Source organism: Methylobacterium sp. E-016 (assembly GCF_022829745.1).
In the GTDB taxonomy this organism is placed as follows: Bacteria; Pseudomonadota; Alphaproteobacteria; order Rhizobiales; family Beijerinckiaceae; genus Methylobacterium.
Map to the genome: position 1 here is coordinate 1 of NZ_JAKSYF010000122.1, position 44,575 is coordinate 44,575.

Sequence of the window (44,575 nt, forward strand, 5' to 3'; positions counted from 1 at the left end):
GCGTGACCGTCGTGCAGAGCGGCCTGAACCGCAACAACAGCACCGAGTTCGCTGTCGTGCGCGCCGGCCTGAACTACAAGTTCGGCTCGTACTAGGACCTGCCGGATCCGCCGCGGCTCGCCCAGAGCCGCGGTTCGACCCAACCCGAGAAGCCCGGCCGAAAGGCCGGGCTTTTTTCGTCGCACGATCGCGGGCATGAAAAAGCCCGGCCTCGCGGCCGGGCTCCGATCGGACCGCCGTGCCGGGCCGCTCAGATGTCGAGGTCGGTCTTCTCGGCGAAGGCGGCTCGCTCGGAGATGAAGGTGAAGCGGGCTTCCGGCTTGTTGCCCATCAGGCGCTCGACCGCGTCGCCGGTCGATTCGCGCGCCTCGTCGAGGACGGCGACGCGCATCAGGATGCGCTTCTTCGGGTCCATCGTCGTCTCCTTCAGCTGCGCCGGCATCATCTCGCCCAGCCCCTTGAAGCGGCTGATCTCGACCTTGCCGTTCTTGAACACCGTCTTGATCAGCTGCTCCTTATGCGAGTCGTCGCGGGCGTAGGCCGTCTTGGTGCCCTGCTGCAGCCTGTAGAGCGGCGGCATCGCGAGGTAGAGGTGGCCCTTGTCGATGAGCTTCGGCATCTGCCGGTAGAAGAAGGTGATCAGCAGCGAGGCGATATGGGCGCCGTCGACATCGGCGTCCGTCATGATGATCACCTTGTCGTAGCGCAGCTCCTCGTCGCGGTACTGACCGCCGGTGCCGCAGCCGAGCGCGAGGGTGAGGTCGCCGATAAGCTGGTTCGCACCGAGCTTGTCGCGGCTGGCCGAGGCAACGTTCAGGATCTTGCCGCGCAGCGGCAGGATCGCCTGCATGGCCCGGTCGCGCGCCTGCTTGGCCGAGCCGCCGGCCGAGTCGCCCTCGACGATGAAGATCTCCGAGCCCGCGGTGCCGGCGGCCGAGCAATCGGCGAGCTTGCCGGGGAGCCGCAGCTTGCGCGTCGCGGTCTTGCGCGCGACCTCCTTCTCCTGGCGTCGGCGCAGGCGCTCCTCGGCCCGGTCGATCACCCAGTCTAGCACCTTGTTGGCCTGGGCCGGCGACGCGGCGAGCCAATGGTCAAAGGCGTCGCGGATCGCGGTCTCGACGATGCGCGACGCCTCGACGGTGGCGAGCTTGTCCTTGGTCTGGCCCTGGAACTCCGGCTCGCGGATGAAGACCGACAGCATGGAGGCGCAGGTCGCCATCACGTCGTCGGTGGTCACCGCCGTCATGCGCTTGGCCTGGTTCACCCGCTCGGCGTGCTCGCGCAGCGCCCGCAGCAGCGCGACGCGCAGGCCGGATTCGTGGGTGCCGCCCTCGGGCGTCGGGATGGTGTTGCAGTACGAGGCGGAGACGCCGTCGTCGTGGACCATCCAGGCCACGGCCCATTCGAGCGAGCCGTGCGAGCCGGGCTTTGTGATCTTGCCGGAGAAGATCGCGTCGGTGACGAGCTCCTTGCCCTCGATGTCGCGGGCGAGGTAGTCGCGCAGGCCGCCGGGGAAGCGGTGCACCGCCTCGGCCGGGATGTCGGTGCCCTCGATCAGCGCCGGCGCACACCGCCACCGGATCTCGACGCCGCCGAACAGGTAGGCCTTCGAGCGCGCCATCTTGAACAGGCGGCGCGGGTCGAACGCCAGCGAGCCGAAGATCTGCGCGTCGGGATGGAAGCGGATGCGCGTGCCGCGCCGGTTCTGCACCCGCCCGACGGTTTCCAACCCGCCCTGCGCATGACCGCGCGAAAAACTCTGGCGGTAGAGCGTCTGGTTGCGCGCGACCTCGACCTCCAGGAGGTCGGACAGCGCGTTCACCACCGAAATGCCGACGCCGTGCAGGCCGCCGCTGGTCTCGTAGACCTTCGAGTCGAACTTCCCGCCTGCATGCAGCGTCGTCATGATAACTTCGAGCGCGGACTTGCCGGGAAACTTCGGGTGCGGGTCGATCGGGATGCCGCGGCCGTTGTCGGTGACGACGAGCGCGCCCGTCTCCTCCAGCTCGACCTCGATGAAGCTGGCGTGGCCCGCCACCGCCTCGTCCATCGAATTGTCGATCACCTCCGAGAACAGGTGGTGCAGCGCCCGCTCATCGGTGCCGCCAATATACATGCCGGGCCGGCGCCGCACCGGCTCCAGCCCTTCCAGCACCTCGATGTCGGATGCGGTGTAGCCGGCCTCCGGACCGGCGAGCGGCTCGAGCGCCGCCATCGGCGCCGTCGGCTTGCGCCGGCGCTCGGACGAGGGCAGGGGCGCGGCGGGCGAGGGATCCGTGGCCGAAGGCTTGGCCGGCGAAGAATGGGCTGGCGAAGAATGGGCAGCGGCCTTCGCGCCCGGCCCGAACAGGTCGATGGGGGCGTCGCTCAACCGACGGGCTCCAGGCTTCGGGTCACGTCTCGCATGGGCTTTCATCCGCTCACGATACCGGAACAAAACGGAAACATCAAAGGCGATCGCAGGCCGAATCCGCTATGCAGCTTCGCATGTGCAGCGCGAACCCTCCAAACGCTGCGATGCAACCGTCATCGGGGTGATGCGCAGATCCGGTTAAGATCGCCTCACGCTGCAATTTCGCGCGGAACCGGCGGCATGATCATGCATTATATCACAAGATCTTTGCCGTAACGAGGGCTGGGACGCCGACGATGACGACTGCTTCGATCGAAGCCCGAACCCTGATCCTCGCCCGCCTCGAGCGCGCCGCCGGGCAAGCCTTCGGATGCGAGCAGGACGCTGCGCCCGTCTCTCGCGCGGCCTTCGTCAATCCGACGACGGTCGCCCTGGCGACCTTCGCGACGGCCTTCGCCGCGACGATCAGCTACCTCGTCTGAGACCTGCGACGCGCCTGGCGCGGACCGCCGGCAAGCTGCGCCGCCGGCGGTTCAGCCGCTGGCCTTCTTGCTCGAAGCCGGCTTCGCAGCGGCCTTGCCCGCAGCGGCCTTCGGCGTGGCGCGCTTCTTCGCGGCGGGTTTGGCGGAGGTTTTGGAAGCGGTCTTCACCGTCCCGACCTCGCCGTCCTTGGCCGCCTTTGCCGGCTTGCGCGCCGTGGCCTTCGCACCCCGCGCCGGCGCGGCCTTGCGGCCGCGGCTCGGCTTGCCCCCGCCGGCCGCGCGCTTGGCGTTGACGAGGTCGATGCCCTCGGCGAGCGTCAGCGCCTCGGCGGCCATCGATTTCGGCAGGGTCGCGTTGACCTCGCCGTCGGTGACGTAGGCGCCGTACTTGCCGGCCTTGACCACCAGCTCGCGACCCGTCGCCTCGTCCTTGCCGATCGGGCGGCCGGGATCCGAGGACGGGCGGCCGCGGCCGCCGCCCTGTTCCTTGGCGACGATCAGGTCGATCGCCCGGTTGGCGCCGACCTCGAGCACGTCGTCGTCCTTGCCCAGGTTCGCGTAGGTCTTGCCGTGCTGGACGTAGGGCCCGAACCGGCCGAGATTGGCCAGGATCGGCTCGCCGGTCTCCGGGTGCCGGGCGACCTCGCGCGGCAGCGACAGCAGCCGCAGCGCCTTCTCCAGGTCGACCATCGACGGCGTCACACCCTTCGGCAGCGACGAGCGCTTGGGCTTGGCCGCGTCCTTCTCGGTCGAGGCCTCGCCGAGCTGGACGAACGGGCCGAACCGGCCGTCGCGGATCGTCACCGGCAATCCGGTCACCGGATCGTTGCCGAGCACCCGCGTGCCGGGCGGGCTGCCGTCCGGCGATGAGCCGTCACCCTCGCCCTCGATGCCCGCGGCCGAGAGCTGCCGGGTGAACTTGCATTCCGGGTAGTTCGAGCAGCCGACGAAGGAGCCGAACTTGCCGAGCTTCAGCGAGAGCTGGCCCGAGCCGCAGGTCGGGCAGGTGCGCGGGTTCGAGCCGTCGGCCTTCTCGGGGAAGATGTGGTCGCCGAGAAGCGTGTTCAGCGCCTCCAGCACCTCGGTGACGCGCAGCTCCTTGGTGCCGCCGACGGCGGCGGAGAAGTCGCGCCAGAAGTCGCGCAGCACGTCGCGCCAGTCGATCTCGGCGTTCGAGACCCGGTCGAGCTGGCCTTCGAGGTCGGCGGTGAAGTCGTACTCGACGTAGCGCTTGAAGAAGCTCTCGAGGAAGCCGGTCACGAGCCGGCCCTTGTCCTCGGGCTGCAGGCGCTTCTTCTCGATCTTGACGTATTCGCGGTCGCGCAGGGTCTGGAGCACCGCGGCGTAGGTCGAGGGCCGGCCGATGCCGAGCTCCTCCATGCGCTTGACGAGGCTGGCCTCGGAGAAGCGCGGCGGCGGCTCGGTGAAGTGCTGGGTCGAGGCGATGCGCTCGCGCTTCAGCGCCTCGCCGGCCTTCATCGGCGGCAGGCGCTTGCCGTCCTCGTCCTCCTCGTCGTCCTTGCCCTCCTGGTAGAGGGTGAGGAAGCCGTCGAACTTCACGACCTGGCCGGTGGCGCGCAGGTCGATCCGGCGCGGGCCGACGCTGGCGGTCACGTCGACCGTGGTGCGCTCCAGCTCGGCCGACTCCATCTGGCTGGCGACGGTCCGCGTCCAGATCAGGTCGTAGAGCTTGGCCTGCTCGGGATCGAGCATCCGCGCGACCTGCTTCGGCAGCCGGCCCATGTCGGTCGGGCGCACGGCCTCGTGGGCCTCCTGCGCGTTCTTGGCCTTGGCGCTGTAGCGGCGCGGCACGCCCGGGACGTACTTGTCGCCGAACTCGCGGCCGATGACCCGGCGCGCGTCGGCGATGGCCTCGGGCGCCATGTCGACGCCGTCGGTCCGCATGTAGGTGATCAGGCCCACCGTCTCGCCGCCGATGTCGACGCCCTCGTAGAGCTTCTGGGCGACGCGCATGGTCTGCGCCGGCGCCATCCCGAGCTTTCGCGACGCCTCCTGCTGCAGCGTCGACGTCGTGAAGGGCGGCTGCGGATGGCGCTTGGCGGGCTTCGCCTCGACCGAGGCGACCTGGAACGTCGCGAGCTCGAGGTCGCGCTTGAACGCGGCCGCATCCTCGCCGTTGCCGACGTCGAGGCGCTGGATGCGCTTGCCGTCGGCCCCGACGAGGCGAGCCTCGAACACGCCGCCGTCTGCGGTCGAGAGGGTCGCGACCAGCGACCAGTACTCGCGCGGCTTGAAGCGCTCGATCTCGACCTCGCGCTCGCAGACGAGCCGCAAGGCCACCGACTGCACGCGGCCGGCCGAGCGGGCGCCGGGGAGCTTGCGCCACAGCACCGGCGACAGGTTGAAGCCGACGAGGTAGTCGAGCGCCCGGCGCGCCAGGTAGGCGTCGACCAGCGCCTGATCGATCTGGCGCGGCTGCCGCATCGCCGTCTCGACCGACGCCTTGGTGATCGCGTTGAAGGTGACGCGCTCGACCGGGATGCCCTTCAGCACCTTGCGGGCGGTCAGCGCCTCCAGCACGTGCCAGGAGATCGCCTCGCCCTCGCGATCCGGGTCGGTCGCCAGGATCAGCTTGTCCGCGCCCTTCACGGCGCGGGCGATCTCGGACACCTGCTTCGAGCCGCGGGCGTCGAGCTCCCAGATCATGTTGAAATCGGCTTCGGGATCGACCGACCCGTCCTTGGCCGGAAGGTCGCGGATGTGCCCGAACGAGGCGATGACTTCATAGTCGCGGCCAAGATACTTGTTGATGGTCTTGGCTTTGGCCGGCGACTCGACGACGACGACTTTCATGGACGAAACAGCCTCTCGTCAAAGCCCGAGCAGCGGCAGGAACGCACCAATTGTTGGGTTTCGCGCCGCGGCCGGGCCGGACCTGCGCGGGGCATGAAGTGGTTCATGCCCCGCGGGTTGTCAAATGGGGGGCTGTTCGGGGCGCCTGCCGCGAGGCGCGTACGGGTGGGCATTCTCCCCCCCTCTGCGGGGGAGGGGGCCGGTCTCAGATGCCGGCGTACCATTCGTAGCCGCGGTCCTCCCAGTAGCCGCCCTGGCCGTCGCCGATCCTGGCCAGCGATTCGACTACCTCGATCCGCATCACGTACTTGGCCTGCTTGTAGCCGAGCTGCCGCTCGAGCCGCAGGCGCAGGGGCGCGCCGTTCGAGACCGGGAGCGGCTTTCCGTTGAGGTCGTAGGCGAGGATCGTCTGCGGGTGGAAGGCGTCGGTGAGGTCGATGCTCTCGTAGTAGCGGATCGGCGTGCGCGTCTCCTCGGGCTCCTCGGCCGGGGCACCGCCCCAGGCGTCGGCATCGTTGCCCGCGGCCGCCACCTGGACGTGGCGCACCGCGCTCGGGTTCTCCGGCTGCAGGAACGCGCCGTCTTTGCCGCCTTCGAGGCCGCCGCCGGCATATTCGAGCGTGTCGGCGCAGTGGAACACGACGTAGCGCGCCTGCGGCTTCAGCCCGGCGCGGTTCAGCACCTCAGCCAGCGGCACGCCGGACCATTTTCCGATGCAGCTCCAGCCCTCGACGCAATCGTGCCGGGTCGTCTGCGTCCGCGACGGCAGCGCGCGGAGGTCGGCGAGGCCGAAGCTCTGCGGTCGCTCGACGAGGCCCCCGACCTCGAGCTTGAAGGTCGAGAAGTTCGAGGCCGCAAGCGCCTTGTAGGCCTTGTCCGGCGGGTCGATCGTGCCGTTCGGCTTGAACACCGCCGAGATCTCGGAATCCGGGAATTCCTTCGCCAGCGAGGCGTTCGAGAGCAACAGGCGCTGCACGAACAGGTTGGCGTCCTCGCCGGCCTTCAGCGTCCGCGGGCCGTAGGCGGACCCGGCGAAGCGGTCGCAGCCGGCGAGCATCGCGGTGCCGCCGAGCGCGGCGACGGTGGTGAGGAAGCGGCGGCGGTCGAGGTTGCTCATCGCGGGGTCGCTCCGTCCTTCTCGATCGCGAACCAGCCGGTGACCATGCCGCGCATGTTGTTCCAGAAGCCCGAGACCAGCACCAGCACCACGTGCACGATCACGAACAGCACCAGGAGGTTGGCCACGATGAAGTGGATCGTGCGCGCCGACTGCCGGCCGCCGAACACGTCGACCAGCCAGGGCCAGGCGGCATCCATGCCCGGCGACATCGCGAGGCCGGCCAGCACCATCACCGGCAGAAGGCCGGCGATCACGGCGAGGTACGTCAGCTTCTGCAGCACGTTGTAGCGCTTGGCCTCCTCGCCCTTGGGGAAGTGCAGCGTGAGATGCTCGCGCACCGAGCCGCCGAAGTCGCGGATCTGGTCGCCGTCCGGGATCACCCGCCGGCGAAGCTGCCCCGACACCAGCCCGTAGAGCAGGTAGATCGCCCCGTTGATCACCAGCGCCCAGGCGAACAGGAAGTGCCAGCGCCGCGCTGTGGCGAGATCCTGCCCCGAGGGGATCGTGCTCCACGACGGGAAGGCCCGGTCGGTCATCTGGCCCTGGTCCTTCGAGAGCCCGAGCACGCCGGTGGTGTCGAAGGTGCGGCCGCCGATCGTCACGATGCCGCGGGCGTTGCCCTTGGCGTCGGTGTCGCTGGTGATCGCCAGCGCCGGGGTGTCGAAGGTCGACTTCGCGCCCCAGTACAGGGCCGGATGCGCGTTGAAAATCTGCAGCCCGCTCATCAGCAGGATCAGCAGGGAGGCGGCGTTGAGCCAGTGCGCGACGCGGATCACCAGCGGATGCCGGTAGATCGCCTCGCGGCGGGGCGTCGCGGTGCCGGAGGGAATCGCCGGGGAAGCTGCCAAGGGAGTGTCACCTGATTGTCCGAGTGGCGACCACTTCGCCGCCTCGTCTCGGCTGGTTACGTATCGCCGCCGCCGAAAGTTGCCAGCCCGGTCCCGCGCCGCGCGCTTGCCGTCGCATCGGGCGCGACCTATCACGCGAGGCGATGAGCCAGCCGACGCACCCGAACTATCCCCACCGGCATCTCCTCGGGATAGAGGGCCTGTCGCGCCCCGACATCGAGGGGCTGCTCGACCGGGCGGACGCGGCGGTGGCGATCTCCCGTCAGGTTGAGAAGAAGCGCGCGACGCTGCGCGGTCGCACCCAGATCAACCTGTTCTTCGAGCCCTCGACCCGCACGCAATCCTCGTTCGAGCTCGCCGGCAAGCGCCTCGGCGCCGACGTGATGAACATGTCGGTGGCCTCGTCCTCGGTGAAGAAGGGCGAGACGCTGATCGACACCGCGGCGACGCTGAACGCCATGCGGCCCGACATCATCGTGGTGCGCCACCATTCGGCCGGCGCCGTGCACCTGCTCGCGCGGAAGGTCGACTGCTCGGTGGTCAATGCCGGCGACGGCGCCCACGAGCACCCGACGCAGGCGCTGCTCGACGCGCTGACCATCCGCCGCAACAAGGGGCGGATCGAGGGGCTTCGCGTCGCGATCTGCGGCGACGTGCTGCACAGCCGCGTCGCGCGCTCGAACCTGATCCTGCTGCAGGCGCTGGGTGCGCGCGTCCGCGTGATCGCCCCGTCGTCGCTCCTGCCCGCCGGCATCGAGCGCTTCGGCGTCGAGGTCTTCACCGACATGCGCAAGGGCCTCGACGGCTGCGACATCGTGATGATGCTGCGCCTGCAGCGCGAGCGCATGAACGGCTCGTTCGTGCCCTCGGTGAAGGAGTATTTCCGCTATTTCGGCCTCGACGCCGACAAGCTCGCGCTCGCCGCTCCCGACGCCCTGGTGATGCATCCCGGCCCGATGAACCGCGGCGTCGAGATCGCCTCCGACATCGCCGACGGGGCGCAGTCGCTGATTCGCGAGCAGGTCGAGATGGGCGTCGCCGTGCGCATGGCGGTGATGGAAGCGCTGGCCTCGCATCTGCCGAACGCGTGATGGCCATGACCGAACAAGCTCAGATCCTCACCAACGCCACCCTCCTCGACCCGGCCGACGGCCGCGAAGAGCCGGGCCATGTCCTGATCCGCGACGGCCGCATCGCCGACATCGCCTGGGGCGCGGCGCCCGGCCTGCCGGAGGGCGCGCGGACGATCGACTGCGCCGGCCACGTGCTGGCGCCGGGCCTGATCGACATGCGCGCCTTCGTCGGCGAGCCCGGCGCCGAGCACCGCGAGACCCTGGCGAGCGCCAGCGCCGCGGCGGCAGCCGGCGGGGTCACGACGCTGGTCTGCATGCCGGACACCAATCCGGTGATCGACGGGCCGGCGATCGTCGACTTCGTGCTGCGCCGCGCCCGCGACACGGCCTGCGTCAACGTCCTGCCGGCGGCGGCGATCACCAAGGGGCTTGCCGGCCACGAGATGACCGAGTTCGGCCTGCTCCAGGAAGCCGGCGCCGTCGCCTTCACCGACGGGCTCCGCGCCGTCACGCACGCGCAGGTGATGCGGCGGGCGATGACCTACGCCCGCGACTTCGGCGCGCTACTGATGCAGCACGTCGAGGAGCCCGACCTCGTCGGCGAGGGCGTGATGAACGAGGGCGAGCTGGCCTCGCGGCTCGGGCTGATGGGCATCCCGCGCGAGGCCGAGACGATGATGCTGGAGCGCGACCTCCGCCTCGTCCGCCTCACCGGCGCGCGCTACCACGCGGCGATGATCTCCTGCGCCGACTCGGTCGAGATCGTGCGCCGGGCCAAGCACGACGGATTGCCGGTGACCTGCGGCGCCTCGATCAACAACCTCGTCCTGAACGAGGGCGACATCGGGCACTACCGCACCTTCTGCAAGCTTTCGCCGCCCTTGCGCGGCGAGGCCGACCGGCAGGCGCTGGCGGCGGCGCTGAACGAGGGCGTGATCGACGTCGTCGTCTCCGATCACAACCCGCAGGACGTCGAGACCAAGCGCCTGCCCTTCGCCGAGGCTGCCGACGGCGCGCTCGGGATCGAGACCCTGCTCGGCGCCGCGCTCCGCCTCGTGCGCGCCGGCGACGTCACGCTCGCGCGCCTGCTCGCGGCGCTGTCGGCGAATCCGGGGCGCATCCTCGGGCGCGAATCCGGTCGGCTCGCGGTCGGCGCCCCGGCCGACCTCGTGCTGATCGATCCGGACGTGCCCTACGTGCTCGACAAGCGGACCCTGAAGTCGCGCTCGAAGAACTCGCCGTTCGACGAGGCGCGGATGCAGGGCGCCGCGGTGCTGACGCTCGTCGGCGGCCGGATCGTCCACCGCTCGGCCGACCTCGCGGCGGCCGCATGAGCGCGCTGTCGGACATCGCCTGGCCGGTCGTCCTCGGCTGCCTGGCGCTCGGCTACGCCCTCGGCTCGATCCCGTTCGGGCTCGTCTTCACGCGGCTTGCCGGCCTCGGCGACGTGCGGGCGATCGGGTCGGGCAACATCGGCGCGACCAACGTGCTCCGCACCGGCCGCAAGGGGCTCGCCGCCGCGACGCTGCTCGGCGATGCCCTGAAAGGCACCGCGGCGGTGCTGATCGCGCAGCGGTTCGGCCAAGGCACCAGCGACGGGACCGGCGCGTGGCCGGCGCTCGCGGCCGGGCTCGGCGCCTTTCTCGGGCATCTCTTCCCGGTCTGGCTCAGGTTCAGGGGCGGCAAGGGCGTCGCGACCTTCCTCGGGGTGCTGCTCGCCCTAAGCCCGCCGGCGCTGCTCGCCTTCGCGGCGATCTGGCTCGGCCTCGCCTTCGCCCTGCGCTACTCGTCGCTCGCGGCGCTCGCAGCCTCGGCCGCGACCCCTATCATTCTGTGGGCCTTGAACGATCCGGCGCGCGCGGGCCTCTTCCTCGTCCTCGGCCTGCTGTTATGGTGGAAGCACGCGCCCAACATCCGCCGGCTGGTCGACGGCACCGAGGGACGGATCGGTCAGAAGGGCTGAGACCCCTTCGGGGGAAGGCCCGTGCAGCTCACCGACGCACAAAGGCTCGACTGGCTCCGCCTGATCCGAACGGAAGGGGTCGGGCCGCGCACGTTCCGCAGCCTGATCAGCCGCTTCGGCGGCGCGGCCGGCGCCCTCGCGGCCCTGCCGGACCTGACCGCGCGCCGGGGACGGCGCCTCGTGCCGCCGGCGCGCGCCGAGGCCGAGGCGGAAATCGCGGCAGCGTGCCGCCTCGGTGCCCGCATCGTCGCGATGGGCGAGGCGGGCTACCCGAAGATCCTTCAGGCGGCCGATTCCGCGCCGCCCCTCGTCGCGGTGCGCGGATCCGCCGACGCGCTTTCAAGGCCGGCGGTGGCGATCGTCGGCTCGCGCAACGCCTCAGCCGCCGGGCTCGCCTTCACCGAGCGGCTGGCGCGCGGTCTCGGCGAAGCGGGGCTCGTCGTCGTCTCCGGCCTGGCCCGCGGGATCGACGCCCGCGCGCACAAGGCGTCCGCCGCGACCGGCACCGTCGCGGTGCTCGCGGGCGGCCACGACAAGATCTATCCGGCCAACCATGCCGGCATCGTCGAGGCGATCCTGGAGGCGGGCGGGGCGGTGATCGCCGAGATGCCGATGGGCTGGGTGCCGCGCGGGCGCGACTTCTCGAGGCGCAACCGCATCATTTCGGGGCTGGCCTACGGCACCGTGGTGGTCGAGGCGGCACGCCGTTCGGGCTCGCTGATCACCGCGCGCTTCGCCCTCGAGCAGGGTCGCGAGGTCTTCGCGGTGCCGGGCTCTCCGCTCGACCCGCGGGCGGAGGGCACCAACGACCTGATCCGCCAGGGGGCGACGCTCGTCGCCGAGGTCGAGCACGTCCTCGCCGCCATCGCACCGCTGATCGAGCGCGGCAACGACCCCGACCGGGTGCCGGCGCTCCCGCGACCGGACCTCGCCGACCAGCCGGACTTCTGGGACGAGATCGACCTCGATGACGGCGCCGCGCCGATGCCGGCTGCGCCGTTCGAGGCGCCGGAACCGGCAGAGCCGGTGAGCGACCGGGAGACGCTCGTCGCCGCGCTCAGCCCGACGCCGGTCGGCACCGACGAGCTTGCGCGTGCCACCGGGCTCTCCGTGCGCCGCGTCCAGACCACGCTGCTTGAGCTCGAGCTCGACGGGCGGATCGAGCGGCACGGCAGCGGGATGGTGTCGCTGATCGGCTGAGCCGCAGCCGGCGAGACGCGCGCAAGCGCTCAGAACGGGTCGTCGTCCTCGGACTCGACCAGCCCCCGCATCCGGTCGAGGCAGCCCTGCAGGATGTAGGCGGCGGCGAGCTTGTCGACGAGCGCGCCGCGCTTGGCCCGCGAGGTGTCGGCCGCGATCAGCGCACGCGTGACGACGGCGGTCGAAAGGCGCTCGTCGTAGAACAGGACCGGCAGGTCGAGGAGCGGCTTGAGGTTGCGCACGAACGAGCGCGTCGATTGCACCCGCACGCCCTCGCTGCCGTCCATGTTGAGCGGCAGCCCGATCACCAGCCCGCCGACCGCGTGCTGCTCGCAGAGGAAGCGCAGCCGCGCGACGTCGGGCGTGAACTTCACCCGCTTGATCGTCTCCAGGGGCGACGCGATCTGGCGGCCGAGATCCGACAGGGCGAGCCCGATCGTCTTGGTGCCGAGATCGATGCCGATCAGCCGGGGGCCGCCGCGCGAGGCCTCGGCGAAGGCGCGTAACGTGTCCTCGTCCATCGTATCCCGTTCCGCTCGCGCCCTATGCCGGCTCGCCGGGCGGGCTCGCCTCGCCGGCCCGCGCCATCACCGCCGCCTCGATGCCCTCGAAGGTCGAGGCCAGCGGCGGGGTGCCGTCGCCGAGCACGTCGAGGATCGTCAGGCCCTGCGTGCGCCGGAAGAACGCGTCGAGGCTGTCGCCGCCGAAGCGGACGGTTTCGAGATCCGCGGCCATCACCCAGATCGGGTACTCGCCCGCGCCGGCGACGTCCCAGAACAGGAAGCTGCCGTCCTCGCCTTCGCCGAAGAAGCAGGCGCGTGCGAGCCGCGACAGGTCGTTGTCCTCGATCGCGAACCGGTGCGGCGCGTCGGCGGCCGAGAGCGCCGCGATCGCCGCGTTGATGCTGTCGGCGATGATCTCCGCCCGCGTCACCAGGTCGGCCGCCGGGTAGGGCAGGGGCGTGGCGATCCGGAAATGGCCGTTGGCGAGGCCGGCGCCGCAGTCACGGCAGAAGCTGCGATACGATTCGGGCAGCGCGAAGCCGAGCTCGGCCTCCGCCCGCGCGATCTCGGCGTCGCTCGAGCGTGCGCCCGGATGAAGCCGCTCGAACACCGTGTTCCACATCGCGCTCACGCTCCATCCACAGCCGTTAACCGCGTCGCGAGTTTGCCGTGGCCGACAACGCAGCGCTTCCCTCATAACGATGGTTAAGGTTTCGTTAAGCCCGCAGCGGAGGCAATCGTGCGCGCCATCGGTTCTTTCGTCCCCCACGGGTCCCCTCCTCGCCGCCCGCTGCCGCGGCGGCACAAGGTGATGCTCCTCGTCGCCTTCGAGGTCCTGGTGCTCGGCTTCACCCTGGCCGCGTGCTTCCCGATCCGCCCGGCCGGCATCGTGGTCGAGACGACGGTGACGCCGAACCACGTCGTCACCTGACGCCCCGGCGCGTTGCGGCGTCGCGAAGCCCGGTGCTATAGCGCCCGGACCGTCGAGGGACCGGGCCGACGCGGCGCATCTCCGCCGTGGCGCGCCGGGTCCTTCGGGACGAACAGCCGAGACGAACAGGCAGCATGTCGGTCGACGAGAAGACAGTCCGGCGCATCGCGCATCTGGCCCGCATCGCGGTCGCCGAAGACGAGGTCGCGCCGCTGCAGGGCGAGCTGAACGCCATCCTCGCCTTCGTCGAGCAGCTCGGCGCGGTCGACGTGACCGGCGTCGAGGCGATGACCTCGGTGACGCCGATGGCGATGAAGAAGCGCAAGGACGTGGTCACCGACGGCGGCCGCGCGGTCGACGTCGTCGCCAACGCGCCCGAGACGGAGGACCACTACTTCCTGGTCCCGAAAGTCGTCGAGTAGGCGGCCCTTCCGCGAAGGACGCCTGCCGCGCCCGCCGGCCCCGCCCGACGGAACGCCCCCGACCCGCATCGCGGCCGAACGGCCGAGGACGAACAGCGTGACAGACCTCAACGAACTCAGCCTCGCCGAGGCGCGCGACGGCCTGAAGGCCAAGACCTTCTCGGCCCGCGAGATCGCGCAGGCGCACATCGCGGCGCTGGAGAAGGCGCGGGTCCTCAACGCCTACCTGCTGGAGACGCCCGACCGCGCCCTGACGATGGCGGACGCCTCCGACGCGAGGATCGCCAAGGGCGAGGCCGGCCCGCTCGAAGGGCTGCCGCTCGGCATCAAGGACCTGTTCTGCACCGAGGGCGTCGTCACGACCGCGGGCTCCAGGATCCTCGAGACCTTCGAGCCGCACTACGAATCCGCCGTCTCGGCCAACCTCTGGCGCGACGGCGCGGTGATGCTGGGCAAGCTCAACCTCGACGAGTTCGCGATGGGCTCCTCGAACGAGACCAGCGCCTACGGCGACGTGATCTCGCCGTGGCGCCGGCAGGAAAACGGCGTCCTCTCCGACGCCAAGATCGTCCCGGGCGGCTCGTCGGGCGGCTCGGCAGCGGCGGTCGCCGCGCATCTCTGCCTCGGCGCCACCGCGACCGACACCGGCGGCTCGATCCGGCAGCCGGCCGCCTTCACCGGCACCGTCGGCATCAAGCCGACCTACGGCCGCGTCTCCCGCTGGGGCACGGTGGCCTTCGCCTCCTCTCTCGACCAGGCCGGCCCGATCGCCCGCACGGTGCGCGACTGCGCGATCCTGCTCGGCTCGATGGCCGGCCCCGACGCGCGTGACACCACCTGCGTCGACCTCCCGGTGCCGGATTTCGAGGCCGCGGTCTCGCGCGGGGTAAAGGGCCTGACCATCGGCATCCCGAAGGAGTATCGGGTCGAGGGCATGCCCGCCGAGATCCAGAAGCTCTGGGACGACGGCGCCGCCTGGCTGAAGGATGCCGGCGCGACGATCCGCGAGATCTCGCTGCCCCACACCAAGCTGGCGCTGCCGGCCTACTACATCGTCGCGCCGGCCGAGGCCTCCTCGAACCTCGCCCGCTACGACGGCGTGCGCTACGGCCTGCGGGTGCCCGGCAAGGACATCGCCGCGATGTACGAGAACACCCGCGCGGCGGGGTTCGGCCGCGAGGTCAAGCGCCGGATCATGATCGGCACCTACGTGCTCTCGGCCGGCTACTACGACGCCTACTACGTCCGCGCCCAGAAGATCCGCACGCTGATCAAGCGCGACTTCGAGGAGGCCTACGCGGCCGGAATCGACGCGATCCTGACGCCGGCGACGCCGTCGGCCGCCTTCGGCATCGGCGAGAAGGCCTCGGCCGACCCGGTCGAGATGTACCTCAACGACGTCTTCACCGTGACGGTGAACATGGCCGGTCTTCCCGGCATCGCGGTGCCGGCCGGCCTCGACGGCCAGGGCCTGCCGCTCGGGCTCCAGCTCATCGGCCGCCCCTTCGACGAGGAGACCCTGTTCGCCACGGCCGAGGTGATCGAGCGCGCTGCCGGACGCACGGTCCTGCCGAAGGCCTGGTGGTGACGGTCCCCTACTATCCCTGGACGGTCTGGATCTGGGCCGGGTTCGACCCGGTCCTGATCGCGGTCTGCCTCTATCTCGGCTGGTCGGCCGATCAGTTCGGCAAGCTGTTCGTCGCGGTCATCGCCGGCTTCGTCGCCGCGGTGCTGTTCTCCTGGGCGGTCACCGCGATCGGCATCCCGTGGCCGGCACCGGTCAGCCACGACGGGCCGACCTTCTTCCCGGTGCGGGTGGGCGCGGCCATCCTGTGGTCGATCCTCGGCTTCACCGCCCGGCGGATCCTGCGGCCGCACGCGCCTTGACCGGTCCCCGCACCGCCACGACACTCCGCGGCGCCCCGGCGCCCCGTTGCATGAAAGTCCGAGCATGACGGCTCCCCTGAACCCGAAGAAGCTCATCAAGGGCGCCGAGCACGACTGGGAGGTGGTGATCGGCATGGAGATCCACGCCCAGGTCACCAGCCGCTCGAAGCTGTTCTCCGGCGCCTCCACCGAGTTCGGGGCCGAGCCGAACGACCACGTCTCGCTGGTCGATGCGGCGATGCCCGGCATGCTGCCGGTGATCAACGAGGAATGCGTGGCCCAGGCGGTGCGCACCGGCCTCGGCCTGAAGGCGCGGATCAACCACCGCTCGGTGTTCGACCGGAAGAACTACTTCTACCCGGACCTGCCGCAGGGCTACCAGATCTCGCAGTACAAGGACCCGATCGTCGGCGAGGGCGAGGTCGTCGTCGACCTGCTCGACGGCGAGTCGATCACCGTCGGGATCGAGCGGCTGCACCTCGAGCAGGATGCCGGAAAGTCGCTGCACGACCAGAACCCGACCCAGAGCTTCGTCGACCTTAACCGCTCCGGCGTCGCGCTGATGGAGATCGTCTCGCAGCCGGACCTGCGCTCCTCCGAGGAGGCCCGCGCCTACGTGACCAAGCTGCGCACCATCCTGCGCTACCTCGGCACCTGCGATGGCGACATGGAGAAGGGCAGCTTGCGCGCCGACGTGAACGTCTCGGTGCGCCGTCCCGGCCAGCCGCTCGGCACCCGCTGCGAGATCAAGAATGTCAACTCGATCCGCTTCATCGGCCAGGCGATCGAGTCGGAGGCGCGGCGCCAGATCGCGATCATCGAGGATGGCGGCACGATCTCCCAGGAGACCCGCCTGTACGATCCGGCCAAGGGCGAGACCCGCTCGATGCGCTCCAAGGAAGAGGCGCACGACTACCGGTACTTCCCCGATCCGGACCTGCTGCCGCTCGAGTTCGACCAGGCTTACGTCGACGCCCTCGCCGAGGGCCTGCCCGAGCTGCCGGACGCCAAGAAGGCGCGCTTCGTCGCCGATTTCGGGCTCAGCGCCTACGACGCCAACGTGCTCGTGGCCGAGCGGGCGTCGGCCGACTACTACGAGGCGGTGGCGCGCGGGCGCGACGGCAAGGCGGCCGCGAACTGGGTGATCAACGAGCTGTTCGGCCGCCTCAACAAGGAAGGCATCGGCATCGACGCGACGCCGGTCTCCGCCGACCAGCTCGGCCGGATCATCGACCTGATCGGCGAGGGCGTCATCTCGGGCAAGATCGCCAAGGACCTGTTCGAGATCGTCTGGACGGAAGGCGGAGACCCGCGCGCGGTCGTCGAGGCCCGCGGCATGAAGCAGGTCACCGATACCGGCGCGATCGAGGCGGCGGTCGACGACATCATCGCCAAGAACCCCGACAAGGTTCAGCAGGCGAAGGAGAAGCCGACGCTGCTCGGCTGGTTCGTCGGCCAGACCATGAAGGCCACCGGCGGCAAGGCGAACCCGGCGGCGGTCAACGCCCTGCTCAAGAGCAAGCTCGGGATCGAGTAGAATCTGAGAACCGGGCGGAAGCGGCCGAGCCGGGGCATTTCGCGCATTCGAAGGCGAGCCGTGCCGGCCGCTTCTGCGCCCCTGAGGCCGCTTCCGTCCGTCGTCCGTCTGATGCCGCTGGACCTCGGGCCGAACAGGTCACGAAGTCGTCGTGGCGGCGTCGCGCTGCGGTGGAGTCATGCTCGTCTCCTCCTGCCTGCTCCGGCGGAAGGCTCACCCCACCGGTCGGCCTCGGCTTCGCCATCGGCGAAGCACGGAGATAGACTGATCCCGACAGACCACGACGTCAAGCGTGCATTTCGGCTGCTCTTTCCAGTCTTCGCATGTGCGAATAGTCGATCGCACCGCAAAAGATCGCCTGGACGATGATGGGCGACCTCTTGATGCGTCGCGACATCGATCGGGTCGGCGTCGCAAGCTCTGCGAGATCCTTAGGATCGACCGGTCCTACGGCCCGTCGCTCATGTTGTTCTCGACCATGTGGGGCACGGCGCGATCGAACGATTCGTCGGTGTTGCCGCGCAGGTCGACGCTGCAGGCCTGCTTCGGCGCGTCGTCGGCGACCGGCTTCACGTAGACATCGAGGTCGAGGATCAGGTTCGAGACCTTCTGGACCTCGCCGGTGATCGCGGTGTCGGCCCCAAGCCTTTTCGCGACGGTGACGGCGCAGCTGTTGCGGCGACGCAGGTCCGCTCTCCTGGCGACCTCCTCCTGGTCCGGCTCGGCCGAGACCACCGTGAACAGGCCCTTCTTCTGCAGAAGGTCGCGAAACACGGTGCCGATGCGCTTCAGGCGCCCCATCTCGGCCGCGTCGGGGGCGACGGGCGACCGGTTCGCGAACTGGACGTCGAACACCGCCGCCTTGGCTGGCGCGGCCCGGGCGCCGGTCGCGGCCAGCGCCAGCCCGACGGCGGCGATGAGGACGTGCAGGGGGCGGCGTGTCATGGCGTTCCTCGCGAGCCCGCGCATCCGGGCGCGCCGGTATAGGGACACGCGGCAGGCCGCAACTTTCTGCAACACGGCCCGGCGGGCTCGGACGGCGCCGGCCTCAGCGCTTCTCGGCCTCCGCCTCCCGGGTCGGCGGCGGCTCGCCGGTGATGCGCCGGCGCAGATTCATGAACCAGGCCGGCGGCGGCGTGCCGCCCTCGCCGACGACGACCGTCGCGGTCATGCCGGCGACCAGGGGAACACCCGGCGGCACGTGGCCGAGGCGGATCCGCACCGGCACCCGCTGCGCCAGCCGCACCCAGGTGTAGACCGGATCGACGTTGGGGAGGCCCTGCGTGCTCGGTGCCGCATTCGCGGTGGAGATGCCCTGCGTGATGCTCTCGACCGTGCCGCGCAGGTGCCCGGAATAGCCCATCAGCGCCATCTCGGCCGGGTCGCCGACATGGATGTTCTCCATCTTGGTCTCCTCGAAATACCCGTCGACCCAGAACGAGTCCGTGTCGATCACCGAGATGTTCGAGGTGCCCGTCGAGGCGTAGTCGCCGGTGCGCAGCAGCAGGTTGGTCACGCGGCCGTTGACGGTGGACTTCACCTGGGTGCGCGCGAGGTTGGTCTTGGCCTGCGACAGCTGCGCCTTGGCGGTCTCCAAGGCCGCCTCGGCGATCTTGGCGGTGCCCGCGTATTGCTGCTTCTCCTCGACGGAGGTCGAGACCGTGGTCAGCGCCTGCCGCCGCGCCGACTGGGCGTTCTTGACGGAAAGGTCGGCCTCGCGGTTCTTCACCTCGGCCTCGGCCGAGGCGACGTTCACCTCGAAGTCGAACGGATCGATCACGTAGAGAACGTCGCCGCGCTTCACGGTCTGGTTGTCGCCGACGCGAAGCTCGACGATCTGCCCCGACACCTGCGGCGCGATGCTGGCGACCTGGACCCGCACCCGCCCGTCGCGCGTCCACGGCGCGGTGACGTAGTACGACCAGACCACCGCCGCGGCGAGGAACGCGAGCAGCAGGATCACCCCGGTCGCGGCGAGCCGGAAGACCTTTCCGATGCGCCCGCGCCGGGCACGGGCCGGGCGGTCGTCGGCGAGCGCCGGCGGGTCGGCGCGCGTCGCGTCCGCGCGATCGGCCGTCGAGGCCTTGGGGTCTTCCTCGTCGGCCATCACAGCAACACGATCAGGAGGGCGAGCACGCAGACGTAGATCCCGGCCTCTGCGAGCGGCGGGTTGGCGACGTAGCGGCTGAAGCGGATGCGCGCGAAGACGAAGCGTAGCGCGATCAGGATCGCGAAGGCGCCGAGCGCATAGGCGACGAAGGGCGAGACCAGGATCCCGCCGATTTGCAGTTCGTGACGCATCGTCGCCTTCCGGGACCCCTTCGTTTCAAAAACCGGGCATGTCGAGGCGCACGAGGAAGCGCCGATGACGCTCGATAACGCGTGCGGCGGCCACCAGGTCGGTCGCCGCGCGCGCGACCGTCATGCGCGTGCCGCGCTCGTGATCGGCCGCGGCGCGGAGGAGGTCGCGGGCCGCGTCCTGCAGGCGCCAGGCATCGCCGCGCGCCAAAGCCTCGCGGCCCTTCGCGGCGGGGGCACGCATCGCCTCGGTGCCGGTCAGCAGCCGCATCTGAGCGTGCGCACGCGCCGCCGCGGATTCGAGCTGCGACAGGGCGAAGGCGTGCACCATCGCCATGTGCCGCACGGCGCGGCTGCCGGAGGTGTATCCGGCGAACTGGAACAAGCGGTCGGCGTTCAGGCTGGTCCGCGTGGTCGCGTCGCCGCCTTCGCCCGCCAGCGCTTCCGCCAGGGCGCGCTTGGCGGAATCGAGGGCAAAGGCGCGATGCTGCGAGGCCGAGATCGGCAGCACCAGCCGGACGGCGAGGAACAGGATGACCGCGGAGGCCATCACCAGCACCGCGTTCATCAGGAAGGTCTGCGGGTCGTAGCTCTGCGGGTTCTCGGGCGCGATCAGCACGGGCGTGAACACCAGCGCGATGAAGCCGATGCCGAAGGTGGACGGGTTCAGCGACAGGAAGCAGGCGACGAACACCGGCACGATCATCGCGATCGCGAGCAGCGGGAAACCCTGGTTCCCGTTGAGGAAGCCGAACAGCACGATGCCGGCGAACAGCGAGGCCAGCGGCATGCCGATGAGGACGCCGACGGCGAACTTCTTCGGATCGGGCGCGGTCGAGGACAGCGCGCAGGTCGAAGCGACCTGGACCAGCGCGAACGAGGTCTGCGGCAGGCCCGAGAGGACCATGAAGGCGGCTGTGAGCCCGAAGCCGATCGCCACCCGCAACGCGGCGCGCAGGGCCACGGGGAAGTCGCGGTGGGTCGGAAGCTTGACGTCGCGCAGCGGCAGGTGGCCGTCGGCGAGGGCGCGCAGGCCGTCGTCGGCGAAAGTCGCGGCGTTGACGAAGTCGAGGCAGCGCTGGAGCGCCACCAGCTCGTCCAGCGGCCGGCGCCCATCGCGGACCGCCGCGTCGACGAGGTCGCGCAGGCGTGCATCGATCCGGTCGAGGCGGCCGGCATCCGGTTCGCCGACCCCGCCGGACGCGACCTCGCGGCACAGCCCGATCGCCTCCTCGACCGCCGAGCTCGGATGGCGCAGGGACGCGGCCGCGTTCGCCGCGGCACGGCTCGCCGCCGCCATCACGTAGAGCGCCGCGATGGCGCTGCGGGCGCCGGCCGCCCGGTAGGGGCCGTCGTCGAGCTCGCCGGCGATCGCGCTGGCATCCGCCCGCATCGGCGCGATCGTCCGGATCAGCGCGGCGGTGCGCAGCGGCCCGGGATCGCCCGAGGTGAACGCCTCGCGGGCGAAGGTCCTGGTGCCCGTGTAGGCCGAGGCCAGCGTCGGCAGCAACGTTCGCCACGTGCTCGGCGAGGCGAGGGCGTCGTTGATGAAGGTGATGGTGACGATCGCGACCGTGATCGCGGCCAGGCGCCCGACCGCCGCGTCGAACGTCGTCTGGGGCGCATCGATATGTGCGAGCGCGATGATCGCCACGGTGTAGCCGGACAGCATCGCGCCGTAGGCGCGGGTGTCCTGCAGGTACTGGGCGATGAAGACGCAGACCCCGATCCAAACCGCGAACGCGACCAGCAGCGTCACCCGGTCCTGCGCGAACAGCGCCATGAACACGATCGCGACGATGCCGCCGATCACGGTGCCGAGGAAGCGGTAGGCGGCCTTCGAGATCGCCTGCCCGCGCTTCGGCTGCGCCAGGATTGCCACGCCGGTGGCGGCCGACGACGCGCTGTCGAGCTGCAACCAGAACGCGGCGTAGAGCGCCAGCATCATCGCCAGCCAGATCCGCAGGGCGAACGCCCAGGCGGCCGGCTTCGGCACGATCGCGTCGAGCCGGTCGACCATCCGGCCGAGCCAGGGCGTGGTTTCGGTGGCGGCCTCGCTCATCGCGCCGGCGTGCCGGGGGCGGCCCCTGTCTCCACGATCGCGGCGGCGTCCCGCGCCCGCCCGGCGATCCGCGCCTGCCACAGGCAGAGCAGCGGCGTGACGCCGAGCTCCATGCCGAGCGCCGCGAGCATCGTCAGCGACGGGACGCCGGTGAGCCACAGGCCGAGCAGGCGCGCGAGCCCGCCGAGCACGACGACGAGGGTGAGGAACCGGAAGAGCCGGCCCTTCTCCTCGATCCCGGCGACGCAGGTCAGGAACAGGATGCCGATGCCGGTGAGCAGGCCGGACAGGTAGCGGAAATGGCTGTCGGCCGAGATGTCGGGCAGGCCGGCCTCCAGGCCGTTCATGCCGAAGACCACGCCATACAATCCGGCGGCGATCGGAACGATCGCCGCGACCGCCACCGTGCGCTGCAGCGCCTGTCGTTCCGTCATCATCGCGTTCGGTTACGCTTGAGTACCAGAACGCACAACCCGCCGGAACGCAGGACGATCCGTCAGGCCTTCTCGCCCTTCAGGCGCTTGTTGCACTTGCTCCAGTATTGCGGCCACTTCGGACCCTGCGACACCTTCTCGGCGTCGGCTAGCGCCCGCCACTGCGCGCCGCAGGTCTTCTGGCGCTGGCGCGCCGCCATCTGCCCCGCGCTCGGGGCGGCGTCGGGCTTGGCCGCTGGCGCGGCCGGCGCGGCCATCGGCGTCTCGGTCGGCTTGGCCGCGGGCGGATCCTTGGCCAGGACCGGCTGTGCGAGGGCCAGCGGAACGGCGAAGGCGGCGATCGCGAGGAAACGGGCGAACATGACGGCGGACCCTCCGGGGCGGCACGTCGAATCGCGACGTGCGCTACCTCGCCCCACCACATCGCCAAGCTTGGCCGAGGACAAGGCCGAACGACCGAGCGGCAACAGGCGACCCGGTGATCTCTCGAAAACGTGAGCGGTGATCGGGCGCCCTTGAGTACGCGCCGAGTTCCGAGGTAGCTACCGTCGGCAGACGGGGCCCGTCGTGACGGCCGGCCGATCCGTTGAGAGCGAAGGCAAGCGATGGCGGCCGTGACCGGCAAACCGATCGATCTCCACACCTGGAGCACGCCGAACGGCTGGAAGATCCCGATCATGCTGGAGGAGTGCGGCCTGCCGTATCGGGTCGTCCCGGTCGATATCGCCAAGGGCGAGCAGATGGCGCCCGCGTTCCTCGAAATCTCGCCCAACAACAAGATCCCGGCGATCGTCGATCACGACGGGCCGGGCGGCGAGCCGGTCTCGATCTTCGAATCCGGCGCGATCCTGCAATACCTCGGGCGCAAGACCGGCCGCTTCTATCCGGCCGACGAGCGGGCGCGCGTCGCGGTCGACGAGTGGCTGTTCTGGCAATGCGCCGGCTTCGGGCCGATGCTCGGCCAGACCCACCATTTCAAGATCTACGCGAAGGAGAAGATCCCCTACGCGATCGAGCGGTTCACCGCCGAGACCAACCGGCTCTACGGCGTGCTCGACAGGCGGCTGGCGGATCGCGAGTACCTCGCCGGGGACTACTCCATCGCCGACATGGCGACGGTGCCGTGGGCGAAGTTCACCGGCAAGCAGGGCGTCGACCTCGGGGCGCTGCCGAACGTGAAGGCGTGGCTCGACCGGGTCCTGGCACGGCCCGCCGTGCAGAGAGGCCTCTCCGCGATCTGATCGGGCGCGCCGGCATGCTGATCGGACGCCGCCATCGACGGCGTCCGCAGGGGAGTGGTCCCGCCTACTTGGCGGCGGGCTTGGCCGGCTTCTGCGGCGCCGGCTCGGCGCCGACATTCGCGGCCTGCTGGTTCACGTCCGGCACCCTGGTCCAGGTCTGCGAGCCGCACAGCACCTTGAGCAGGCAGCCCGAGACCGACAGCTCCGAGGCGTTCTCGCGCTCGAGGCTGACCTGATAGATCTTGCCTTCCTCGATGTTGTAGATGCTGCCGGAGAACTTCGCCTCGTCCGGCTGCAGGCCCTCGATCAGCGGCAGGCCGAGTACGGGGCGCGAGCGCTTCTTCGGATCGGGGTTCTTGATGTCGGTGCGCGGCGCGCCGGCTTCCGTGGTGGCGACCTTGAGCCACACCACCTTGCCGCAGACCTGAGCCTGGCCGGCGCCGCAGCGGTCGATGCGGATCTTCGCGCGGCCGTCCTCGGTCAGCCAAGTGCCGGAGGGATCCTTGCTCGACTGGGCGTGGGACGAGGCGATGCCGGCGAGGAGGAGGGTGGCGGCGAGGGCGAGACGCATGCAGGTAGCTCCGAAGCTGGCGCCTGACGGCGCGGGGCGGGTGGAGTTCGTGAGATCACTCAGCCACCGCATTCGGGCGATTTTTCGGCAGTGTTGCAGCGTTGCCATGGCCAAGCATCGGGCAGGCTCGGGTTGAGGGTGTCCGGCGCCCTCGCTATAAGCCCGGCGCCAAAGCGTTTTTCGCGACGCGCTTGCTGGCGTTTTTTATTTTCATCCGAAGCGGACTGACCATGGCCACCGAGCGCACCTTCTCCATCCTCAAGCCCGACGCGACCAAGCGGAACCTCACCGGCGCCGTCAACGCGGTCATCGAGAAGGCGGGCCTGCGGATCGTCGGCCAGCGCCGCATCCAGATGAGCCAGGCCCAGGCCGAGAAGTTCTACGAGATCCACAAGGAGCGCCCGTTCTTCGGCGAGCTCGTGACCTTCATGACCTCGGGCCCGGTGGTGGTTCAGGTGCTTGAGGGCGAGAACGCCGTCGCGAAGTACCGTGAGGTGATGGGTGCGACGAACCCGGCCCAGGCCGCCGAGGGCACCATCCGCAAGACCTTCTCGGAATCGGTCGGCGAGAACACCGTCCACGGCTCCGACAGTGCCGACAACGCCAAGATGGAAATCGCGCAGTTCTTCCAGGATTCCGACATCGTCGGCTGAGGAACGCGGGAACCACGTGCCCGAGGGTGGTCGCCGGAACACACCGGGGACGCCTTCGGCTCGGTAGAACGCCACATCGCCCGGAATGGAGGGCGGTGTGGCCGCACCGTCATTGACGAAGCAGGCGGCCAGAGAGTCCAACGGCGTCGGATTTCCAGATCTCGCCAATGGACCTGCCATGACGACCCGCCGCCTGTCCCTGATCGCCGCCGGCCTGCTCTCGCTCGCCGCGACCGCCGCCCTCGCCAGCGGGTCCTCCGCGCCGTTCGATCAGTACCAGCCCGACCCGGCGCTGCGCACGGTGCCGAAGGCCAACCTCGAAGGCCGCGTGCGCCACGCCTGCGCCGTGGTTCAGGCCCGCATCACCAACGCGCCGGAAGCCTCGCTGGAGCGCCCCTGCGGCTGCTACGCGAAGCAGACCATGCGCTCGCTCGACGAGTCCGAGATCGAGGCCTACCGCGCCACCGGCTATTTCAACGATTCCGCCCGCGCCAAGGCGCTGAACGCACTGGATTCGTGCAAGCTGCAGCGGCCGGTCTAGAAACAAGTACGAGGCCTTCCCTCTCCCTTCTGCGGGGGAGGGAAGGCGCGGAACGCTACAGGCTCAGCAGGGCCGCGTCGGCCGCGCCGCGATCGTCGTCGATCACGACGCGCTCGCCCTCCAACCGGGCACGCCCCCCCGCCACCAGCGCGAGCGCTGCCGGGTAGAGCCTGTGCTCCTGCACGATCACCCGCGCCGCGAGGCTGTCGGGATCGTCGCCCGAACGCACCGGGACCGCCGCCTGCGCCACGATCGGGCCGGCATCGAGTTCCGGCACCACGTAATGCACCGTGCAGCCGTGGAGGCGGACGCCGGCGGCGAGCGCCTGCGCGTGGGTGTGCGTGCCCTTGAACAGCGGCAGCAGGGACGGGTGGATGTTGATCATCCGCCCGGCCCAGGCCTCGGCGAAGCCCGCCGAGAAGATCCGCATGAAGCCGGCGAGGCACACCAGCTCGATGCCGGCCGCGCGCAGCTCTACGTCGAGCGCGGCGTCGAAGGTCGCGCGGTCCGAGAACGTGGTGTGGTCGATCGCGTGCGCCGGGATGCCGACGGAACGCGCATGGGCGAGGCCGCCGGCCTCCGGCCGGTTCGAGAGCACCAGCACGATCTCGGCCGGGTAATCCGGCGCCTTCGCCGCCTCGATCAGCGACACCATGTTCGAGCCGCGGCCCGAGATCAGGATCGCGACGCGCGTTCTGGGCTTCGCCGCCATCAGAGCGCGAGGCGGCCGGTGAACGCGACGGGCTCCGGGCCGCGGGCGGTGATCGCCCCGAGCCGCACCGGTGCCTCGCCGGCCTCGGCGAGGGCCCGAATCACCGCCTCGGCGTGGTCCTCGGCGACCACCAGCACCATGCCGATGCCGCAGTTGAAGGTGCGCAGCATCTCGGCCTCGGCGACGCCGCCCTCCCGCGCGAGCCAGCCGAAGACCGGCGGCGGGCGGACCGCGTCGAGGTCGATCGTGATGCCGACGTCGTCGGGCAGGACGCGGGGCAGGTTGTCCGGGAAGCCGCCGCCGGTGATGTGGGCGAGCGCCTTGATCCCGTCGGTCGCCTTCAGCACCGCGAGCAGCGGCTTCACGTAGATCCGCGTCGGCTCCAGCAACGCCTCGCCCAGCGTCCTTCCGGTGGCGAACGGCGCGGCCGCGTCCCAGGCCAGGCCGGTGCGCGCGACGATGCGGCGGACCAGCGAGAAGCCGTTCGAGTGCACGCCGGAAGAGGGCAGGCCGAGCACCGCGTCGCCGGCGCGGATGCCGGGCTTCGGCAGCAGGGTGCCGCGCTCGGCCGCGCCGACCGAGAACCCGGCGAGGTCGTAGTCTGCGCCGTCGTAGAGGCCCGGCATCTCGGCGGTCTCGCCGCCGATCAGGGCGCAGCCGGCCTGGCGGCAGCCCTCGGCGATGCCGCGGACGATGTCGGCGCCGACGCCCGGCACGAGCTTGCCGGTGGCGTAGTAGTCGAGGAAGAACAGCGGCTCGGCGCCCTGGACGATGATGTCATTGACGCACATCGCCACGAGGTCGATGCCGATCGTGTCGTGCCGACCGGTCTCGATCGCGATCTTCACCTTGGTGCCGACGCCGTCGTTGGCGGCTACCAGGATCGCGTCCTTGAAGCCCGCGGCCTTGAGGTCGAACAGGCCGCCGAACCCGCCGATCTCGGCGTCGGCGCCGGGCCGGCGCGTGGCGCGCACCAGCGGCTTGATGGTCTCGACCATCGCGTTGCCGGCATCGATGTCGACGCCCGCATGCGCGTAGGTCAGCCCGTTCGTGGTCTCGGCCGTCATCGGCGTCCCGTTCCTGTGGTCCGGGGCTGCTTTAGCTGAGATTCGCGCCGACCGAACCCGTCAGGCCACAAGAAAATGACGCGCCGCGGCCGCTCCACGGCAGGGCAGGCACCGGCGGCAGCCTTGACCGTTCGGAACCGCCTTCCCACTGTCCCACGCGAGTTCGCAGGGGAGGGCGTCGATGCGCGGCAGGGCTGTGATCGGTCTGGCGGCGCTCGTCGGCCTCGGCATCGTGGTCTACCTGCTGCGGGAGGTGATGCTGCCCTTCGTGGCCGGCATCGCGCTCGCCTACCTGCTCGATCCGCTGGCCGACCGGCTCGAGCGCCTCGGCCTCGGTCGGCTGACGGCGAGCCTGCTGATCCTGGCGATGTTCGTCGCCGGCCTGATCGTGTCGCTGCTGATCCTGGTGCCGCTCGCCGCCAACCAGGTCGCGGCGCTGATCAACAGCCTGCCCGGCATGATCGGGCGGCTGCAGGGCATCATCGCCGAGCGGGCCGGCCCGGTGCTGCAGCGGCTCGGCGGCGCCGACGTGGTCAACGAGCTGCAATCCTCCGTCGGGACCCTCGCGACGCAGGGCGGCGCGTGGCTGCTCGCCTTCCTCAAGTCGATCTGGTCCGGCTCGCAGGCCGTGATCTCGGTGATCTCGCTGCTGGTGGTGACGCCGGTGGTCGCGTTCTACATCCTCGTCGACTGGGACCGGATGATCGCGACGCTCGACACCTGGGTGCCGCCGCGCCACCGCACGACGGTGCGCCGGCTCGCCGCGCAGATCGATCGCGCGATCATCGGCTTCGTCCGCGGCCAGACGCTGGTCTGCCTGATCCTCGGCACCTTCTACGCGGTCGGCCTCTGGCTCGTCGGGCTGAACTTCGGCGTGCTGATCGGGCTGATCGCCGGCTTCCTCACCTTCATCCCGTATGTCGGCACGCTCACCGGCTTCCTGCTCTCGGTCGGCGTCGCGCTGGTGCAGTTCTGGCCGGGCTCGGACTGGCTGCATCTCGGGCTGACGGTGGGCGTGTTCCTCGTCGGGCAGTTCCTCGAGGGCAACGTGATCGCGCCCAAACTCGTCGGCGAATCCGTCGGCCTGCATCCGGTCTGGCTGATGTTCGCGCTGCTCGCCTTCGGCTCGCTGTTCGGCTTCCTCGGGCTGCTGCTCGCAGTGCCGGTTGCGGCCTCGATCGGCGTCGTCGTGCGCTTCGCCCTGTCGCGCTACCTGCAGAGCCGGCTCTACCACGCCGAGCAGCCGGTGCTGATCGAGGTGCCGCGGCCTTGAGCCTTGGCGCTTGACTGTCGGGCCGGCACGGTCACCCTGGGCGCCGCATGCGCGAGAACGTCCCCCCGAAGCAACTGGCCTTCGACCTGCCGCTCGATCCGCGCTACGGCCGCGAGGATTTCCTGGTCGGCACGGCCAACGAGGCCGCCTACGCGTCGATCGAGGCCTGGCCCGATTGGCCGGACACCGTGCTCGTGCTCACCGGCCCGCCGGGCAGCGGCAAGAGCCATCTCGCCTCGATCTGGGCGACGCGGGCCCATGCCTGGACCGTGCCGGCGGCCGAGGTCACGGCGGAGACCGTGACCCACTGCATCTCGAACGGCGCCCTGGTGATCGAGGACATCGACCGCCCGGGCCGCGACGAGGCCGCCCTGTTCCACCTGCTCAACCTCGCCCGCGAGCGAAAATGCCCGGTGCTGCTGACCAGCGGCGCGGTGATCGACCAGATCGGCCTGACGGTGGCCGACCTGCGCTCGCGCCTGAGGCTGGCGCCGGGCGCCGCGATCCGCGAGCCCGACGACGCGCTGCTGCGCGCCGTCATCGTCAAGCTGTTCGTCGATCGGCAGCTCGTGGTCGATCTTCGGGTGATCGACGCCGTCGCCCTGCGCATCGACCGCTCCCTCGGGCGCGCCCGCGAGGTGGTGACCGAGCTCGACCGCGACGCCCTCGGCCGCGGCCGCCGCATCACGCGGCCGCTGGCGCTCGCCGTCCTCGAACGCCTCGGGATCGCGGATGGCGGCGACGACGAGGACGACTGATCGCGATCGGTCGGACGCCGCCGGCCATCGCCGAGGAACGGGCTCGCCCGTCGCCGACCGTCACGGCAGTGTCGCATTCCGGCAGAGCACCCATGTTAGGGACGCCGCGACAGGCGGCAGGTGAGGAGTGGCAGGGTTGTCGGACATCGAATCGAACGTGGACGCCCTCGATCGTGCGGACGACGTCACCGAAGCCGGAGACGACGCGGCGCCGAAGCGCGCGCCGCGCCGGGCGGCGGCATCCGCACGGACCTCGCGCCGTCCCTCAGCATCCGAGGCCGCCGGCGACGAGTGGCCGACCACCGCCGAGATCCCCGAGCCGCCGGCGGCCGACGACGACAAGGCCGCGCGCGAGACGATCCTCGAGGCCGGCCGCGCCCTGCGGCTTTCGCCGGAGCGCTTCGTCAACCGCGAGCTGTCGTGGCTGCAGTTCAACCGGCGCGTCCTCGAAGAGGCCGCGAACCCGTCGCATCCGCGGCTGGAGAAGCTGCGCTTCCTCTCGATCTCGGCCAACAACCTCGACGAGTTCTTCATGGTCCGCGTCGCCGGCCTGCACGATCAGGTCCGCGCCGGGCTGACGCTGCCGTCGCAGGACGGGCTGTCGCCGTCCGAGCAGCTCGCGCGCATCGGCACCGGCGTGTCGAAGCTCGCGGAGGACCAGCAGGCGCGCTGGCGCGAGCTGCGCGAGGAGCTCGACGGCGTCGTCGCCCTGGTCGAGCCCGACGCGCTGCGCCCGGAGCACGCCGCGTGGCTGGAGGAGTACTTCCTCAACCACGTCTTCCCGGTGCTGACGCCGCTGGCGATCGACCCGGCCCACCCGTTCCCGTTCATCCCGAACCTCGGCACCACCATCGCGCTGATGCTGATGCGTCCGCGCGACGGCCGCGTGCTGCGCGCGCTGATCCGCATGCCGGGCGTGCTCGACCGCTTCGTGCGGCTTCCGGCGATCGAGGACGACACGGTCGCGCGCTTCATCGCCATCGAGCAGGTGATCGTGCTGTTCACCGGGCGCCTGTTCCCGGGCTACCTGGTGAAGGGGCAGGGCGCCTTCCGGGTGATCCGGGATTCGGACCTCGAGATCGAGGAGGAGGCGGAGGACCTCGTCCTGCATTTCGAGACCGCGCTGAAGCAGCGCCGCCGCGGCATCGTCATCCGCCTCGAGGTCGAGTCCGGCATGCCGGAGGACCTGCGCAGCTTCGTCTGCGACGAGCTCGAGATCGGCGCGGACGCGGTGTTCATCGTCGAGGGCATGCTGGCGCTCAACGAGCTGTCGCAGATCGTCGGGATCGACCGGCCCGACCTCAAGTTCAAGCCGTACAATCCGCGCTTCCCCGAGCGCATCCGCGAGAGCGGCGGTGACGTGTTCGCGGCGATCCGCCAGAAGGATTTCTGCGTCCACCACCCTTACGAATCGTTCGATTCGGTGGTGCAGTTCCTGGCCCAGGCCGCACGCGACCCGAACGTCGTCGCGATCAAGCAGACGCTCTACCGCACCTCGTCGAACTCGCCGATCGTCGCGGCGCTCGCCGAGGCCGCCGAGCTCGGCAAGTCGGTCACCGCGCTGGTCGAGCTGAAGGCGCGCTTCGACGAGGAGGCCAACATCCGCTGGGCGCGCAACCTCGAGAAGGCCGGCGCGCAGGTGGTGTTCGGCTTCGTCGAGCTGAAGACCCACGCCAAGCTGTCGATGGTGGTGCGGCGCGAGGGCGACAAGCTCGTGACCTACTGCCACGTCGGCACCGGCAACTATCACCCGATCACCGCCCGCATCTACACCGACCTGTCGTTCTTCACCGCCGACCCGGCGGTGGCGCGCGACGTCTCGCGGATCTTCAACTTCATCACCGGCTACGCCGAGCCGGCGCAGCTGGAGCGGATGTCGGTCTCGCCCCTGACCGCCAAGGCGCGGCTGCTGGCCGACATCGAGGCGGAGGCGGCCCACGCCAGGGCGGGCCGGCCGGCCGCGATCTGGATCAAGTGCAACTCGCTGGTCGACGCGCAGATCATCGACGCGCTCTACGATGCCTCGCAGGAGGGCGTGCAGATCGACTGCGTGGTCCGCGGCATCTGCTGCCTGCGGCCGGGCGTGCCGGGCCTGTCCGAGACGATCCGCGTGAAGTCGATCGTCGGGCGCTTCCTCGAGCACGGGCGCATCTACGCCTTCGGCAACGGCGTCGGGCTGCCGCACCCGAAGGCGACGGTCTACATCTCCTCGGCCGACCTGATGAGCCGCAACCTGGACCGCCGCGTCGAGTCGCTGCTGCCGATCAGCAACCCGACGGTCCATCAACAGGTTCTCGACCAGATCATGCTGGCCAACCTTCTCGACAACCGCCAGAGCTGGCGTGTACTGGCATCGGGCGGCGCCGAGCGCATCCACCCCGCCGAGGGCGAGGAACCGTTCAACGCGCACAAGTACTTCATGACGAACCCGAGCCTGTCCGGTCGCGGCAAGTCGTCGAAGAAGTCGAGCCCGCGGGCTCTCAGCCGTCGCGCGCAGCGGGGCTGATCGTCCGGCCCCCGGCCGGATACACGGATCGGGCGGTGCGGATCGCGCCGCCGGGTCATCCAGACGTGCGTTCGACGAGCCGATCGGTATCATACAGCGAGGTCGTTGCTTGGGTCCCCATCGCGCCAACCTTACGCTCGCCCATTCCGCCGACCGGGAGCCGGCCTTGGTCAACGCGCCCGTCGCGATCATCGACATCGGCTCGAACTCGGTCCGCCTCGTCGCCTATGACGGCCTGAGCCGGGCCCCGACGCCGCTCTACAACGAGAAGGTCCTGTGCGGGCTCGGCCGCAACGTCCTCACCACCGGCCGCCTCAACGACGAGGCGGTGCGCCGGGCGCTCGCCGCGCTCGCCCGCTTCCGGGTGCTGTGCGAGACCATGCGGGTTTCGCGCCTGTTCGTGCTCGCCACCGCCGCGGCCCGCGACGCCTCCAACGGGCCCGCCTTCCTCGAGGCCGCCGAGGCGGCCTGCGGCACGCGCATCGAGCTGTTGTCGGGGCGGCGCGAGGCCGAGCTGTCGGCGCTCGGCGTGGTCTCGGGCTTCCATGCGCCGGACGGCGTCGTCGGCGACCTCGGCGGCGGCTCGCTGGAACTCGTCGACGTGCGCGGCGCCGTGGTCGGGCAGGGCGTGACGATGCCGCTCGGCGGCCTCGCGCTGCAGGACCTCTCCGGCGGCTCGCTGAAGAAGGCCGGCAAGATCGTGCGCGAGCACATGAAGAAGGCCGCGCCGCAGCTCGAGACCCTGCGCGGCCGCACCTTCTACGCGGTCGGCGGCACCTGGCGGGCGCTCGCCCGCCTGCACCAGGCCGCGCGGCAATATCCCGTCCACGTGATGCACGGCTACAGCGTCGAGCCGACGGACGAGCTGAGCTTCCTCCAGGTCGTCGAGCAATCCGACGCCGCGACGCTGCAGGACGTCGAGGCGATCTCCGAGGCGCGGCGACCGCTCCTGGCCTACGGCGCGGTGGTGCTGGAGGAGATCATCCGCGTCGGCCGCCCGCGCGAGGTCGCGATCTCGGCCTCCGGCGTGCGCGAGGGCCTGCTCTACGAGCAGGTCGACCGCGAGACCCGGGCGCTCGATCCGCTGCTCGCCTCCTGCGCCGAGCTGAATCAGCTGCGCGCGCGTTCGCCGCGCCACGCCGACGAGCTGATCGCCTGGACCGATCGGTTCGTGGCGGCGCTGGACGGGCCGGAGACCGCCGACGAGCGCCGGCTGCGCCACGCCGCCTGCCTCCTGTCCGACATCGGCTGGCGGGCGCATCCCGACTACCGCGGCGAGCAGAGCATCGCGATCATCCAGAACGCGGCCTTCGTCGGCATCGACCATCCCGGCCGCGGCTTCCTCGCCCTGGCGATCTACTTCCGCCACGAGGGCGTCGCCCCTGAGAAGGCGAACCCGATGCTGCGGGCGCTCGCAGGCCCGCGCCTGTTCGAGCGCGCCCGCCTCATCGGCGCGCTGCTGCGCGTCGCCTTCCCGATGACCGCCGGCATGGAAGGCGCGCTCCGCCGCATGCCGCTCAGCATCGAGGACGGCCGCGTCGTCCTGAGCCTGCCGCCCGAATGGGACGCGCTGAACGGCGACCGCCTGCTCAACCGCGTCCGGGGCCTCGCCCGCATCGCCGGCCTGGAAGGGCGCGTCCGCGTCGGGTGACAATCCGGGTACGGGACCGGAGCGTGGCGCTCCGGTCGGGGCTCAAGCCGTTCGCTCGGCGAAGATCGCCTTCTTCACGATGGCGCGGACGCCCCAGTTGCCGTCGACCACCTGCGTGATGCCGAAATCAACCGCGATCGACATCAGCGAGATCGCCTCGTCCTCGGTCAGTCCCTTCGCGTGCATCAGGAACTGCCGCATCTTGCGGAAGGCGTCGCGCATCGCGAGGTCGATCGAGGACTTCTGGAAGATCGCGTCCTGCGCGGCCGGCCCGAGGTCCTTGAGGTAGTTCGGATAGCTGAAGCCCGAGAGGACCCACTCGTCGCGCGTCTCGATCATCGGGAAGTCGAGGCTCTCGAGCGCGGTGCCGGGCAGGTCCTGCTTCTTGTGCAGCACGAACTGGAACGTGCCGGTGAGCGAGCACTCGATCGCGGTGCCGCAGAGTTCCGAATCGCCCTGGCTGGCATGCGGATCGCCGACCGAGAACAGCGCACCCGGCACGGCGACCGGATAGTACATCGTCGCCCCCTTGCCGATGCGCCAGTTGTCGATGTTGCCGCCGGTGTAGCTCGGCGGGATCGAGTTCACCATGTCGGCTTCGGCCGGCGCCAGGCCCATCGTCCCGAAATGGGGGCGGATCGGCACGCGGATGCCCTTCAGGACGTCGAAGTTGCGCTCGGTCTTGGTGTGATCGACCAGCAGCCCCGGATAGTCGATCGTCGTGTGCGCGATCCCGTTCGGGTCGGTCACGCCGGGCCAGCGGAAGCTGTAGACCGCCTTCGCCCAGTCGCGCGTGCCGGTGGCGTCGACCTCGTAGATCGTCACCACCTCGCGCGGCCGGTCGCCGGTGATGAGGTCCTTGTAGTGGTAGCCCCACCAGGCGGCGGCGTTGCTTCCGAACGCCAGGCCCTTGAACTTCGGGTTGGCGCAGGGCCGCGGCGCGACGTCGAGGATGCGGACCTCCAGCACGTCGCCCGGCTCGGCTCCGCGGATCGCCACCGGGCCGGTGCAGATGTGGACGCCGAGACCGCCGCCCGGCCCGAGCTTGGCATCCTCCGGGCCCGCCCCGCGCCGCGCGACGCCCTTCTTGTCCTTGGTCCACAGATAGACGCTCTCGGCACCCGGATCGCCCTGGATCATCCGCTCGGCATCGTCGCTGGCTTGGTGCGTGAGGGTCTCGATCGTGACGAAGTCGCCCGACGCGATCTCGACCTGCGGCTTCAGGTTCTTGCTGAAGTAGCCCCAGTGCACCGTGTCGGCGTTGGCCGGAAGCACCTGGTGCGTCGCCTGCCGCGGTCCGCCCGCCGCGCTGGTCTGGGCGAGCGCGGGCGTGACCAGGGACAAGCCGCCGGCCGCGAGCGCGGCAGCGCCGCCCGTGGCGACGAAGCCGCTCTTCAGGAAGGCGCGTCGCTCGGGCGCGAGATCGCCGAGGAAGCGGCGGCGGTGCTCTGCGAACGCCGCGCAGTTCGGATCGTCGCCGTGGCACATCGTCTCGACCCCCGGCATCCCACTCGGATCGGGAAATGCAAGGACACGGCCAGAGTCCCGGGCCGCTACTCCGACAGCATGCCCGCGCCGGGCTCGGCCGAGTCGAGCATCTGGCCGCCGCCCGCCTGGGCCTCGACCACCGCCGCGGTCGTCACGTTGACGATGCCGCGCGCCGTGACCGACGGCGTCAGGATGTGGGCGGGCTTGGCCGGGCCGATCAGCAGCGGGCCGACCGGGAGGGCGTCGGCGAGCACCTTGGCGAACTGGTAGGCGATGTTGGCCGCGTCCAGGTTCGGGAAGATCAGCACGTTGGCCGCGCCCTTCAGGCGCGAGCCCGGCAGCACCCGATCGCGGACGATCTCGGACAGCGCGGAATCGGCCTGCATCTCGCCGTCGACCTGAAGCTCGGGCGCACGGTCGTTGATCAGGCCCAGAGCTGCCCGCATCTTCATCGCCGAGGGCGTGTCGGACTGGCCGAAGTCGGAATGGCTGAGCAGCGCGATCTTCGGGGTGATGCCGAAGCGCGTGACGTGCCCGGCGCAGGCGACGGCGAGCTCGGCGATCTCCTCCGCGCTCGGATCCTGGCGCACATGCGTGTCGGCGAGGAAGTAGGCGCCCTTCTTCGTGACGATCAGGCTCATCGCGGCGCATTGCGTCACGCCGGGCGACAGCCCGATGATGTCGCGGATGATGCGCAGGCGCGTCTCGAACCGGCCTTCGAGCCCGCAGATCAGCGCGTCGGCCTCGCCGCGGCGCACGGCGATGGCGCCGATGATCGTGGTGTTGGTGCGCACCAGCGTGCGGGCCGCATCCGGCGTGATGCCGCGGCGCCCGGCGATGTCGAGGTAGGTCTGGACGTAGGAGCGGTAGCGCGGATCGTCCTCGGGATCGATCAGCTCGAAGTCGCGGCCCTCCTGGATCGAAAGGCCGAAGCGCTTGAGCCGGGTCTCGACCACCCGCGGGCGGCCGACGAGGATCGGCTTGGCGACGCCGTCCTCGACGATGGCCTGGACCGCGCGCAGCACGCGCTCGTCCTCGCCCTCGGCGTAGATCACGCGCTTGGGATTCTCCTTCGCCTTGGAGAACAGCGGCTTCATGATGAAGCCGGAGCGGTGGACGAACCGATCGAGGGATTCGGCGTAGGCCGCGATGTTCTCGACCGGGCGGCCGGCGACGCCGGAATCCATCGCCGCCTGGGCGACGGCCGGCGCGATGCGCAGGATCAGCCGCGGGTCGAACGGGCTCGGGATCAGCGAGCGCGGCCCGAACGGTCGGGCCTCGCCGCCATAGGCACGGGCCACCACGTCGGAGGGGGTCTCGCGGGCGAGCGCGGCGATGGCCTTCACCGCCGCCTTCTTCATCTCCTCGTTGATGCTGCGCGCGCCGACGTCGAGCGCGCCGCGGAAGATGTAGGGGAAGCACAGGACGTTGTTGACCTGGTTCGGGAAGTCCGAGCGCCCGGTGCAGATCATCGCGTCGGGGCGCTTCTCCTGCGCCAGGTCGGGCATGATCTCGGGATAGGGGTTGGCCAGCGCCATGATCAGCGGCTTCTCGGCCATCTTCTCGAGGTATTCGGGCTTGAGCACGCCGCCGGCCGAGAGGCCGATGAACACGTCGGCGCCGGGGATGACCTCGGCCAGCGTCCGCGCCTCGGTCTCCTGGGCGTAGACGTCCTTCCATCGGTCCATCAGCTCGGTGCGGCCCTTGTAGACCACGCCCTTGATGTCGGTGACCGTGATGTTCTCGCGGGTCGCTCCGAGCGAGACCAGCAGGTTGAGGCAGGCCAGGGCCGCCGCGCCGGCGCCCGAGGTGACGATGCGGACGTCCGACAGCTGCTTGCCGGCGAGCTCGAGCGCGTTGAGCACGGCCGCCGCCACGATGATCGCGGTGCCGTGCTGGTCGTCGTGGAAGACCGGGATGTTCATCCGGGCGCGGCACTGCTCCTCGACCTCGAAGCATTCCGGCGCCTTGATGTCCTCCAGGTTGATGCCGCCGAAGGTCGGCTCCAGCGAGCACACCACGTCGACGAGCTTGGCGACGTCGAGCTGGTCGACCTCGATGTCGAACACGTCGATGCCGGCGAACTTCTTGAACAGGACCGCCTTGCCCTCCATCACCGGCTTCGAGGCGAGCGGGCCGATGTTGCCGAGGCCGAGCACGGCGGTGCCGTTGGTAAGCACGGCGACGAGGTTCTGGCGGATGGTGAGGGTCGCGGCCTCCTGCGGGTCGGCCGCGATCGCCTCGCAGGCGGCGGCGACGCCGGGCGAGTAGGCCAGCGCCAGGTCGCGCTGGTTGCCGAGCGGCTTGGTCGCCTGGATCTCGAGCTTTCCGGGGCGCGGGAGGCGGTGATAGACGAGAGCCCCTGACTTGAGATCCTCGGACATGTTGTCGCCCATGGCCCATTCTCCCTCGATCAGGCGCGTACGTCGTGTGGCGCCGAACGCCCTCGCATGAAGGCCCTGTTGCACCGGCTGCGCAGCGGGCGCAACCCGAACAACGAGACGCGGATCCACCTGGAAAAGCTGGTGCGCGCCCACGGATTCTCCATCGGTGCCTATTCGTACGGTCGCCCGAAGGTGCGATTCGCCGAATCCGGGCGGAGGCTGACGATCGGCCGCTATTGTTCCATCGCCGACAAGGTCGAGATCCTGCTCGGCGGCGACCATCGCCTCGACTGGGCTTCGACCTATCCCTTCGCCGCGATGCGCGGGCTGTGGCCGGAGGCGGACGCGCCGGCCGGGTACCACGCCTCGCGCGGGGACGTGTCGATCGGGCACGACGTCTGGCTCGGCTCGGGCTGCCTTATCCTGTCCGGGGTGACGGTCGGGCACGGCGCGGTGGTGGCGGCGCACGCCGTGGTCACGCGCGACGTGCCGCCCTACGCAATCGTCGCCGGCAACCCGGCCCGGGTCGTGCGCACCCGCTTCGACGAGGCGACGGTGGCGGACCTCGTCGCCTGCGCCTGGTGGGACCTGCCGCATGCGGCGGTGGCGACGCTGGTGCCGCTGCTGCAGAGCGGGCGCATCCCCGAGCTGATCGCCGCCGCCCGCGCCGTTGCACCGCCTGCCTGAATCCCTTACGCGCGGGCCGATCGCACTTGAGCGCCCGCCCGAAGGTCCGACCGATGTCCCAGACGCCCCCCGACCGCCTCGCCGTGAACCCGAACAGCCCGTTCTACGACGAAATCATTCTGGAGCGCGGCATCGGCATCCGCTTCAAGGGCGTCGAGAAGACCAACGTCGAGGAATATTGCGTCAGCGAGGGCTGGGTCCGCCTCAGCGCCGGCAAGACCCTGGACCGCGCCGGCAACCCGATGACGGTGAAGCTCAAGGGCACGGTCGAGCCCTACTTCCGCGACGCCGCACCCGAAGCCTGAGCCTCGCGCCGGCCGCGCGCCAGGTCGAAATCGCGCAGGGTACCCGCGACCAGGGCCGCGACCTGCTCCGGGCTGCGCGCATCCCGGACCACGAGGCTCGCCAGCACGTCGGTGCGGCGTTGCCGCTGCTTGGTCGTCCGGGCGTGGTTCGAGAGCCGCAGGGCGAAGCCGCATCCCGCGCGTTGGAGGTACAGGCTGTCGCCGCGCTCGTTGCGCGCGGTCACCCGGAAACCGTGCTCGGCGAGAAGCCGCGCCGCGTGCGCGAGCGCCGCGGCCGGGGGCAGGGCGCGTGCGCCCGAGCCGGTCACGGACCGGCCGGCTCGATGGTGCCGAGGGCGCGGCGTCCCAGGGTCCGCGTCTTCAGCCGCAGCGCCGGCCGCTCGATGGCGTACCACGAGGCCGCGGCCACCGGGATCGTGAGCGCGAGCGCCGGGATCAGCAGCAGCGCCGGGGAAGCATCGGGCCACGAAGCATGCAGGCTCTGCTGCACCGGCCAGCCGTAGAGGTAGATCCCGTAGGAGAGGTCCGCGGCCGGGTCGAAGGCCTTGCGCGCCAGCCAGGGCGACAGCCCTAGCCAGATTGCGCCGTAGCCTTCCGCGGTGAACAGCAGCGTGCGGTAGAGCGGGGTGTGGCGCGCCAGGAGGCAGGCCAGCGCCAGGATCGCGAGCGGGACGACCGAGAGGCGCACGGATGCCCTTCCGGCGTAGAGCGCCGCGCCGATCGCGAAGATCAGCGGCAGCCGCAACGCCGTCTCAAGGCCCTTCGGCAGGTCGGGATGCCTCGCATCCGCGATCAGGAGCGCGATCGCGAAGCCGGCGGCGATCAGCGGCACCACCAAGCGCGTCCGCAACGCGCCGACGAGGCCGGTGGCGACGACGCCCAGATAGCACAGGGTCTCGTATTTCAGGGTCCAGACCGTGCCGAGCGGGCTGCGATACGGGTTGTCGGGAAAGACGCCCGGCAGCGACGCGTTGCTCTTTAAGGTGGTCAGCGTGCCACGCACGAAGCGCCAGACGCCGCCATCGCGCAGATACTCGCCGAGCGGCAGCGTGCTCATCGCGGCGCCGAGGACGAGGGCGACCAGCAGCGTCGCGGCGACGAGCCCCGGCAGGATGCGCAGGGTCCGTGCGATGAGGTAGTCGACGAGGCCGCGCCGGTCGAAGCTCATCGTCACGAGGAAGCCCGACACCGCGAAGAAGCCGTTCACCGCGTGCTCGCCGAGAGTGAAGCCGGTCGCCCGCGCCAGCGGCTCGTCGAGGGCGTTGCCGCTGGTGACGCTGAAGGCATGCGAGACCACCACCGCCAGCGCGAGTGCCAGGCGAAGGCCGGAGAAGCCGTTGTGCGGGCGGGCCAGCGCGTCCGCCACCGTCGCGGCGCGGGTCATTCGAGGCCCTCGCGGGCCAGCGCGGACCGGCCCCGCAGCGCGGCCCAGGCGCCCGCGGCCGAGCCGCCGTAGCGCTCGACGCCGGCACGCCGCAGGACCAGCAGGGACAGGCAGGCCTTGAGCGCGTTGGCCGCGAGCCCCGGCAGGATGGGGTCGGCGAGCCCGTACTTGCGGGCGACGTAGGCGCGCGACCACGCCTGGTGCCAGCGGGTGCGGAACACCCGGCCGCGCTCCGGCGCCGAGGAACGCCCGCGCCCGTGCAGGACCTCGGCGCCGTGCACGTGGACGAGGGCGCGGCCCGCATCGGCGATGCGGCGACAGAGGTCGTCGTCCTCGTAGAACAGGAAGATCCGCTCGTCGAAGCCGCCGAGCGCCAGGAAGAACGTCCGCTCGATCATCACGCACGCGCCGGACAGGAACGGCGCGCAGGCATCGCCCGCGGGCAGGTCGCGGCGCCCGCGCGGGTTGGTGAGGTACGGCGCCAGCAGGGAGCGCGGCTGGTAGAAGAACCGGCCGTCCGGCTCGACGATGCGCGGCGCGAACAATCCGGCCTCCGGCCAGCGCTCGGCGGCGGCGAGCAGGGCGTCGGCCGCGCCCGGCCGCAGGATCACGTCGGGGTTGAGGATCAGCACGTAGCGGGCCTGCGCGGCAACGCGGACGCCGAGGGTGTTGGCGCGGCCGTAGCCCTCGTTCCGAGCGTTGCGGACCACCTGCGCGCCGGCCGCCTCCGCGATCTCCGCCGATCGGTCGCGGCTCGCATTGTCGACGACGATCGCCGGCACATGCTCGGCCGCGAGCGCCGACAGGCAGGCCGGCAGAGCCTCGGCGCTGTCATGCGCGACGACGACGGCGACGAGGCTGGGCACTTAACGGACTCCCCGGGGCGACCGCTTTTCCCTCCCCCCTCTGCGGGGGGAGGGAAGGACGCGTGGGGTCACGCCTTCTTCTCAGGCAGGTTCAGGCGGATGTGCAGCTCGCGAAGCTGCTTCGGGGTCGCCTCGGACGGCGCGCCCATCATCAGGTCCTCGGCGCGCTGGTTCATCGGGAACAGCACCACCTCGCGGATGTTCGGCTCCTCGCAGAGCAGCATCACGATGCGGTCGACACCCGGCGCGATGCCGCCGTGCGGCGGGGCGCCGAGGCGCAGCGCGTTGAGCATGCCGCCGAACTTGGCTTCGAGCACGTCGCGCCCGTAGCCCGCGATCGCGAACGCCTTCTCCATGATCTCGGGCTTGTGGTTCCGGATCGCGCCCGACGACAGCTCGATGCCGTTGCAGACGATGTCGTACTGGAATGCCTTAATGTCGAGGATCTTGGCGTCGTCGCCCTCGCCGAGGGCCAGGAAGGCGTCGTGGTCGAAGTTCGGCATCGAGAACGGATTGTGCGAGAAGTCGATGTGCTTCTCGTCCTCGTTCCACTCGAACATCGGGAAGTCGGTGATCCAGCAGAACGCGAATTGGTCCTTGTCGGACAGGCCGAGGTCGTCGCCGATGCGGATGCGCGCCTTGCCGGCGAGCGCCGCGGCCTTCGCCTCGGTGCCGGCGGAAAAGAAGACCGCGTCGCCCGCCTTCGTCCCGGTCTTCTCGGCGATCCGCGCCAGGATCGGCGCGGGGATGAACTTGGCGATCGGGCCCTTGCCCGTGAGGGCGCCGTCGACCTCCTCGAACACCACGTAGCCGAGCCCGGGCGCGCCCTCGGCGCGGGCGAAGTCGTTGAGCTTGTCGAAGAACGAGCGCGGCTGCGTCGCCGCGCCCGTCGCCGGGATCGCGCGGACCACGCCGCCGGACTTGATCACGCCCTTGAACGCCTTGAACTCGACCGCGTCCTCGGCGAACTCGGCCGTGACGTCGGCGATGAGCAGCGGGTTGCGCAGGTCGGGCTTGTCGACGCCGTACTTCAGCATCGCGTCGGCGTAGGTGATGCGCGGAAACACGTCGGTGACGCGCTTGTCGCCGGCGAACTCCTTGAACACCCCGTGCAGAACCGGCTCGACCGCCTGGAACACGTCCTCCTGGGTGACGAAGCTCATCTCGATGTCGAGCTGGTAGAACTCGCCCGGCGAGCGGTCGGCGCGCGCATCCTCGTCGCGGAAGCAAGGCGCGATCTGGAAGTAGCGGTCGAAGCCGGCGATCATCGTCAGCTGCTTGAACTGCTGCGGCGCCTGCGGCAGCGCGTAGAATTTCCCGGGATGGACGCGGGAGGGGACGAGGTAGTCGCGTGCGCCCTCGGGGCTCGATGCCGTGAGGATCGGCGTCTGAAACTCGAAGAACCCGCCCTCGCGCATGCGCCGACGCAGCGAGTCGACGATCGCGCCGCGCTTCATGATGTTGGCGTGCAGCTTCTCGCGGCGCAGGTCGAGGAAGCGGTACCGCAGGCGGGTCTCCTCGGGGTACTCGAGGTCGCCGAAGACCGGCAGCGGCAGCTCGGCGGCCGCGCCCAGCACCTCGAGCTCGTCGATGTAGACCTCGACCGCGCCGGTCGGCAGCTCGGCGTTCTCGGTCCCGGCCGGCCGGGTGCGGACGCGCCCGTCGAGGCGCACGACCCATTCCGAGCGCACGGTGTTGGCCGCCTTGAAGGCCGGCGAATCCGAATCGACCACGCACTGCGTCAGCCCGTAATGGTCGCGCAGGTCGATGAAGAGCACGCCGCCATGGTCGCGGATGCGGTGGCACCAGCCGGAGAGGCGGACGGATGCGCCGACATCGGATGGGCGCAGCGCCCCGCAGGTATGGGTCCGGTAACGGTGCATCGCAAAACCTTGGAATGGAAGCGCGGCACCATTCACGCGAGGGGGGCGAAGTCAAGGCGCGCCGCGGGACCGGGCGGCCGGGTGCCGAGCCTCGCCGTCGCGGATGCCCGGCGGAACCGCGGGCCCAGCGAAGACGGCGCAGGTCCTCGGGGACGTCGAACCTGAGGATCGATGGGGATGCCGGCGCATCCGGCTCCCCTTTACAAGAAACCTCCGATATAGCCGGGGGCATGGATCTGATCAGTACGACGCAAGCGCTCCGCGACGCCTGCGACCGCCTCGCCGCGCAGAGCTTCGTCACCGTGGACACGGAGTTCATGCGCGAGACGACCTATTACCCCAAGCTCTGCCTGATCCAGATGGCGGCGCCGGACGGGACCGGCGTGCTGGTCGATCCGCTGGCGGACGGCATCGACCTCCAGCCCTTCGTCGACCTGATGGCGGACGAGGGCGTGGTGAAGGTGTTCCATTCCGCCCGCCAGGATCTCGAGATCATCTGGCTGATGGGCGGGCTGCTGCCGCAGCCGTTCTTCGACACCCAGGTCGCGGCGATGGTCTGCGGCTACGGCGACTCGGTGTCCTACGAGCAGCTGGTCAACGATGTGGCCAAGGCGAAGATCGACAAGTCCTCGCGCTTCACCGACTGGTCGCGGCGCCCGCTCTCGGACGCGCAGCTCTCCTACGCCCTGTCGGACGTCACCCATCTGGTGACCGTGTACGAGAAGCTGGTCGCCGACCTCGTGCGCGACGACCGCGGGCAGTGGCTCGACGAGGAGATGGCGGTGCTGACCTCGCCCGACACCTATCGCGCCGACCCGGCTCAGGCCTGGCGCCGCCTGTCGGGGCGGATGCGCAAGCCGCGCGAGATCGCGGTGCTGATGGAGGTCGCGGCCTGGCGCGAGCGCGAGGCGCAGACGCGCAACGTGCCGCGCGGGCGCATCCTGAAGGACGAGGCGGTGATCGACGTCGCGACCTCGGCGCCGCGCAGCGTCGAGGCACTCGGCCGGTTGCGCTCGATCCCGGCGGGCTTCGAGCGCTCGCGCACCGGCACCGACATCCTCGCCGCCGTCGAGCGCGGGTTCGCCCGCGACGTTGGCGAGATCGCGCTGCCCGAGCGCGGCCGCGGCCGCAGCGGCGGCAACGTGGCGCTGGTCGAGTTGCTGAAGGTGCTTCTGAAGGCGGTGTGCGAGACCGAGGGCGTCGCGCCGAAGATCATCGCCACGGTGGACGATCTTGAAGCGGTGGCCGACGACGACGCGGCCGACGTGCCGCTTCTCCAGGGCTGGCGCCGCGAGCTCTTCGGCAGCAAGGCGCTCGACCTGAAGCACGGTCGCCTCGCGCTCTCCGCCGAGGGCGGGCGCATCGTGGTGCGGTCGCTGGCCTGAACCGGCGATCGGCCGGCATCCGGTCATCGACGCGAGACCATCGCAGGCGAACCCGTGACACAGGGACGGACCGGGACTAAATGGCAATGCGATTGCCGAAACGTCCCAGGGCCCCACGTCGCATCCGATGCACGAACCCAACGAAGTCCTCCAGACGCTGACCGGGCGGGGCACCGTCTCGGCGGAGGGCTGCGGAACCGTCCGCGTCCGCTACCGGGTGATCGTGGAACGGCGGGCATCCGTCGTCACGGCCTATGGCAGCCTTCACGGAAGCCATGCCGGCCTGCGCCCGATCTGGCTGATCCCGGACTCCACCCTGCGCCTGAAGACCGGCCGGACCCTCGCGATCTCGCTCACCGACCTCGTCGGCGACGCCGCCGAGTTCGAGAGCACCGGCGCCGTCGGGACCCTCGCCTGAGATCGTCGCGGCCGGCTCGCGAGGCAATCCTCCTTCCCGGATGATCACCGTTGAGACGGCGATTCTCGACATCGCTCGGTGCAGAAAAATGCCGTTCTCAGTCGCCGACGGCGGTTTCATGCGACCAGAGCGCGCAGAAGCGGCAGGAAATCACCGAAGCTTGACCGCGAAGCATCCTCAGCGGTGTCGCGACCGGATTTTGCAGCGCATCTGCCCATTGCCAAGGCGATGCCGCGTCATGCCGCGCGAAGCGGCAGCGCACCGTGCACCGAACGCATGAAAAACGCGAATGCCGAAGCTCAAGCTGCAAACGGCGCATGTGTTTGCCGCTCATGCCGAAGCACAACACCTCGGTACGACGCCGTTTTGTGCGATGCACAATAAGTTTTTGCGGCGCGTCAACGACGCTGGTCTTCCCGCGAAGGTGCGGCGACTTGCGCACAACCCTATCGGAGGCGCTCGAACCGAGTTGACGAGGCTCAAAAATCTCTTAGAGTTCGTTCAAGCTTCGGTTTCGAGGGGGCCGCCTCAGGGATGGCGGCCTCTGGCTCGGCGACCCAAAGTCGTCGATTTCCTGCCCGCTACCGAAGCAAATCGATCCCTGTCGCAAAGAGTCAGGTCAGGTCTTCTCGACGCGGTCTGCGTCGTGTCCGGAAGGCATCAAGACTTGTCGGAGGAACACACATGAGAGCGGTTCATCTTCTCCTGCTTGGCGCGAGCCTTGCGGTTGCCGCCCCGGCGATCGCGAACGACGATCTGATGAAGCATTTGGCGAACCCGGCCGAGCAGGTGCTGCAGACGGTCGACTACGCCAACACGCGCTATTCGAAGCTCGACCAGATCAACGCGGGCAACGTCAAGAACCTCCAGGTGGC

General features: G+C 70.3%; 43 protein-coding genes and 2 pseudogenes. 23 read left to right on the forward strand and 22 right to left on the reverse strand.

Annotated features, from left to right (window positions below; all coding sequences use genetic code 11):
- Positions 1 to 95 (forward strand): annotated as a pseudogene (locus tag MKK68_RS29780) (porin family protein); the annotation flags it as partial.
- A gap of 155 nt (positions 96 to 250) precedes the next feature.
- Here MKK68_RS29780 and parE read toward each other — a convergent pair.
- Positions 251 to 2,371, reverse strand: a complete 2,121-nt coding sequence (parE, locus tag MKK68_RS16230) for a DNA topoisomerase IV subunit B (RefSeq protein ID WP_244031397.1) — start codon at positions 2,369 to 2,371, stop codon at positions 251 to 253.
- 278 nt (positions 2,372 to 2,649) lie between these two features.
- Between parE and MKK68_RS16235 the strand changes: the two genes are divergently transcribed.
- Positions 2,650 to 2,835 carry a hypothetical protein gene (locus MKK68_RS16235; protein WP_147729298.1) on the forward strand — a complete coding sequence of 62 codons (186 nt, stop codon included), beginning with the start codon at positions 2,650 to 2,652 and terminating at the stop codon, positions 2,833 to 2,835.
- Between the two features lie 51 nt (positions 2,836 to 2,886).
- Here the strand turns inward: MKK68_RS16235 and topA are convergent, their stop codons facing one another.
- From topA to MKK68_RS16250, 3 genes are all read right to left on the reverse strand, one after another.
- Entirely contained in the window at positions 2,887 to 5,649 is a 2,763-nt protein-coding gene (topA, locus tag MKK68_RS16240) for a type I DNA topoisomerase (protein ID WP_147859266.1), read from the reverse strand.
- Positions 5,650 to 5,854: 205 nt separating this feature from the next.
- Positions 5,855 to 6,766, reverse strand: a complete 912-nt coding sequence (locus MKK68_RS16245) for a molybdopterin-binding protein (protein WP_147727858.1) — start codon at positions 6,764 to 6,766, stop codon at positions 5,855 to 5,857.
- Complete coding sequence (locus MKK68_RS16250) at positions 6,763 to 7,617, reverse strand: cytochrome b/b6 domain-containing protein (RefSeq protein ID WP_243983517.1); 855 nt, start codon at positions 7,615 to 7,617, stop codon at positions 6,763 to 6,765. Before MKK68_RS16250 ends, MKK68_RS16245 begins: the two co-directional genes overlap by 4 nt.
- Before the next feature lie 143 nt (positions 7,618 to 7,760).
- On the opposite strand from MKK68_RS16250, the gene MKK68_RS16255 reads away from it, so the two are divergent.
- The 4 genes from MKK68_RS16255 to dprA are packed head-to-tail and all read left to right on the forward strand — an operon-like array spanning position 7,761 to position 11,853.
- Positions 7,761 to 8,708: an aspartate carbamoyltransferase catalytic subunit gene (locus MKK68_RS16255; RefSeq protein ID WP_147727857.1), complete on the forward strand. Its 948-nt coding sequence runs from the start codon at positions 7,761 to 7,763 to the stop codon at positions 8,706 to 8,708.
- Positions 8,709 to 8,713: 5 nt separating this feature from the next.
- On the forward strand, positions 8,714 to 10,024 hold the full coding sequence (locus MKK68_RS16260; protein ID WP_147727856.1) for a dihydroorotase: 1,311 nt from the start codon (positions 8,714 to 8,716) through the stop codon (positions 10,022 to 10,024).
- Entirely contained in the window at positions 10,021 to 10,653 is a 633-nt protein-coding gene (gene plsY, locus MKK68_RS16265; protein ID WP_243983518.1) for a glycerol-3-phosphate 1-O-acyltransferase PlsY, read from the forward strand. The genes MKK68_RS16260 and plsY overlap by 4 nt, the downstream gene beginning before the upstream one ends.
- 21 nt (positions 10,654 to 10,674) lie before the next feature.
- Positions 10,675 to 11,853 carry a DNA-processing protein DprA gene (gene dprA / locus MKK68_RS16270; protein ID WP_244031399.1) on the forward strand — a complete coding sequence of 393 codons (1,179 nt, stop codon included), beginning with the start codon at positions 10,675 to 10,677 and terminating at the stop codon, positions 11,851 to 11,853.
- Between the two features lie 29 nt (positions 11,854 to 11,882).
- On the opposite strand, the gene ruvX is transcribed toward dprA, so the two are convergent.
- A complete protein-coding gene (ruvX, locus tag MKK68_RS16275) occupies positions 11,883 to 12,374 on the reverse strand; it encodes a Holliday junction resolvase RuvX (RefSeq protein ID WP_147727677.1) in 492 nt (163 codons plus the stop codon).
- 22 nt (positions 12,375 to 12,396) lie between these two features.
- A complete protein-coding gene (locus MKK68_RS16280; protein ID WP_147727684.1) occupies positions 12,397 to 12,978 on the reverse strand; it encodes an SMI1/KNR4 family protein in 582 nt (193 codons plus the stop codon).
- A 186-nt stretch (positions 12,979 to 13,164) separates the two neighbouring features.
- On the opposite strand from MKK68_RS16280, the gene MKK68_RS29530 reads away from it, so the two are divergent.
- The 5 genes from MKK68_RS29530 (at position 13,165) to gatB (ending at position 17,133) form a co-directional block, all read left to right on the forward strand.
- Entirely contained in the window at positions 13,165 to 13,287 is a 123-nt protein-coding gene (locus MKK68_RS29530) for a hypothetical protein (protein WP_279605389.1), read from the forward strand.
- A gap of 134 nt (positions 13,288 to 13,421) precedes the next feature.
- Positions 13,422 to 13,709 (forward strand): Asp-tRNA(Asn)/Glu-tRNA(Gln) amidotransferase subunit GatC, encoded by a 288-nt coding sequence (gene gatC / locus MKK68_RS16285; protein WP_147727679.1) that lies wholly within the window; start codon positions 13,422 to 13,424, stop codon positions 13,707 to 13,709.
- Positions 13,710 to 13,806: 97 nt separating this feature from the next.
- Complete coding sequence (gatA, locus tag MKK68_RS16290; protein WP_244031406.1) at positions 13,807 to 15,297, forward strand: Asp-tRNA(Asn)/Glu-tRNA(Gln) amidotransferase subunit GatA; 1,491 nt, start codon at positions 13,807 to 13,809, stop codon at positions 15,295 to 15,297.
- Positions 15,294 to 15,596 (forward strand): hypothetical protein, encoded by a 303-nt coding sequence (locus MKK68_RS16295; protein ID WP_147727685.1) that lies wholly within the window; start codon positions 15,294 to 15,296, stop codon positions 15,594 to 15,596. The genes gatA and MKK68_RS16295 overlap by 4 nt, the downstream gene beginning before the upstream one ends.
- A gap of 64 nt (positions 15,597 to 15,660) precedes the next feature.
- Entirely contained in the window at positions 15,661 to 17,133 is a 1,473-nt protein-coding gene (gatB, locus tag MKK68_RS16300) for an Asp-tRNA(Asn)/Glu-tRNA(Gln) amidotransferase subunit GatB (protein ID WP_147727681.1), read from the forward strand.
- Between the two features lie 447 nt (positions 17,134 to 17,580).
- Here gatB and MKK68_RS16305 read toward each other — a convergent pair whose 3' ends face one another.
- From MKK68_RS16305 to MKK68_RS16330, 6 genes are all read right to left on the reverse strand, one after another.
- Positions 17,581 to 18,078, reverse strand: a complete 498-nt coding sequence (locus MKK68_RS16305) for a DUF3280 domain-containing protein (RefSeq protein WP_244031407.1) — start codon at positions 18,076 to 18,078, stop codon at positions 17,581 to 17,583.
- A 103-nt stretch (positions 18,079 to 18,181) separates the two neighbouring features.
- Complete coding sequence (locus MKK68_RS16310; RefSeq protein WP_244031409.1) at positions 18,182 to 19,240, reverse strand: HlyD family secretion protein; 1,059 nt, start codon at positions 19,238 to 19,240, stop codon at positions 18,182 to 18,184.
- Positions 19,240 to 19,434: a DUF1656 domain-containing protein gene (locus tag MKK68_RS16315; protein WP_147729829.1), complete on the reverse strand. Its 195-nt coding sequence runs from the start codon at positions 19,432 to 19,434 to the stop codon at positions 19,240 to 19,242. Before MKK68_RS16315 ends, MKK68_RS16310 begins: the two co-directional genes overlap by 1 nt.
- Before the next feature lie 25 nt (positions 19,435 to 19,459).
- Positions 19,460 to 21,493, reverse strand: coding sequence for an FUSC family protein (locus tag MKK68_RS16320; protein WP_244031411.1), 2,034 nt, complete (start codon positions 21,491 to 21,493; stop codon positions 19,460 to 19,462).
- Complete coding sequence (locus tag MKK68_RS16325) at positions 21,490 to 21,930, reverse strand: DUF4345 domain-containing protein (protein ID WP_147729875.1); 441 nt, start codon at positions 21,928 to 21,930, stop codon at positions 21,490 to 21,492. The genes MKK68_RS16320 and MKK68_RS16325 overlap by 4 nt, the downstream gene beginning before the upstream one ends.
- A 59-nt stretch (positions 21,931 to 21,989) precedes the next feature.
- Positions 21,990 to 22,289 (reverse strand): hypothetical protein, encoded by a 300-nt coding sequence (locus MKK68_RS16330; RefSeq protein ID WP_147859278.1) that lies wholly within the window; start codon positions 22,287 to 22,289, stop codon positions 21,990 to 21,992.
- A gap of 243 nt (positions 22,290 to 22,532) precedes the next feature.
- Between MKK68_RS16330 and MKK68_RS16335 the strand changes: the two genes are divergently transcribed.
- Complete coding sequence (locus tag MKK68_RS16335) at positions 22,533 to 23,168, forward strand: glutathione S-transferase N-terminal domain-containing protein (RefSeq protein WP_147726084.1); 636 nt, start codon at positions 22,533 to 22,535, stop codon at positions 23,166 to 23,168.
- 64 nt (positions 23,169 to 23,232) lie between these two features.
- On the opposite strand, the gene MKK68_RS16340 is transcribed toward MKK68_RS16335, so the two are convergent.
- Entirely contained in the window at positions 23,233 to 23,739 is a 507-nt protein-coding gene (locus MKK68_RS16340) for a DUF2147 domain-containing protein (RefSeq protein ID WP_147726085.1), read from the reverse strand.
- 230 nt (positions 23,740 to 23,969) lie between these two features.
- Between MKK68_RS16340 and ndk the strand changes: the two genes are divergently transcribed.
- Both ndk and MKK68_RS16350 read left to right on the forward strand, forming a co-directional pair.
- A complete protein-coding gene (ndk, locus tag MKK68_RS16345; RefSeq protein ID WP_147726086.1) occupies positions 23,970 to 24,392 on the forward strand; it encodes a nucleoside-diphosphate kinase in 423 nt (140 codons plus the stop codon).
- Positions 24,393 to 24,570: 178 nt separating this feature from the next.
- Positions 24,571 to 24,933 (forward strand): hypothetical protein, encoded by a 363-nt coding sequence (locus MKK68_RS16350; protein ID WP_147726087.1) that lies wholly within the window; start codon positions 24,571 to 24,573, stop codon positions 24,931 to 24,933.
- A 55-nt stretch (positions 24,934 to 24,988) separates the two neighbouring features.
- Here MKK68_RS16350 and purN read toward each other — a convergent pair whose 3' ends face one another.
- Together purN and purM are read right to left on the reverse strand one after the other, a co-directional pair.
- Positions 24,989 to 25,645, reverse strand: coding sequence for a phosphoribosylglycinamide formyltransferase (purN, locus tag MKK68_RS16355; RefSeq protein ID WP_147726088.1), 657 nt, complete (start codon positions 25,643 to 25,645; stop codon positions 24,989 to 24,991).
- Positions 25,645 to 26,712 carry a phosphoribosylformylglycinamidine cyclo-ligase gene (purM, locus tag MKK68_RS16360; protein ID WP_244031413.1) on the reverse strand — a complete coding sequence of 356 codons (1,068 nt, stop codon included), beginning with the start codon at positions 26,710 to 26,712 and terminating at the stop codon, positions 25,645 to 25,647. Before purM ends, purN begins: the two co-directional genes overlap by 1 nt.
- 181 nt (positions 26,713 to 26,893) lie before the next feature.
- On the opposite strand from purM, the gene MKK68_RS16365 reads away from it, so the two are divergent.
- The 4 genes from MKK68_RS16365 (at position 26,894) to ppx (ending at position 32,900) form a co-directional block, all read left to right on the forward strand.
- Positions 26,894 to 27,985 carry an AI-2E family transporter gene (locus MKK68_RS16365; protein ID WP_147726090.1) on the forward strand — a complete coding sequence of 364 codons (1,092 nt, stop codon included), beginning with the start codon at positions 26,894 to 26,896 and terminating at the stop codon, positions 27,983 to 27,985.
- 47 nt (positions 27,986 to 28,032) lie between these two features.
- On the forward strand, positions 28,033 to 28,743 hold the full coding sequence (locus MKK68_RS16370) for a hypothetical protein (protein ID WP_244031415.1): 711 nt from the start codon (positions 28,033 to 28,035) through the stop codon (positions 28,741 to 28,743).
- A gap of 145 nt (positions 28,744 to 28,888) precedes the next feature.
- The gene (locus MKK68_RS16375; RefSeq protein ID WP_244031435.1) at positions 28,889 to 31,249 is read left to right on the forward strand and encodes an RNA degradosome polyphosphate kinase; all 2,361 of its coding nucleotides are present in this window, start codon (positions 28,889 to 28,891) and stop codon (positions 31,247 to 31,249) included.
- A gap of 109 nt (positions 31,250 to 31,358) precedes the next feature.
- The gene (gene ppx, locus MKK68_RS16380) at positions 31,359 to 32,900 is read left to right on the forward strand and encodes an exopolyphosphatase (RefSeq protein WP_147726092.1); all 1,542 of its coding nucleotides are present in this window, start codon (positions 31,359 to 31,361) and stop codon (positions 32,898 to 32,900) included.
- Between the two features lie 42 nt (positions 32,901 to 32,942).
- Here the strand turns inward: ppx and MKK68_RS16385 are convergent, their stop codons facing one another.
- Together MKK68_RS16385 and MKK68_RS16390 are read right to left on the reverse strand one after the other, a co-directional pair.
- Positions 32,943 to 34,388, reverse strand: a complete 1,446-nt coding sequence (locus MKK68_RS16385; protein WP_244031437.1) for an acetamidase/formamidase family protein — start codon at positions 34,386 to 34,388, stop codon at positions 32,943 to 32,945.
- A 65-nt stretch (positions 34,389 to 34,453) separates the two neighbouring features.
- The gene (locus tag MKK68_RS16390; RefSeq protein WP_147726093.1) at positions 34,454 to 36,784 is read right to left on the reverse strand and encodes an NADP-dependent malic enzyme; all 2,331 of its coding nucleotides are present in this window, start codon (positions 36,782 to 36,784) and stop codon (positions 34,454 to 34,456) included.
- 54 nt (positions 36,785 to 36,838) lie between these two features.
- Between MKK68_RS16390 and MKK68_RS16395 the strand changes: the two genes are divergently transcribed.
- Together MKK68_RS16395 and MKK68_RS16400 are read left to right on the forward strand one after the other, a co-directional pair.
- Entirely contained in the window at positions 36,839 to 37,459 is a 621-nt protein-coding gene (locus MKK68_RS16395; RefSeq protein ID WP_187276079.1) for a CatB-related O-acetyltransferase, read from the forward strand.
- Between the two features lie 53 nt (positions 37,460 to 37,512).
- Positions 37,513 to 37,764, forward strand: coding sequence for a DUF3297 family protein (locus tag MKK68_RS16400; RefSeq protein WP_244031417.1), 252 nt, complete (start codon positions 37,513 to 37,515; stop codon positions 37,762 to 37,764).
- On the opposite strand, the gene MKK68_RS16405 is transcribed toward MKK68_RS16400, so the two are convergent.
- The 4 genes from MKK68_RS16405 to aspS all read right to left on the reverse strand — a co-directional run bounded on the left by MKK68_RS16405 (position 37,734) and on the right by aspS (position 41,897).
- The gene (locus tag MKK68_RS16405; RefSeq protein ID WP_244031420.1) at positions 37,734 to 38,072 is read right to left on the reverse strand and encodes a hypothetical protein; all 339 of its coding nucleotides are present in this window, start codon (positions 38,070 to 38,072) and stop codon (positions 37,734 to 37,736) included. The genes MKK68_RS16400 and MKK68_RS16405 overlap by 31 nt on opposite strands.
- A complete protein-coding gene (locus MKK68_RS16410; RefSeq protein WP_244031422.1) occupies positions 38,069 to 39,148 on the reverse strand; it encodes an acyltransferase family protein in 1,080 nt (359 codons plus the stop codon). The genes MKK68_RS16405 and MKK68_RS16410 overlap by 4 nt, the downstream gene beginning before the upstream one ends.
- A complete protein-coding gene (locus tag MKK68_RS16415; protein ID WP_147859285.1) occupies positions 39,145 to 40,014 on the reverse strand; it encodes a glycosyltransferase family 2 protein in 870 nt (289 codons plus the stop codon). The genes MKK68_RS16410 and MKK68_RS16415 overlap by 4 nt, the downstream gene beginning before the upstream one ends.
- 68 nt (positions 40,015 to 40,082) lie before the next feature.
- On the reverse strand, positions 40,083 to 41,897 hold the full coding sequence (gene aspS, locus MKK68_RS16420; RefSeq protein WP_147728091.1) for an aspartate--tRNA ligase: 1,815 nt from the start codon (positions 41,895 to 41,897) through the stop codon (positions 40,083 to 40,085).
- Between the two features lie 230 nt (positions 41,898 to 42,127).
- On the opposite strand from aspS, the gene rnd reads away from it, so the two are divergent.
- Positions 42,128 to 43,282 (forward strand): ribonuclease D, encoded by a 1,155-nt coding sequence (gene rnd / locus MKK68_RS16425; RefSeq protein ID WP_244031424.1) that lies wholly within the window; start codon positions 42,128 to 42,130, stop codon positions 43,280 to 43,282.
- Between the two features lie 127 nt (positions 43,283 to 43,409).
- Positions 43,410 to 43,700, forward strand: coding sequence for a hypothetical protein (locus tag MKK68_RS16430; protein ID WP_244031426.1), 291 nt, complete (start codon positions 43,410 to 43,412; stop codon positions 43,698 to 43,700).
- Between the two features lie 97 nt (positions 43,701 to 43,797).
- Here MKK68_RS16430 and MKK68_RS16435 read toward each other — a convergent pair whose 3' ends face one another.
- Positions 43,798 to 44,142 carry a hypothetical protein gene (locus MKK68_RS16435; protein ID WP_244031428.1) on the reverse strand — a complete coding sequence of 115 codons (345 nt, stop codon included), beginning with the start codon at positions 44,140 to 44,142 and terminating at the stop codon, positions 43,798 to 43,800.
- Positions 44,143 to 44,384: 242 nt separating this feature from the next.
- Here MKK68_RS16435 and MKK68_RS16440 point away from each other — a divergent pair.
- A pseudogene (locus MKK68_RS16440) lies at positions 44,385 to 44,575 on the forward strand (PQQ-dependent dehydrogenase, methanol/ethanol family); the annotation flags it as partial.

Bases quoted from the DNA above. Each gene is read 5' to 3' on its own strand.
- MKK68_RS16235 (WP_147729298.1), top strand. From the start codon at position 2,650: ATGACGACTGCTTCGATCGAAGCCCGAACCCTGATCCTCGCCCGCCTC.
- topA (WP_147859266.1), bottom strand. From the start codon at position 5,649: ATGAAAGTCGTCGTCGTCGAGTCGCCGGCCAAAGCCAAGACCATCAAC.
- MKK68_RS16245 (WP_147727858.1), bottom strand. From the start codon at position 6,766: ATGAGCAACCTCGACCGCCGCCGCTTCCTCACCACCGTCGCCGCGCTC.
- MKK68_RS16255 (WP_147727857.1), top strand. From the start codon at position 7,761: ATGAGCCAGCCGACGCACCCGAACTATCCCCACCGGCATCTCCTCGGG.
- MKK68_RS16260 (WP_147727856.1), top strand. From the start codon at position 8,714: ATGACCGAACAAGCTCAGATCCTCACCAACGCCACCCTCCTCGACCCG.
- plsY (WP_243983518.1), top strand. From the start codon at position 10,021: ATGAGCGCGCTGTCGGACATCGCCTGGCCGGTCGTCCTCGGCTGCCTG.
- ruvX (WP_147727677.1), bottom strand. From the start codon at position 12,374: ATGGACGAGGACACGTTACGCGCCTTCGCCGAGGCCTCGCGCGGCGGC.
- MKK68_RS16280 (WP_147727684.1), bottom strand. From the start codon at position 12,978: ATGTGGAACACGGTGTTCGAGCGGCTTCATCCGGGCGCACGCTCGAGC.
- gatC (WP_147727679.1), top strand. From the start codon at position 13,422: ATGTCGGTCGACGAGAAGACAGTCCGGCGCATCGCGCATCTGGCCCGC.
- gatB (WP_147727681.1), top strand. From the start codon at position 15,661: ATGACGGCTCCCCTGAACCCGAAGAAGCTCATCAAGGGCGCCGAGCAC.
- MKK68_RS16305 (WP_244031407.1), bottom strand. From the start codon at position 18,078: ATGACACGCCGCCCCCTGCACGTCCTCATCGCCGCCGTCGGGCTGGCG.
- MKK68_RS16310 (WP_244031409.1), bottom strand. From the start codon at position 19,240: ATGGCCGACGAGGAAGACCCCAAGGCCTCGACGGCCGATCGCGCGGAC.
- MKK68_RS16315 (WP_147729829.1), bottom strand. From the start codon at position 19,434: ATGCGTCACGAACTGCAAATCGGCGGGATCCTGGTCTCGCCCTTCGTC.
- MKK68_RS16320 (WP_244031411.1), bottom strand. From the start codon at position 21,493: ATGAGCGAGGCCGCCACCGAAACCACGCCCTGGCTCGGCCGGATGGTC.
- MKK68_RS16325 (WP_147729875.1), bottom strand. From the start codon at position 21,930: ATGATGACGGAACGACAGGCGCTGCAGCGCACGGTGGCGGTCGCGGCG.
- MKK68_RS16330 (WP_147859278.1), bottom strand. From the start codon at position 22,289: ATGTTCGCCCGTTTCCTCGCGATCGCCGCCTTCGCCGTTCCGCTGGCC.
- MKK68_RS16335 (WP_147726084.1), top strand. From the start codon at position 22,533: ATGGCGGCCGTGACCGGCAAACCGATCGATCTCCACACCTGGAGCACG.
- MKK68_RS16340 (WP_147726085.1), bottom strand. From the start codon at position 23,739: ATGCGTCTCGCCCTCGCCGCCACCCTCCTCCTCGCCGGCATCGCCTCG.
- ndk (WP_147726086.1), top strand. From the start codon at position 23,970: ATGGCCACCGAGCGCACCTTCTCCATCCTCAAGCCCGACGCGACCAAG.
- MKK68_RS16350 (WP_147726087.1), top strand. From the start codon at position 24,571: ATGACGACCCGCCGCCTGTCCCTGATCGCCGCCGGCCTGCTCTCGCTC.
- purN (WP_147726088.1), bottom strand. From the start codon at position 25,645: ATGGCGGCGAAGCCCAGAACGCGCGTCGCGATCCTGATCTCGGGCCGC.
- purM (WP_244031413.1), bottom strand. From the start codon at position 26,712: ATGACGGCCGAGACCACGAACGGGCTGACCTACGCGCATGCGGGCGTC.
- MKK68_RS16365 (WP_147726090.1), top strand. From the start codon at position 26,894: ATGCGCGGCAGGGCTGTGATCGGTCTGGCGGCGCTCGTCGGCCTCGGC.
- MKK68_RS16370 (WP_244031415.1), top strand. From the start codon at position 28,033: ATGCGCGAGAACGTCCCCCCGAAGCAACTGGCCTTCGACCTGCCGCTC.
- MKK68_RS16385 (WP_244031437.1), bottom strand. From the start codon at position 34,388: ATGTGCCACGGCGACGATCCGAACTGCGCGGCGTTCGCAGAGCACCGC.
- MKK68_RS16390 (WP_147726093.1), bottom strand. From the start codon at position 36,784: ATGGGCGACAACATGTCCGAGGATCTCAAGTCAGGGGCTCTCGTCTAT.
- MKK68_RS16395 (WP_187276079.1), top strand. From the start codon at position 36,839: ATGAAGGCCCTGTTGCACCGGCTGCGCAGCGGGCGCAACCCGAACAAC.
- MKK68_RS16400 (WP_244031417.1), top strand. From the start codon at position 37,513: ATGTCCCAGACGCCCCCCGACCGCCTCGCCGTGAACCCGAACAGCCCG.
- MKK68_RS16410 (WP_244031422.1), bottom strand. From the start codon at position 39,148: ATGACCCGCGCCGCGACGGTGGCGGACGCGCTGGCCCGCCCGCACAAC.
- aspS (WP_147728091.1), bottom strand. From the start codon at position 41,897: ATGCACCGTTACCGGACCCATACCTGCGGGGCGCTGCGCCCATCCGAT.
- rnd (WP_244031424.1), top strand. From the start codon at position 42,128: ATGGATCTGATCAGTACGACGCAAGCGCTCCGCGACGCCTGCGACCGC.
- MKK68_RS16430 (WP_244031426.1), top strand. From the start codon at position 43,410: ATGCACGAACCCAACGAAGTCCTCCAGACGCTGACCGGGCGGGGCACC.